The sequence below is a fragment of the Streptomyces typhae genome, from assembly GCF_009755605.1.
Taxonomy (GTDB): Bacteria; Actinomycetota; Actinomycetes; order Streptomycetales; family Streptomycetaceae; genus Streptomyces; species Streptomyces typhae.
This window is the reverse complement of sequence record NZ_WPNZ01000029.1, coordinates 1-57,301: the sequence shown is the minus strand read 5'-3', so window position 1 is coordinate 57,301 and position 57,301 is coordinate 1. Positions and strand designations below refer to the sequence as shown.

Here is a 57,301-nt window from a genome sequence, read left to right as displayed (position 1 = left end):
AGAGCCAGGACAGCCGACGACCGGCTGAGGCCGACCATCTCACGCGGTTCGAAGCCGAGATGGACCGGCTGAAGACCGAGCGGGAGAAGGCCGTCCAGCACGCCGAGGACCTCGGCTACCAGGTCGAGGTGTTGCGCGCCAAGCTGCACGAGGCGCGCCGCAACCTCGCGTCCCGGCCTGCCTACGACAACGGCGACCTCGGCTATCAGGCCGAGCAGCTGCTGCGGAACGCGCAGATCCAGGCGGAGCAGCTGCGCGCCGACGCCGAGCGCGAGCTGCGCGACGCCCGCGCCCAGACCCAGCGCATCCTCCAGGAGCACGCCGAGCAGCAGGCCCGCCTTCAGTCCGAGCTGCACGCGGAGGCCGTGTCCCGGCGCCAGCAGCTCGACCAGGAGCTGAACGAGCGCCGCCAGACCGTCGAGTCCCACGTCAACGAGAACGTGGCGTGGGCCGAGCAGCTGCGGGCCCGTACGGAGCAGCAGGCCCGGCGTCTGATGGAGGAGTCCCGCGCCGAGGCCGACCAGGCCCTCGCCGCCGCCCGCGCCGAGGCCGAGCGCGTCGCCGAGCAGGCCCGGCACCGGCTCACCGCCGACGCCGAGAGCGCACGCGCGGAGGCCGAGGCGCTGCTGCGCCGGGCCCGCACGGACGCCGAGCGCCTTCTGAACGCCGCCTCCACCCAGGCACAGGAGGCCACTGAGCACGCCGAGGCGCTGCGCTCGTCCACCGCGACGGAGTCCGAGCAGGCCCGCCGCCAGGCCTCGGAGCTGACCCGCGGCGCCGAGCAGCGCATGGCGGAGGCCGAGACGGCGCTGCGCGAGGCGCGCGCCGAGGCCGACAAGGTCGTCGCCCAGGCCAAGGAGGCCGCGGCCAAGCAGCTCGCGTCCGCGGAGGCCGCGGGCGAGCAGCGCACCCGTACGGCCAAGGAGCAGGTCGCCCGTCTCGTCGGCGAGGCCACCAAGGAGTCCGAGGCCGCGAAGGCGGAGGCCGAGCAGAAGGTCCAGGACGCCCGCGCCGAGGCCGAGAAGCTGATCGCGGAGGCCGCCGAGAAGGCCCGTTCGATCACCGCGGAGGAGAGCGCCTCCCAGATCGCGAAGGCCGCGCGGACCGCCGAGGAGGTCCTGGACAAGGCCTCCGAGGAGGCGAAGGCCACCACGCGCGCCGCCGCCGAGGAGGCCGAGCGGGTCCGCGCGGAGGCCGAGGCCGAGGCGGACCGGCTGCGCAGCGAGGCGCACGACATCGCCGAGCAGCTCAAGGGCGCGGCGAAGGACGACACCAAGGAGTACCGCGCCAAGACGGTCGAGCTCCAGGAGGAGGCGCGCCGACTGCGCGGCGAGGCCGAGCAGCTGCGTGCCGAGGCGGTCGACGAGGGCGAGCGGATCCGCGGCGAGGCGCGGCGCGAGGCCGTCCAGCAGATCGAGGAGGCGGCCCGTTCCGCCGAGGAACTGCTCGGCAAGGCGAAGGCCGACGCGGAGGAGGCACGGCAGGCCGCGGCCACGGAGGCGGAGCGCGTCCGCACGGAGGCGATCGAGCGGGCCACGTCCCTGCGCAAGCAGGCCGAGGACACCCTGGAGCGCACCCGCGCGGAGGCCGAGCGGCACCGCACGGAGGCCGCCGAGCAGGCCGAGACGGTCAAGTCCGAGGCCGAGACCGCCGCCAGGGAGCTGCGCGAGGAGACCGAGCGCGCCGTCGCGTCCCGCAAGGCCGACGCGGACACCGAGCTGGCCCGGCTGCAGACGGAGGCCGAGGAGCGCCTCGCCGCCGCCGAGCAGGCGCTGACCGACGCCCGCGCGGAGGCCGAGCGGATCCGCCGCGAGACCGGCGAGGAGACGGACCGGCTGCGCACGGAGGCCGCCGAGCGGATCCGGGCGCTCCAGGCGCAGGCGGAGACGGAGGCCGAGCGGCTGCGCACGGAGGCCGCTGCGGACGCCTCGCAGGCGCGCGCCGAGGGCGAGAACGTCGCGGTGCGGCTGCGGTCGGAGGCGGCCGCCGAGGCGGAGCGCCTGAAGACGGAGGCGCAGGAGAGCGCGGACCGGGTGCGCGCGGAGGCCGCCGCGGCCGCCGAGCGGGTCGCCGCCGAGGCCGCGGAGGCCCTCACGGCCGCGCAGGAGGAGGCGGCGCGCCGCCGCCGCGAGGCGGAGGAGACCCTCGGCTCGGCGCGCGCGGAGGCCGACCAGGAGCGCGAGCGGGCCCGCGAGCAGAGCGAGGAACTGCTCGCCTCCGCGCGCAAGCGCGTGGAGGAGGCGCAGGCCGAGGCGGTCCGCCTGGTCGAGGAGGCCGAGGCGCGGGCCGGCGAGCTGGTCTCGACGGCCGAGCAGAAGGCCCAGTCCGTACGGGACTCGGTGGCCGGTCTGCAGGAGCAGGCGCAGGAGGAGATCGCGGGTCTGCGGTCGGCGGCCGAGCACGCCGCCGAGCGCACCCGCACCGAGGCGCAGGAGGAGGCGGACCGTGTCCGCGCCGACGCCTACGCCGAGCGGGAGCGGGCGAGCGAGGACGCGAGCCGCACCCGCGGCGAGGCCGCGCGGGAGTCGGAGGCCGCCAAGGCCCTCGCCGAGCGCACGGTCGCGGACGCCATCGCCGAGGCGGAGCGGATGCGTTCGGACGCCTCCGAGCACGCCCAGCGGGTGCGCACGGAGGCCTCGGACACCATCGCGACGGCCGAGCAGGACGCGGCGCGCACCCGGGCCGACGCCCGCGAGGACGCCAACCGCATCCGCAACGACGCCGCCGCCCAGGCCGACACCCTCATCGGAGAGGCCACCAGCGAGGCCGAGCGGCTCACCACCGAGACGGCCACCGAGGCCGAGCGGGTCCGCACCGAGGCCCTCCAGGCCGCGGAGCTGCTGCGTACGGAGACGGCCGCGGAGGCCGAGCGGGTGCGCACCGAAGCAGCGACGGAGAGCGAACGGCTGCGCTCCGAGGCCGCGACGGAGAGCGAGCGGCTGCGCGCGGAGACGATCGCGGAGACCGACCGGCTCAAGGCCGACACGGCCACGGAGGCGGAGCGGGTGCGCGCCGAGTCCGTCGCACGGGCCGAGAAGCTGATCTCGGACGCGACGGGCGACGCCGAGCGGCTGCGCGCGGAGGCGGCGGAGAACGTCGGCTCGGCACAGCAGCACGCCGAGCGCATCCGTACGGAGTCCGCACGCGTCAAGGAGGAGGCCGCCGCCGAGGCCGAGCGGACCAGGGCGCAGGCGCGCGAGGAGGCCGAGCGCACCCTGGACGAGGCCCGCAAGGAGGCCAACAAGCGCCGCAGCGAGGCCGCGGAGCAGGTCGACACGCTCATCACGGAGGCGGTCGCCGAGGCGGAGAAGCTGACCGCGGACGCCCAGGAGAAGGCGCTCAAGGCGGCGACGGACGCGGAGGCGCAGGCCGACACGATGGTCGGCGCGGCCCGCAAGGAGGCCGAGCGCCTGGTCGCGGAGGGCACCGTCGAGGGCAACTCGCTGGTGGAGAAGGCGCGTACGGACGCGGACGAGCTGCTCGTCGGCGCCCGCAGGGACGCCACCGCGATAAGGGAGCGGTCCGAGGAGCAGCGCGACCGTGTCACGGCCGAGATCGAGGAGTTGCACGAGCGGGCCCGGCGCGAGTCGTCGGAGGCCATGAAGACGGCGGGCGAGCGCTGCGACGCGCTGGTCAAGGCCGCCGAGGAGCAGCTGGCCGAGGCGAAGGCGAAGGCCGAGGAGGTGCGCGCGAAGGCCGATTCGGAGGCCAGTTCGGTGCGTATTTCCGCCGTGAAGAAAGCCGAGGGCCTGCTCAAGGAGGCCGCGACGAAGAAGGCCGAGCTGGTGCGTGAGGCCGAGCGGATCCACAGCGAGGCGAAGGCCGAGGCCGAACGCATGGTCGACGAGGGCAAGCGTGAACTGGAGGTGTTGGTGCGGCGCCGCGCGGACATCAATACGGAAATTTCCCGTGTCCAGGACGTGCTGGAGGCGTTGGAATCCTTTGAGGCCCCGCAGACCGGGGGCAAGGATGGTGGCGTCAAGGCGGGGGCCGCAGCCGGTTCGACCCGTTCGGGTGGCAAACCGTCAGAAAGCTAGCCACGGGGCTTCTTCCGTGCTCGCCGAGGACCTTCGACCCTGTCGCTGGCAAGCAGTCTGCCGGACAGCCACTCAAAAGGGGTGTCATTCTCCAGATCAAACGGGCATACGCTCGATGACACGCCGCAACGCCCCCTAGGATTCCCTCTATCACCTCACCCGGTCTCATTCGACAGGAACCCCATGAGCGACACTTCCCCCTACGGCTTCGAGCTTGTGCGGCGTGGGTACGACCGCGCTCAGGTGGACGAACGTATCTCCAAGCTCGTCTCCGACCGAGACTCCGCTCTCACCCGTATCACTGCTCTGGAAAAGCGCATCGAGGAACTCCACCTCGAAACGCAGAACGCCCAGGCTCAGGTCGCCGACGCCGAGCCGTCGTACGCCGGTCTCGGTGCTCGCGTCGAGAAGATCCTCCGCCTCGCCGAGGAAGAGGCGAAGGACCTGCGCGAAGAGGCCAGGCGCGCGGCCGAGCAGCATCGTGAGCTGGCCGAGTCCGCGGCCCAGCAGGTGCGCAACGACGCCGAGTCGTTCGCGGCCGAGCGCAAGTCCAAGGCCGAGGACGAGGGCGTCCGTATCGTCGAGAAGGCCAAGGGCGAGGCGAACGCGCTGCGTGCCGAGGCGCAGAAGGACGCTCAGTCCAAGCGGGAGGAGGCGGACGCCCTCTTCGAGGAGACCCGCGCCAAGGCCGCTCAGGCCGCCGCGGACTTCGAGACGAACCTCGCCAAGCGCCGTGAGCAGTCCGAGCGCGACCTGGCGTCCCGTCAGGCCAAGGCCGAGAAGCGGCTCGCGGAGATCGAGCACCGCGCGGAGCAGCTCCGCCTCGAGGCGGAGAAGCTGCGCACGGACGCCGAGCGCCGTGCCCGTCAGACCGTCGAGACGGCGCAGCGCCAGGCCGAGGACATCGTGGCCGACGCCAACGCCAAGGCGGACCGCATCCGCAGCGAGTCCGAGCGCGAGCTGGCGGCCCTGACCAACCGCCGCGACTCGATCAACGCTCAGCTGACCAACGTCCGCGAGATGCTCGCGACGCTCACCGGTGCGGCCGTCGCCGCCGCGGGCACGCCTGCGGAGGACGAGCCGATCTCGCGGGGGGTTCCGGCACAGCAGAGCCGCTGAGGCGGCGCACACAAGTACGGGGTGAACGCGACGGAGCCCCCTGCCACGCCAAGTGGCAGGGGGCTCCGTCCCGTCCTAGCGTGTTGCGCATGATCGAGAGCGGGTGCGCATGATCGAGCTCGACGGGCTGACCAAGCGGTACGGCGAGAAGGTCGCCGTGAACGATCTGACCTTCGCCGTGCGTCCGGGCATCGTCACGGGCTTCCTCGGGCCGAACGGCGCGGGCAAGTCGACGACGATGCGGATGATGCTGGGGCTCGACAATCCGACCGCGGGCGATGTGCGCATCGACGGCAAGCACTACGCCCAGCTCAAGGATCCGCTGAAGTACATCGGCGCGCTCCTGGACGCCAAGGCCATGCACGGCGGCCGCAGCGCCTTCAACCACCTGCTGTGTCTCGCCCAGTCCAACGGCATCGCGCGCACGCGCGTGCACGAGGTCCTGGACACCGTGGGCCTCACCGCCGTCGCCAGGAAGAAGGCCAAGGGCTTCTCCCTCGGCATGGGGCAGCGCCTCGGCATCGCGGGCGCGCTGCTCGGCGACCCCGAGATCCTGATGTTCGACGAGCCGGTGAACGGCCTCGACCCCGAGGGCATCCACTGGATCAGGAACCTGATGAAGTCCCTCGCCCACCAGGGCCGTACGGTCTTCGTCTCCTCGCACCTGATGAGCGAGATGGCGCTGACCGCGGACCACCTCGTCGTCATCGGCCAGGGCCGGCTGCTCGCCGATCTGTCGATGTCGGACTTCATCCGGCAGAACTCCCGCTCCTACGTGCGGCTGCGCTCCCCGCAGCGCGAACGGCTCCTGGACGTGCTGCACCGGGCGGGCGTCACCGCGGTCGAGGCGGGCGGCGGCACCCTCGAAGTCGACGGCGCGACCGCGGAGCAGCTCGGTGAGCTGGCCGCGCAGCACCAGCTCGTGCTGCACGAACTCAGCCCGCAGCAGGCGTCGTTGGAGGAGGCCTTCATGCAGCTCACGGCCGAGTCCGTGGAGTACCACGCCCACGCCGACCACGCCGACCACCAGGGGCCCGGCACCGCGGCCCCCGGACAGGCACCCGTCGGGGGGCCGCCCCCGGGGCAGGCCCCCGGGCAGCCGCCGGGCCAGGCCTGGGGCGCGGGCTGGCAGCAGCCGCGGAAGGGGAAGTAGCCATGGCCGCGACACAGGTCCTGAAGTCGGAGTGGACAAAGATCCGCTCGGTCTCCTCCACGGTGTGGACGCTCGGTCTCGCCCTCGTCGTCACGGTCGCCCTCGGCCTGCTGATCAGCATCCTGTCCAAGAACGACTACGACAGCCTGAGCCGCGAGGACAAGATCACCTTCGATCCGACGTACATCAGCTTCGCCGGGATGTCCCTGGGACAGCTTGCGATGATCGTCTTCGGTGTCCTGGTGGTCGCGAACGAGTACAGCACCGGCATGATCCGCACGTCGCTCGCGGCCGTGCCCCAGCGTGCCACGTTCCTCTTCAGCAAGATCGCCGTCGCCACGCTGCTCGCGTTCCTGGTCGGCCTCGCCACCAGCTTCCTCACGTTCTTCGTCGGCCAGGCGGTGCTCGGCGAGTACAAGGCGCAGATCGGCGACCCCGGCGTGCTGCGCGCGGTCGTCGGGGGCGCGCTCTACATGGCGCTCATCGCGATGTTCTCGATGGGCGTCGCCGCGATGCTGCGCAGCCCGATGCTGTCCCTCGGCATCCTGATGCCGTTCTTCTTCCTGATCTCCAGCATCCTCGGCAACGTCGAGGCGACGAAGAAGATCGGCCGCTTCCTGCCCGACCAGGCCGGCAGCAAGATCATGCAGGTGAAGTCACCCTTCGACGACGACACCCCGTACGGTCCCTGGGGCGGTCTCGCGATCATGGTCGCGTGGACGGTCGTGGCACTGATCGGCGGTTACGCGCTCCTGAAGAAGCGGGACGCCTAGGCTCGGGGAGCGGGGCGCCCGGACCTCTGGCCGGGCGTCGAGATTTTACCTGGCCTTGGCCGGAACCGTCAGCTCACGGATATCCTCCTAACCCTTACGGGGGCGTGTGCCCCGACGTCCTGAACCATTCGATGGGTGCGGAGAATGATCGAGGCAGTCGGCCTGACGAAGCGCTACGGCGCCAAGACGGCCGTGTACAACCTTTCCTTCCAGGTGCGGCCCGGCACCGTGACCGGCTTCCTCGGCCCCAACGGGTCCGGCAAGTCGACGACCATGCGCATGATCCTCGGGCTCGACGCACCCTCGCAGGGGCAGGTGACCATCGGCGGATACCCGTACCGGAAGCTGCCGAACGCACCCCGCCAGGTGGGCGCCCTGCTCGACGCCAAGGCGGTGCACGGGGGCCGGCACGCCCGCAACCACCTGCTGTGTCTGGCGCAGCTCTCCGGCATCCCGGCGCGGCGCGTGGACGAGGTACTCGGGGTCGTCGGCCTCCAGGACGTGGCGAAGAAGCGGTCCAAGGGCTTCTCGCTCGGCATGGGCCAGCGCCTCGGCATCGCCGCCGCGCTGCTTGGCGACCCGCAGGTGCTGCTCTTCGACGAGCCGGTCAACGGCCTCGACCCCGAGGGCATCCTCTGGGTGCGCAACCTGATGAAGTCGCTCGCCGCCGAGGGCCGCACCGTCTTCGTCTCCTCGCACCTGATGAGCGAGATGGCCCTCACCGCCGAGCACCTGATCGTCATCGGCCGCGGCCAGCTCCTCGCGGACATGAGCGTCAAGGACTTCATCTCGGCGAACTCCGCCGACTTCGCGCGGGTCCGCACCCCGGAGACCGAGCCGCAGCAGCGCGAGAAGCTGACCGCCGCGCTCACCGAGGCGGGCGGCCAGGTCCTGCCCGAGCAGGACGGCGCGCTGCGCGTCACGGGGCTGCCGCTGCCCCGCATCAGCGACCTCGCGCACGGCGCGGACGTCCGCCTGTGGGAGCTCTCGCCGCACCAGGCGTCCCTGGAGGAGGCGTACATGCGCATGACGCAGGGCGCCGTCGACTACCGCTCGACCGTCGACCAGCGCGCGGGCCTCCAGCAGCAGCTCCCGCCCGGCGCCGTGCCGCAGCCGCAGCCGCCCGTGCCCGGCCAGGGCCAGCCCGGCTGGTACGCCCCGCCGTCGCCGCAGCAGGGCGGCCAACCCTTCGCGATGCCGCAGGGCGCGCCCGCCGCGCCGCCCGCCCCCGCCGGGGCGAACCCGTACGCCGCGGCTCCCCAGGCCCCGGCAGCCCCCGCCCCCTCCCCCGCGCCCGACATGACCAAGCGCGCCACCGACAACGAGGATGCACCGCGATGACCACGCCTCCGACTCCGCAGCAGCCGCAGGCGCAGCCCCAGCAGCCCCCGGCCCCGGGCGCCTCCGCCTCCGCCCCGCAGGGCCCCGCCCCGCAGGCCTCCGCTCCCGCGCAGCAGCCCCAGCAGGCCTACGCGGGCGCCGTGGCCGCGCCGCAGGGCCCGCCGGCCCTGGTGCCCCCGCCGCCGCCCGCGCCCGCCGCACCGGCCCCGCCGTCGGCCTGGCAGCAGGCGATGAACAACGCCTACACCTCGCCGATCCCGGTCACGAAGACCCACATCGGCCACGCGCTCACCTCCGAGTGGACGAAGATCAAGTCCGTCCGCTCCACGATGTGGACGCTCGGTATCTTCCTGGTCCTGGTCATCGGCATCGGCCTGCTGGTGGCCGCGCAGACCGAGCCGCGTGACTACGTGGACGTGCCGTTCACGATCCCCGCGTTCTTCGGGCTCGTGCTCGGCCAGATCTGCCTGATCACGCTCGGCGTCCTGGTGACCTCGTCCGAGTACGGCACGGGCATGATCAGGACGACGTTCACGGCGTCGCCGCAGCGCCACCGCGTCCTCGCGGCCAAGTTCCTGATCTTCTTCGCGATCGCGTTCGTGTTCTCGGCCGTGTCGATCTTCCTCGTGGGCTCCGCCACCGAGAGCATGAACAGCGGCCCGGAGGCGGCCGACATCGCCTGGACCGGCACGGTCTTCAAGGGCGCCCTGTACGTGTCGCTGCTCGGTGTCCTGGCGCTCGCCGCCGGTTCGATGCTGCGGCACTCCGCGGGCGCCATCACGGCCATGCTCGGCGTCGTCCTGGTCCCCGCGATCCTGCCCGCGTTCCTGATGATCTCCGAGTCCACCAAGGCGCTGGGCGAGAAGATGATGGACTACAACGCGCCCAACTCGCTCGCCAAGATCTTCGCGATCGACTCGGAGACCGGCGGCAACGGCACCTCGCAGCTGTGGCTGCTCATCGTCGTCACGGCCGTCGCCGTCGCCGGCGCCTTCGCGCTCCTGGAGAAGCGCGACGTCTGACGCGTACGCCCCACCTGGTACTGATGCTGGTACCGGCCGCGTACGGGGTTAGTACCGCGGAGCGTTACGGGACCGCTGCACCCGCGAGGTGCGGCGGTCCTTCGCGTTCCAGCACGCCGTGTGCCAGTGTCTGCGCTCGTCCACACCGGAGTGCTCGGCCCACGCCACCACGTGCGCGAGCCGGGAGGGGATCTCCTGGTCGCAGCCGGGGCAACGATAGGTCTTGCCTGCCGTGCTCGCGCCCGCGACGTGCCGCACGCTCCACTCCTCGCCCTGCCAGAGCTCGGCGCGCTGGAAGCCGCCGTAGCGGCCCGACGATCCCGGCGCGTCGTCGTCGGCGGCACCGGCGGCGCGGCCGCCCTGGCCCGGCCTGGGATCTCCGGCGCCCTTCGGGCGATTGCGACGCGGCGACACGGGACACCTCACGGGTCTGGGGAACGGACGGGCGTACGCCCAGCCTACGCACCGCACAGACGGGTACCCGTCCTGCACCGACCCCCACACAGCCCCCAGCGCCACGCACAAAATCTGCCAATCTGCATGCCAAGCCGTGCCCTTGGCACTTGTCACGCGTTGTTGCCGGTAGGGGAATGCCTGCGTCGGCGTCAAGGAGGCAGGAAGTTCGATGCGCTTAGGAACTTTTGTGTTGGCGGCCCAGTTCCCGGGGCAAGGCCACGGGGAGGCTCTGCACCGCGCGCTGCGGTCCGTGGAAATGGCCGAGGAAGCGGGCCTGGATTCCGCCTGGCTGGCCGAGCACCACTTCGTGCCGTACGGCACCTGTCCCTCCGCGATCACCCTCGCGGCCCTGCTGCTCGGGCGCACCCGGCGCATCCGCGTCGGCACCGCCGTGAGCGTACTGCCCACGGCCCACCCGGTGGCCCTGGGCGAGCAGGCGGCCCTGCTGCACCTCACCTCGGGCGGACGCTTCTCGCTGGGGGTGGGGCGCGGGGGCCCATGGGTGGACCTGGAGGTGTTCGGCACCGGTGTCGAGGCGTACGAGAAGGGGTTCCCGGACTCCCTGGACCTGCTGCTTCGCTGGCTCAGCGGGGCGCCCCGGGTGTCCGGGCCCGGCGGCCGCTTCACGTTCCGCGACGTCGCGGTCGTACCGCTGCCGCAGGAGGAGCTGCCCACGGCGACGGGTCCGTTCCCGGATCTGCCGGCCGCCCTGGAGCGGTCCGGCTCCCCGGCGACCGCGGGCCCCGAGGTCGTGGTCGCGTGCACCTCGCCGTCGAGCGTCCGGCTCGCCGCGGCCCGCGGCCTTCCGATGCTTCTCGGCATGCACGTGGATGACGAGGAGAAGGCCGAAATGGTGGCGTTGTGGAATCGGCACGCGCGTGCCACGGGACGCACCACGGACGAGTTGGCGCACGCCGCGCACGTCTCGGCCGGGGTCGTGCAGATCGCGGACCGCCGCGCGGAGGCGGCCGAAACGCTCACCAAGGCCATGCCGGGCTGGCTGAAGCACGGCCTTGACGCCCATGTCACGGTCGACGGACGCCGCCGTGCCATGCGGGACCCCCTGAGGTACACGGAGCTGCTGTGCGGCATCCACCCCGTGGGGACGCCCCAGGTGTGCGCGGACCGCCTCGCGGCGACCTCGGAGCGCACGGGCATCACACGTTTCGCGCTGCTCGTGGAGGGCTCCGGCGATCTGACGACGACGGAGGAGAACGTACGCCGACTCGGCCTGGAAGTACTGCCTCAGCTCAAGTGAGGAGGAAGGGACACCGTGCGAGGGGCTGCCGCCCCGGTACTGAAACACCTCCCGCGTACGGAGCGGCAGCAACCGGGCTCAGCAGTCCCGAAGTTCGGGTGACTGGTTCAGCAACTGACCACGGATGGACGTGAACTTCGCCAGCCTGTCGTCCACGGAGCCGTCCAGGGGGAATACCGCCACGCGGTGGCAGTTCTGGAAGGCGAGGCGGACCCCGAAGTGGCGCTGCAGGGCGCCGCGAATCGCGTCACTCGCGAGCGCGCGCAGCAACTGGCCGCGCGCCTGCTCGTCCGGCGGCGGCGTCTGGTTGTCGGCGAACTCACCGCCGTCGACCTTGAGCTGGGCCACCAGGGAGCTGATCATCTCCCATGCGTAAGGCAGGGAGGTCCGGACGCAGTCGACGAAAGCTGCTTCGTCGACCTCGCCTCGCTCGGCCTGTTCCAACAGTGCCGGTGAGACGTCGAGCGACATGGGTTCTCCTCTCGCACCCCCAGGGAGCAGGGGCCTACGGACAGGGAAGGAGCTCGCATACGCAGCGTGCACGTGCGACGACCTCCTGCTTCTACGGTAGGCAACGGCTCGGGACCGCACCAGGAGATTGGGCGCATAACCGGCCAGGTTCGAACAGGCTCATCGGCGGACAAGTGGTGCGGCCCACCCGGCGTCCGGGGCCCGCTCCAGGCATCCGCGAGCGGGTGCCGGAGGACGGGATTCGCTGGAGCACCCCGGGTCGAGTAGCGTTGCCGACCATGCGTCTCGTCATCGCCCGCTGCTCCGTGGACTACGCGGGCCGGCTCACCGCCCATCTCCCGTCGGCTCCCCGCCTGATCCTCGTCAAGGCGGACGGAAGCGTCTCCATCCACGCCGACGACCGGGCCTACAAGCCCCTCAACTGGATGTCGCCGCCGTGCACCCTCAAGGAGGGCACAGGGGACGACGCCGGTGTGTGGACCGTCGTCAACAAGGCGGGAGAGAAGCTCATCATCACGATGGAGGAGGTCCTCCACGACTCCTCGCACGAGCTGGGAGTGGACCCCGGCCTCATCAAGGACGGCGTGGAAGCACACCTCCAGGAGCTGCTCGCCGACCGGATCGAGACACTGGGCGAGGGCTACTCACTGATTCGCCGCGAGTACATGACGGCGATCGGACCGGTCGACATCCTCTGCCGCGACGCCGACGGGCAGACGGTCGCGGTGGAGATCAAGCGGCGCGGTGAGATCGACGGCGTCGAGCAACTGACGCGCTATCTGGAGCTGTTGAACCGCGACCCGCACCTGGCTCCGGTCAAGGGCGTCTTCGCCGCGCAGGAGATCAAGCCGCAGGCGCGCGTCCTGGCCACGGACCGGGGCATCAGCTGTACGGTCCTCGACTACGACGCGATGCGCGGCATCGAGGACGATAAGCTGCGCCTCTTCTGAGCCGAAAGCGGCGGCTCGGCCCGGTCGGCCGTCCCGCCGCACTCGCACCCTGGCCCCGCCAGGGGCATGCGTGCGGGCCGGACTCCCTCAGGAGTCCGGCCCGCACGCATGCCGTCACGCCGTCCGGGACGGCTACGCGCGTCAGATCAGCGGTGCCGAGGCGGAGCCGCCGCTCGGCCCGCCCGGGGTGCCGGAGCCGCCCGACGCCGAGCCGCTCGCGACCGGGCTCGACTCCACCGGGTCGCTCGCCGAGTTCGACGTGTCCGGTGTGGACGACGGCGTCGTCGGGGTGGTCGGCGGGGTCGTGGTCGGTGGCGTGGTCGGCGTGGTGGGCGGGGTCGTCGGCGGCTTCGTCGGCGGCCTGGTCGTCTTCGTCGGCCTGCCCGTCGGCTCGGTGGGCTTGTCCGACGGCTCGGTCGGCTTGTCGCTCGGCTTGTCCGACGGCTTGCCGGTGGGGTCCTTCGCGTCGTCGCTCTGCGCCGGGCGGGCGCTCGTGCTCGGCTTCGGGTCGTCGGGGGTGCCGGGGACGCCGTCCTTGCCGGGGTCGGAGGGGCGGGCCGTGGAGCTGTCGTCGGGCTCGTCGGCGCCGAGGTCGCCACCGTCGTCGTCGGCGCTCGCCGACTGGTCGGTGCGCACGCGCTCGGGCGGGCCGCCGTCGTTGTCGGAGGTCGCGCCGAGCGTCACCACCGTGCCGAGGACCGCGACGAGCAGGGCGCCCGCTCCGGCCGCGACGAGATTGCGCCGGGTGCCGCGCAGGATCGAGCGGCGGGTGGGCGCGGGACGGCCCGTGCCGGGGCTGCCCGCCGGGTCCGCCTGCTGGGTGACCAGGGTGTCGGGTTCGGGCGGCGGAGTGGGCAGGGCGAACGCCGTGGGGACGCCGCCGGGCGGCGACGCGGACTCCTCGTAGCGGGCGTCGGGCACCTCTTCGCCCGCCGTCGAGCGGTCCCCGGGCAGCATGCCGCCGGAGCAGTCGGCGACCAGGGCCAGTGCCCTGCGCCCCGCGATCATGCCGCGCTTGTCGGCGAGGGCACCGCGCAGGCCGATGGAGGCCTCCAGTTCGGCGCGGGCCCGGTCCAGGAGTCCGGCGCAGAGCGCGAGGATGCCCAACTCGTGGTGGAAATAGGCCTCTTCCGCGACCTCGCCGGAGGTGCGGGAAGCCCCCTGGCCGAAGCGCAGGGCCCGCTCCCAGGCGCCCCAGTGCAGTCCCCCGGCGAAGGCGGGCGCGACCGTACGGGCGAGCAGCACCGCGGCGGACGGTTCCCCCGCGCCGCTGTCGGCGCCATCGGCCGCGGGGCCGTTGACGAGGGCCGCGAGGGTCGCGAGCACGGCGTCGGCCTCGGCGGCGACCCGCTCGGGGCCGACCGAGGGGTGCCCGGACCACCAGGCGTAGTGCTGGGCGGCGGACTGCACGTTCGCGGCGGCGTCGTCGGCGTACCCGGCGCTCTCCAACTGCTCCCGGACCCCGGCCGCGAGGCGGTAGTGGCCGCCGACGGGGGTGACGAGGGCGCTGTCGACCAGCTCCGAGAGCGCCGCGTCGGCGTGCGTGTCGCCGACGAGCGCAGGCAGGTGGGCCGGGTGCGGCAGTTCCCCGCCGAGGGCGACGGCGAAGCGGAGCGCGGCGCGCGCGGAGGCGCTGAGGCGGGAGGCGAGCAGCGCGGCGGGGGCGGCCCCGTCGGCGAGCGACGGCAGCGGGACCTCGGTCTCCGCCGCGGCGCCGAACGGGGTGTCGAAGGCGGTGGGTTCCTCGGCGGCGGTGCCGTACGCGAACGCGTCGAAGTTGTCGGGGTCGGCCTGGAGCCGGTCGCGCTGGCGCAGCAGGGCGCCCGCCTGGACGAAGCGCAGCGGCAGGCCCTCGGACTCGAACCACAGGTCGCCCGCCCAGTTGGCCTCCTCGTCGGTGAGGACGCGGCCGGCGACGCGCTCCAGGAGTTCCAGGCTGCTGTTGCGGCCGATGCCGCCGAGGAAGACCTCTTCGAGGTGGGAGTCGGGCGCCGGTGCGGGCACGTCGGGCACCGCGGCGACCAGGAAGGCGCACTCGGGCGTCGCGTCCAGGAGCTCCTCCAGCGCGGCGCCGCCGAACTCCAGGTCGTCGAGGACGACGACGGCGCCGATCTCGCCGAGGAGTTCCCGCAGCACACTCCGGTCGGGGCGGTGCAGGGGCGCGTCGTGGACGGCGGCGAAGAGGTCGTACAGGAGGTCGTTGACCGTGCGGTGGTAGCCGCTGAGGCGGATCACGCCGTCGGGGGCGAGGTCGGCGACGTCCTCGGCGACGGCGGCGAGCAGGGCGGTGCGGCCGGAGCCCGCGGGGCCGGTGAGGCGCACGGAGCGGCCGCGGGCGAGCAGGCGCGCCAGGCGCTCGCGCTCCTCCTGGCGTTCGAGGAGCGGCAGGCGCGGCAGCGCGGGCCCCGGCGGCACCGGCGGCAGGACGGCGCGGCGGTGTTCGGCGCGCTCGGTGGGGGTGCGCTTGCGCGGGCGCTCGGGGCGCTCCCCCGGCGGGCAGGGTTCTATCTCACTGCCGTCGACGGGATTGACCGTGAGCAGGAGGTCGCCCGAGATCACCTGCACCGTGCGGGCGATCGCCGGTGGCCCGAAGTCGGCCGTGGCCGGTGCGCTCGGGCCGGCCGGTGGCGGTGCGGCGTCGGATGGCGTGCGGGGCTCGCGCGCCGTGCTGTCGTCGTCGGTGCCTTCGCGGCCGATCCGCGCGTCTTCGCGGTCGTCACCGTCGTGGCCGTACTCTTCGGGTCCCCGGTTCATCGGGTCCATGGTCTCAGCCCCCCAGATGCGTCGTGTGCGAAGCCCCCTCCGGCCGTCGGCACACCGCGCTGTCGCTTCTGGTCCGGTGCCCCCGAGCGGGTTCGTTCATCGGCAGGCGACCGAACCCTAAACCGACTTCAGTATCCCCGCGGAGGGCGGGGTGGGGCCCGGCCCGAGACGTCACAGTCTCGTGAGGATTGTGCGGGAGGCGCGCTCCCGCGCCCCTGCGCACCCCTCGCGCGCCTTGTCCGCGTGCCGCGCGAGTTATACGCGTGCCGCGCGAGTTATACGCGTGCCGCGCGAGTTATACGCGAGGGAGCGATTCGACCCCGATGCCGCCTTCGATGGCGAGGATGCGGTGCAGTCGGGTGGCGACGAGGAGGCGCTGCATCTGTGGTGGCACGCCGCGTAGGACGAGCCGTCGGCCGCAGCGTCCGGCGCGCCGGTGCGCGCCCATGATGACGCCGAGTCCCGTGGCGTCCCACGAGTCGAGTTCGGACAGGTCGAGCACCAGGTCGCCGGCGCCGTCGTCGACGGCCGAGTGCAGGACCGTACGGGCGTCCGCCGCGCTGCGTACGTCGAGGCGTCCCCCGACGACCAGCTGGGCCTGGTCGCCCCTGATGTGCATATGCGCTCCCCAATGAGTGCGGTGTCGTATGTGGCGCCTGTGCCGCGAGGCGTCTGTGTATGTCACAGCAACTGACTGTCACTCGGGTACGGAAGTTGCCGTCTGTAAGCGAACCGATACCGAATTCACCCCGAGGGGTGATCCCAGGGGGCGTACGGGCGTACGGCGGGCGCCTTCAGTGGGTGCGGGACCGTCAGTGCTTGTAGAAGCCCTGCCCGCTCTTGCGGCCGATGTCACCGGCGTCAACCATCCGGCGCATCAGCTCCGGCGGCGCGAACTTCTCGTCCTGTGACTCGGTGTAGATGTTGTCGGTGGCGTGCAGCAGGATGTCGACGCCGGTGAGGTCGGCGGTCGCGAGCGGGCCCATGGCGTGGCCGAAGCCGAGCTTGCAGGCGATGTCGATGTCCTCGGCGCTGGCGACGCCCGACTCGTACAGCTTGGCGGCCTCGACGACGAGCGCCGAGATGAGCCGGGTGGTGACGAAGCCGGCGACGTCGCGGTTGACGACGATGCAGGTCTTGCCGACGGACTCGGCGAACTCACGGGTGGTGTCGAGGGTCGCGTCGCTCGTCTTGTGGCCGCGCACCAGCTCGCACAGCTGCATCATGGGCACCGGCGAGAAGAAGTGCGCGCCGACGACCCGCTCCGGGCGCTCCGTCACCGCGGCGATCTTCGTGATCGGGATGGCGGAGGTGTTGGAGGCGAGCACGGTGTCGTCGCGCACCAGCTTGTCGAGCGCCCGGAAGATCTCGTGCTTGACTTCGAGCTTCTCGAAGACGGCCTCGACGACGACGTCCGCGTCGGCGGCGGCGTCCAGGTCGGTGGTGGTCGTGATGCGGCCGAGGGCGGCCTCGGCGTCGGCGGCGTCGAGCTTGCCCTTGCCGACGAACTTCTCGTACGAGGCCTTGATGCCGTCGGTGCCGCGGGTCAGCGCTTCGTCGGTGACGTCGCGCAGGACGACGTCCCAGCCCGCCTGGGCGGAGACCTGGGCGATTCCGGACCCCATGAGTCCGGCTCCGATGACGGCGAGCTTCCGTGCCACGTTACGACTCCCCTTGCCTGCGTACGAGTGAGCGCTTACACGCTGTTTACGTTTCGCTCCGGTCCGGACACTAGCGCTCACAGCCGCTCATGGGGCGGGTAAGAGACGCACGCCACGTCCCCTTTGACGGACATCACACCGGGCGGTGGACAGGTCCGCCCTTCGGGGCGTCAGGCGGTCGCGCGGGTCCCGTAGTTGAGGACCTGCTCGCCGAGCAGCTCCTCCATTTCGTCGAGCAGGACCAAGGCCTCGCGGGAGACCTCCCGCGGGGGCCTGCGCTTGACCATCTCGGCGCCGATCCAGCCGAAGACGGTGCCGTAGGCCCAGCTGATCTGGCCCGCGACGAGTTCGGGGAGGTGGCTCGGGTCGGCCCCCGCCTCCTCGCGCAGGGTGGCCTCCAGGTCCTGCCGGCTCTCCTGCTGCAAAGCCCACAGGCGGGAGCGCAGGGCGTGCGAATCCGTGATGACCTTCATGAAGTCGGCGTAGCCCTCGAAGAGCCCGACAGTCGGCGAGACGCTCTCGACCAGGGTGCGCAGCTCGCGCAGGACGGCGTCGGCGGCGGACTCCCCCGCCCGGCGGCCGCGCACCCACCGGGAGAGCCGGTCGGTCATCTCCAGGCCGCGGTCGAGGAACAGGTCCTCCTTGGCCGGGAAGTAGTTGTAGACCGTGTTGACCGAGACGTCCGCGGCGTCGGCGATCTCCGCGATGGTCACGGTGACGAACCCGTGCTCCAGGAACAGACCGGTCGCGATGTCCGAGATCCGCTGCTTGGTCTGCCGCTTCTTGCGCTCCCGCAGCCCTTCAGCCATGGATCGGCCCCTCACTCATGGGTTCCCTCGGTCATGGCCCCATCGTAACTTCGCTGGCCTCCATGAAAACTTGGGCTCGTTGCAAAATTTCAGCGACTCTGTTTTTGTGGTCTCCATGGCAATCATCAGCACGGCCGGTCTCGCCAAGACGTTCACGACCAAGGCAGGGCCCGTCGAGGCCGTCCGCGGCATCGACCTGAGCGTCTCCCCGGGCGAGATCCTCGGCTTCCTCGGACCCAACGGCGCGGGCAAGACGACGACCCTGCGCATGCTCACGACGCTGCTCCCGCCCACCGGCGGCGCGGCCACGGTCGCGGGCTTCGACCTGCGCGCGGACCCGGCGGCCGTGCGCCGCAGGATCGGGTACGTCGCCCAGTCCGGCGGCGTCGACCCGCAGGAGTCCGTGCGCGACGAACTCGTCCTCCAGGGCAGGCTCTACGGCCTGTCCAGGGCCGACGCGGTCGCCCGCACCGCCGAGGTGGCCGCGGAACTCGGCCTCACCGAGCTGCTCGACCGCAGGACGCCCGCGCTCTCCGGGGGCCAGCGGCGCAGGCTCGACCTCGCCCTCGGCCTCGTCCACCGCCCCGACGTGCTGTTCCTGGACGAGCCGACGACCGGGCTCGACCCGGGCAGCAGGGCCGATCTGTGGCAGCTGGTCCGCGGGCTGCGCGACACCCACGGCACGACCGTCTTCCTCACCACCCACTACCTGGACGAGGCCGACGCCCTCGCGGACCGGATCGTCGTCGTGGACGCGGGCGTGGTCGCCGCGGAGGGCACCCCCGCGGCGCTCAAGCAGAAGTACGCCGGGTCGCCCGGCGCCTCGCTCCAGGACGCCTTCCTCGCCATCACCGGCCGCGCCCCCGCACCCGCCGACGCAGCCCCCGTCGCCGTCTGAACCGCCGACGCCCGTCCCTGTCGCCGTCTGAACCGCCGACGCCCACACCCGTGATCGACCGCACCCGCCGCCCGCACCCGCCGCCGCCCGACGGCTGCCACCCCGAGGACCCCGCCATGCTCGTGCACGACACCGCGCTGCTGTTCCGGCGCTACGCCCGCCAGACCCTGCGCTCGAAGTTCCAGATGCTCTTCGGGACCCTGATGCCCCTCCTCTACCTGCTCTTCTTCGGGCCGCTGCTCACCGACCTGCCCCTGGGCCGGAGCGGCGACTCCTGGCAGGTCCTGGTGCCGGGCCTGCTGCTCCAGCTCAGCCTGTTCGGCGCGTCCTTCAGCGGTTTCGCCCTCATCATGGAGAACAACTGGGGCGTGGTGGAGCGGCTGCGCGTGACCCCGGTGAGCCGGGCCGCGCTGCTGCTCGGGCGGCTGCTGCGGGACGTCGCCCTCTTCGTGCTCCAGTCGGTCCTGCTCGTGCTCGCCGCGCTGGTCATGGGCCTGCGTGCGCCGCTCGCCGGGATCCTGCTGGGCTTCGTCTTCGTGTCGCTGCTGAGCTGCGCCCTCGCCTCGCTGTCGTACGCCCTCGCGCTGCGGATCGACACCCCGCAGTCGTTCGGCCCGACGGTCAACGCCCTCACCATGCCCTCCATGCTCCTGTCCGGCCTGATGCTCCCGATGGCGCTCGCCCCCGGCTGGCTCGACGTGCTCTCGCACTTCGTGCCGTTCCGCTACCTGGTGGACGCGGTACGGGACGCGTACGTGGGCTCGTACGCGACCTCCGCCATGCTGTACGGGGCGCTGGTCGCCGCCGGCTTCACGGCACTGGCGGTGACCGTGGGCACCCGGGCGTACCGAAGCGCCCCGTAAGGGGCGCGGGGAACTGCGCGCTCAGCGCGCGACGAGCCGCAGACGCGTCTGCGGCTTTTCCTGAGCTGAGCGCGCAGTTCCCCGCGCCCCTGAAAAACCCCTTACGGGGGTTACTACGCTGGTCCCATGGTCAATCTGACACGCATCTACACACGCACCGGCGACCGGGGCACCACCGCCCTCGGCGACATGAGCAGGACGGCCAAGACCGACCTGCGCATCGCCGCGTACGCGGACGCGAACGAGGCGAACGCCGCGATCGGCACGGCGATCGCACTCGGCGGCCTCGAAGCGGACGTCGTCAAGGTCCTCACCCGGGTCCAGAACGACCTCTTCGACGTGGGCGCGGACCTGTGCACTCCGGTCGTGGCGAACCCGGAGTACCCGCCGCTGCGGGTCGAGCAGTCCTACGTCGACAAGCTGGAGGCGGACTGCGACCGCTTCAACGAGGACCTGGAGAAGCTGCGCAGCTTCATCCTGCCGGGCGGCACGCCGGGCGCGGCACTGCTGCACCAGGCGTGCACGGTGGTGCGGCGGGCCGAGCGGTCCACGTGGGCGGCGTTCGAAGCGCACGGCACCAGCGGGCCGGAGGGCGAGTCGTCAGGCACCATGAACGCCCTCACCGCGACCTATCTCAACCGCCTCTCCGACCTCCTGTTCATTCTCGCCCGTACGGCGAACAAGGAGGTCGGAGACGTGCTGTGGGTGCCGGGCGGCGAGCGCTGACCGTCCGCTCCGGCGGGTCCGCTAGAGCTTCGTGAGGTCCCGGGGGCGCTCGTCGTCCCGCTCCCCCGGGCCCGGGGCCGGAACGCGCTTCGGGAACAGCGTGTAGCTCAGCGCGATCAGACCGTGGATGCCCGCCGCGCGCCACGCGGTGTACATCCAGGAGTCGAGGGACCCGGTGCGGCCCGGGTCGTCGACGTACCACTTGGCGAGGAGCAGCAGGCCGGAGGCGACGGCCGCCGCGACGAGGGTGCCGAGCCAGACCTCGCCCTCGTGCCGGGCGCGCGGCCAGCCGTGGCGCGGCGGGCGCGGCACCGGGGTGCCGTTGAAGCGGTGCGCCGCGTGCCCGTCGAGCCACTTCACGGTGCGGTGGCCGTGGCCCACGGTGTAGCCGATGTACACGGCGGCCAGGCCGTGCTTCCAGCTCGGGTCGGCGCCGTTCTTCAGGTCGACGGCGGTGACCACGAGGAGCAGGACTTCGAGCAGGGGCTCGCAGAGCAGGATGGCGAGCCCCAGCCGCGGCATCTTCAGCAGATAGCGGGTGGCGAGGCCCGCGGCGAGCAGCACCCAGAAGCCGACCTCGCAGATGATGATCAGTGTGACGATCACGGCTCGTTCCTCCTGACACCGGCCCCGGAGGACCGGCCCTCCTGTTCGCCGGTACCTCTCCAGGCTCCCGCCGGGAAGGCCGCCGATCGTCGTCGCCAGTGACGAGGTGCGGCTGCATCCTTCGATGTACCGGCGCTTCACTCCCCGTAGGGAGGTCAGCCGGCGCCGTCCCGTGTTGGATGGAGTCATGCCGCTGCCGCTCCCCCGCCGCCCGGACGTCGTCGACGTCCGCATCTGTGTGGCCAGCCTGCTCAGCGGTCTCGCGCTGTGGGCCCTCGGTCTGCACATGCAGCAGGACCGGCCGTTGGGACACGGCTGGGCGCTGCTGCCGCTGTTCGTCATGGCGGGTCTGGAGCTGACGCGCCGCACGGCCCCGCGGTTCGCCCTTGTCGCGGGCACGTTCGCGCTGATCGCGGACCAGTTCACCACGGGCAATCTGGCGACCGTGGTGATGTTCACGGACCTCGTGTACGCGGCCGTGGTGTACGGCACGCCCGCCGCGGCCCGGCGCATCCCGGTCACCACGGGGCTGATCACGGTGGCCGTGACCGTCGGCCTCCTTGCCTGGTTCCGGGAGCCGGAGGCCATCCTGGTCGGCGCCGTCACCGCCCTGGTGTCGCTCACGCCCGCCACCACGGGCGTTCTCGTCCGCAACCACCGGGATGCCGCCGACACGGCCCGGCTGCGCGCCGAGCAGACCGCGCTGCTCGCCGAGGTGGACCGCGCCCAGGCAGTCACGGCCGAGCGGGCGCGCATGGCCAGGGAGCTGCACGACATGGTCGCCAACCACCTGTCGGCTATCGCCATCCACTCCACGGCCGCGCTGTCCCTCGACGACCCGGGCACGACCAGGCAGGCGCTCACCGTCATCCGCGAGAACAGCGTCGAGGGGCTGGCCGAGATGCGCCGCCTCATCGGCATCCTGCGGGACTCCAGCGGCGACCTGGAGCCCGCCGCGGCGCCCACCCTGGACGGCCTCGGCTCCCTCGTGGAGAACGCCCGTACCAATGGTCTGGACGTCCGCCTCGACGACACCCGCGCCGCGGACGACGACCCGCTCCCGGCGCCGGTCGGGCTCGCCGCGTACCGCATCGTCCAGGAGTCCCTCACCAACGCCCTCAAGCACGCGACGCCCGGCCGGGTCACGGTGACCCTCACCCGGCGGCCCACGGCCCTGTGCATCGGCGTGACCAGCCCGTACGGCGACTCGCGCGGGCCGCGCGCACCGGGTTCCGGTGCCGGTCTGGTCGGCATGGAGGAGCGGGCCGCGCTGCTCGGCGGCACCTTCGAGTCCGGCCCCGAGCCGCATCCGGCGCTGCCCGGCGCGAAAGTCTGGCGGGTCGAGGCCCGTCTGCCCGTCGACCCCAAGGACCAAGGAGCCCCCGAATGATCCGCGTGCTCGTCGCCGAGGACCAGACCGCCGTGCGGGCGGGCCTGGTCCTGATCCTGCGCAGCGCGCCCGACATCGAGGTCGTCGGGGAGGCCGCGGACGGCGAGCGTGCGGTCGCCCTCGCCCGGGAGCTGCGGCCCGACCTGGTCCTGATGGACGTACAGATGCCGCGCCTCGACGGCGTCTCCGCGACCCGCCAGGTGGTGGCCGAGAATCTCGCGGACGTGCTCGTGCTCACCACGTTCGACCTCGACGAGTACGTCTTCGGGGCGCTGCGCGCGGGCGCGTCCGGCTTCCTCCTGAAGAACACCGAGGCGCGGGACCTCCTGGAGGCGGTGCGCACGGTCGCCCGCGGCGAGGGCCTGATCGCGCCCGCCGTCACCCGCAGGCTGATCGCCGAGTTCGCCGCGCCGCGGCCCGTGCGGTCCGCGAACGCCCCCGACCCGTCCGTCCTCGACGCCCTCACCCGCCGCGAACGCGAAGTCCTCGCTGCCCTCGGCCAGGGCCTGTCCAACGCGGAGATCGCCGCTCACCTGGACATGGCGGAGGCGACGGTCAAGACCCATGTGAGCCGACTTCTGGGCAAGTTAGAACTGCGCAGCCGTGTACAGGCGGCGGTTCTGGCCCAGGAGCTGGGAGTTTGAGCCACCGTCAGGCGAGCGGTAGGACCACCCCTGACGGCGACGAATTCAGCCCGTCCGGCGTTTGAGGACGAGCCCGCAGGGCGATTCGCCCCCGCCCGAAGCTTGGCCACACGCCCGCAGGGCGACAACCACCGCCCACCGGGGGCACCCCCCGCTCAAGGCCCAGGGGCCAGTGAAAGGTCTTGACCTATGGTCCAGACCTTTCCTACTCTCACCTCACTGCGGTGGGTACATGACATGCACACAAAGTGCACACAGTGCTCACGGGCGTCGCAGGGCACACCCACCCCGGAACTCGACCGAGGAGCACCCCTTGCGCGTCAGACACAGGCCCAGACATCGGCTGACAGCCGGGATCACCACCCTGCTGCTGCCCCTTGCCACCCTCGTCGCCCTCGGCGGCTCCGCCGAGGCGGCACCGGAGCGCGCCGCCGACGCCGCGCGCACCGCGCAGTCCGCACCGAAGGCCGCCGCCGGCGCCACGGCCACCTACGAGAAGACCCAGGACTGGGGTTCCGGCTTCGGGGCCAAGTGGACCATCAAGAACACCGGCACCACCGCTCTCAGCTCCTGGACCGTCGAGTGGGAGTACCCCTCCGGCACCAAGGTGACCTCGGCGTGGGACGCGACGGTCACCAACTCGGGCACCAAGTGGACCGCCAAGAACCTCAGCTGGAACGGCTCGCTGGCCCCCGGCGCCTCCATCTCCTTCGGGTTCAACGGCTCCGGATCGGGCTCCCCCTCCAACTGTTCGCTCAACGGCGAGAGCTGTGACGGCGGCGGCCAGCCCGGCGACAGCGCGCCCTCCGCCCCCGGCACCCCGACCGCCTCGGACATCACCGACACCTCGGTGAAGCTGAGCTGGAAAGCGGCCACGGACGACAAGGGCATCAAGAACTACGACGTCCTGCGCGACGGTTCCAAGGTCGCGACGGTGACCGGCACCTCGTACGCGGACTCCGGGCTCACCAAGGGCACCGACTACTCGTACAGCGTCCAGGCCCGCGACACCGCGGACCAGACCGGTCCCGTGAGCGACTCGGTGAAGGTGCGCACCACGGGCGGCGACGGCCCCGGCCCCGACCCCACGGCCAAGGTGAACCTCGGCTACTTCACCAACTGGGGCGTCTACGGGCGCAACTACCACGTCAAGAACCTGGTGACCTCCGGCTCCGCCGAGAAGATCACGCACATCAACTACGCCTTCGGCAACGTCCAGGGCGGCAAGTGCACCATCGGTGACGGTTACGCCGACTACGAGAAGGCCTACACCGCCGACCAGTCCGTCGACGGTGTCGCCGACACCTGGGACCAGCCGCTGCGCGGCAACTTCAACCAGCTGCGCAAGCTGAAGGCCAAGTACCCGCACATCAAGGTTCTCTACTCGTTCGGCGGCTGGACCTGGTCCGGCGGCTTCGGTGACGCCATGAAGAACCCCGCGGCGTTCGCGGACTCCTGCTACAAGCTGGTCGAGGACCCGCGCTGGGCCGATGTCTTCGACGGCATCGACCTGGACTGGGAGTACCCCAACGCCTGCGGTCTGACCTGCGACACCTCGGGCCCGGCCGTCATGAAGACGATGGCGCAGGCGTTCCGTAACAAGTTCGGCGCCAACAACCTGGTCACCGCCGCGATCACCGCGGACGGCTCCGACGGCGGCAAGATCGACGCGGCCGACTACGGCGGCGCCTCGCAGTACCTCGACTGGTACAATGTGATGACGTACGACTTCTTCGGCGGCTGGGACGCCAAGGGTCCGACGGCACCGCACTCGCCGCTCACCGACTACCCGGGCATCCCGAAGGCGGGCTTCAACTCCGCCGCCGCGATCAACAAGCTGAAGGCCAAGGGCGTGCCGGCCAAGAAGCTGCTGCTCGGCATCGGCTTCTACGGCCGCGGCTGGACCGGCGTCACCCAGAAGGAGCCGGGCGGCACCGCGACCGGCGCCGCGCCCGGCACCTACGAGGCGGGCATCGAGGACTACAAGGTCCTGAAGAACTCCTGCCCGTCCAACGGCACCGTCGCGGGCACCGCGTACGCGCACTGCGGCACGAACTGGTGGTCGTACGACACCCCGGCGACGATCCGCTCCAAGATGACCTGGGCCAAGGACCAGGGTCTCGGCGGCGCCTTCTTCTGGGAGTTCAGCGGCGACACCGCCAATGGCGAGCTGGTGACCGCCATCCGTGACGGTCTGAAGTAACACCGGGCGGCCCGCGGCCACCCACCCCGAACGAAGCCGGGGAGACAGGAACGCCCCCTGTCTCCCCGGCTTCTCCGTGCTGTCCGGCCGCTCGTCGTGGGGGCCGGGCGCGCTGTCGGCCGCGCCCCCCTTCGCGGCGCTCAGGCCACGTTCACCCGCTGGCCGGGAGGCGCCGCCTCCAGCCAGGCGAGGAAACCGGTGAGCGCGTCCTCGCTCATCGCGAGCTCAAGACGTACCCCGCGGTGCAGACAGCCGAGGACGACGGCGTCGGAGAGGAGAGCCAGCTCCTCCTCGCCGTCGGGGGCGCGGCGGTCGACGACCTCGATCGCCGAGCGTTCCAGGATGCGGCGGGGCCGGGGGGCGTAGGAGAAGACGCGGAACCACTCGACGCGGTCCCCGTTGTAGCGGGCGACTCCGTAGCCCCAGCCCTTGCCGGAGGTGTCGGCGCTCTCGTCGGGTTTCGGCGCGTGCCAGCGCAGGCTGCAGTCGAAGGTGCCGCCGGAGCGCTGGATGAGCCGGCGTCGCAGCCCGAAGACGAAGAGTCCCAGCACCACCAGCGCGATCAACACAAGTCCGCACACGAGCGTCACGAGGATCATCGGCACCGACCTCCTCGCCTCAACACGACTTCTCGAAACGGACCAAACAACCGCACCCGAAACTGCACCCGCATCGCCTCAGCCGCGACCCGGTCCGGAGAGCTCCGGACCCGGCCGCGGCTGAGTCACATCACGCCACGCGCTGGGGTCAGCGCGCCGCCACCGCCCGCAGTCGGACGTCGGCGCGCCGCTCGGCGGAGGCGTCCGCCTCCGACTTGGCACGCTCGAACGCCCGCTCCGCACGCTGGACGTCGATCTCGTCGGAGAGCTCGGCGATCTCGGCGAGCAGCGACAGCTTGTTGTCGGCGAACGAGATGAATCCGCCGTGCACCGCGGCGACGACGGTCCCGCCGTCACTGGTGCGGATGGTCACCGGGCCCGACTCCAGCACACCGAGCAGCGGCTGGTGACCGGGCATGACGCCGATGTCGCCGGACGTGGTGCGCGCGACGACCAGGGTGGCCTCACCGGACCAGACACTGCGGTCCGCGGCGACCAGCTCGACATGCAGCTCAGCAGCCAAGGGTGGCTCCTCGGGTCACCACCCGGCGGTTCAGCCGGGTGTTGGGTCAAATTCTAGAGGGCGTAGGAAGAGGGGCGGGACGCGGCCCCGTGCGCGGGGTGCACCCGCCCCTCTCCGGGTGAGTCGGGAGACTCAGGAAACGCCGAGTTCCTTCGCGTTGGCCTTGAGGTCCTCCAGGCCACCGCACATGAAGAACGCCTGCTCGGGGAAGTGGTCGTACTCGCCGTCGCAGATCGCGTTGAAGGCCGCGATCGACTCGTCCAGCGGGACGTCCGAACCGTCGACGCCGGTGAACTGCTTGGCGACGTGCGTGTTCTGCGACAGGAAGCGCTCCACGCGACGGGCGCGGGAGACGACCAGCTTGTCCTCCTCGCCGAGCTCGTCGATGCCGAGAATGGCGATGATGTCCTGGAGGTCCTTGTACTTCTGCAGGATGTTCTTGACCCGCATGGCGGTGTCGTAGTGGTCCTGCGCGATGTACCGCGGGTCCAGGATGCGGGACGTGGAGTCCAGCGGGTCCACGGCCGGGTAGATGCCCTTCTCCGAGATCGGACGGGAGAGCACCGTCGTCGCGTCGAGGTGGGCGAACGTGGTGGCCGGGGCCGGGTCGGTCAGGTCGTCCGCGGGGACGTAGATCGCCTGCATCGAGGTGATCGAGTGACCACGGGTCGAGGTGATGCGCTCCTGGAGGAGACCCATCTCGTCGGCCAGGTTCGGCTGGTAGCCCACCGCGGAGGGCATACGGCCGAGCAGGGTCGAGACCTCGGAACCGGCCTGCGTGAAGCGGAAGATGTTGTCGATGAAGAACAGCACGTCCTGCTTCTGCACATCGCGGAAGTACTCCGCCATGGTCAGACCGGCGAGGGCCACGCGCAGACGGGTGCCCGGGGGCTCGTCCATCTGGCCGAAGACAAGGGCGGTCTTGTCGATGACGCCCGAGTCCGACATCTCCTCGATGAGGTCGTTGCCCTCACGGGTGCGCTCACCGACACCGGCGAACACGGAGACACCGTCGTGGTTGTTGGCGACGCGGTAGATCATCTCCTGGATGAGCACCGTCTTGCCGACACCGGCACCGCCGAACAGACCGATCTTTCCACCCTTGACGTACGGGGTGAGAAGGTCGATGACCTTGACGCCGGTCTCGAACATCTCGGTCTTCGACTCGAGCTCGTCGAAGTTCGGGGCCTTGCGGTGGATGGACCAGCGGTCGCCCGTGTACTGCTCGTCGACGTTCAGGACCTCGCCGAGGGTGTTGAACACCTTGCCCTTGGTGAAGTCACCGACCGGGACGGTGATGCCGTCGCCGGTGTCGGTCACCGGGGCCTGGCGGACCAGGCCGTCGGTGGGCTGCATGGAGATGGCGCGGACCAGGCCGTCACCGAGGTGCTGGGCGACCTCGAGCGTCAGGGTCTTCTTCGCGCCGTCCTGCGCCGGGTCGGCGACCTCGACGTGCAGGGCGTTGTAGATGTCCGGCATCGCGTCGACGGGGAACTCCACGTCGACGACCGGGCCGATGACCCGGGCGACGCGGCCCGTGGCAACGGCCGTCTCAACTGTGGTCGTCATTACTTGTCACTCCCCGCGGTCGCGTCGGCCAGCGCGGACGCGCCACCAACGATCTCGCTGATTTCCTGGGTGATTTCGGCCTGGCGGGCCGCGTTGGCAAGCCGGGACAGATTGTTGATCAGGTCTCCGGCGTTGTCGGTCGCCGACTTCATCGCGCGGCGTGTGGCGGCGTGCTTGGAGGCAGCCGACTGGAGCAGCGCGTTGTAGATGCGGCTCTCGACGTAGCGCGGCAGCAGGGCGTCGAGGACGTCCTCCGCCGACGGCTCGAAGTCGTACAGCGGCAGGATCTCGTCCTTGGCGGACGACTCCTCGGCCACCGCGTCGAGGCTGAGCGGCAGCAGGCGGCTGTCGATGGCCGTCTGCGTCATCATCGAGACGAACTCGGTGTAGACGATGTGGAGCTCGTCCACACCGCCCTCGGCCGTGTCCTTCTCGATGGCCTCGATCAGCGGACCCGCGACCGTCTTGGCGTCCGCGTACTCGGGCTGGTCGGTGAAGCCCGTCCACTGCTGCGCGATCTTGCGCTCGCGGAAGTTGTAGTGGGCGACACCACGGCGACCGACGATGTACGAGTCGACCTCCTTGCCCTCCGCCTCCAGACGCGCGGTCAGCAGCTCCGCGGCCTTGATGGCGTTGGAGTTGAAGGCGCCGGCCAGACCGCGGTCGCTGGTCAGCAGGAGGACGGCGGCTCGCGTCGCCGTCTGTGCCTCCGTCGTCAGCGGGTGCTTGGTGTTCGAGCCGGTTCCCACCGCCGTGACCGCGCGGGTGAGCTCGGTCGCGTACGGCGTGGAGGCCGCCACCTTGCGCTGCGCCTTGACGACGCGCGAGGCGGCGATCATCTCCATCGCCTTGGTGATCTTCTTGGTCGCGGTGACGGATCGGATGCGACGCTTGTAGACCCGGAGCTGGGCTCCCATGAGTCAGGTCCCTTCCTTACGTCACTTGGCAGCGGCCGGAGCGTCCTCGCCGAGAAGCTTCCCGTCCGAGGTCTCGAACTGCTTCTTGAAGTCCGCGACGGCGTCGCCGATGGCCGTGATCGTGTCGTCCGACATCTTGGCGCCCTCCTTGATGGAGGTCATCAGGCCCTGCTCCTTGCGGTGCAGGTAGTCGAGCAGCTCACGCTCGAAGCGGCGGATGTCGACGACCGGCACATCGTCCATCCGGCCGGTGGTGCCGGCCCAGATGGAGACGACCTGGTCCTCGGTGGCCATCGGCTGGTACTGCGCCTGCTTGAGCAACTCGACCATGCGCTGACCGCGCTCCAGCTGCGCCTTCGACGCGGCGTCCAGGTCGGAACCGAAGGCGGCGAACGCCTCCAGCTCACGGAACTGGGCGAGGTCCACGCGCAGTCGTCCGGAGACCTGACGCATCGCCTTGTGCTGAGCGGAACCACCGACTCGGGACACGGAGATACCGACGTTCAGCGCGGGGCGCTGACCGGCGTTGAACAGGTCCGACTCCAGGAAGCACTGGCCGTCGGTGATGGAGATGACGTTGGTCGGGATGAACGCCGAGACGTCGTTGGCCTTCGTCTCGACGATCGGCAGACCGGTCATCGAGCCCGCGCCCATCTCGTCGGAGAGCTTGGCGCAGCGCTCCAGGAGGCGGGAGTGCAGGTAGAAGACGTCACCGGGGTAGGCCTCGCGCCCCGGCGGGCGGCGGAGCAGCAGGGACACGGCGCGGTAGGCGTCGGCCTGCTTCGAGAGGTCGTCGAAGATGATGAGGACGTGCTTGCCCTCGTACATCCACTGCTGGCCGATGGCCGAGCCGGTGTACGGCGCCAGGTACTTGAAGCCGGCCGGGTCGGACGCCGGGGCGGCGACGATGGTCGTGTACTCCAGGGCGCCGGCCTCTTCGAGGGCACCACGCACGGAGGCGATGGTCGAGCCCTTCTGACCGATGGCGACGTAGACGCAGCGAACCTGCTTCTTCGGGTCGCCGGTGCGCCAGTTGTCGCGCTGGTTGATGATCGTGTCGACGGCCAGGGCGGTCTTGCCGGTCTGGCGGTCGCCGATGACCAGCTGACGCTGGCCGCGGCCGATCGGGGTCATGGCGTCGACGGCCTTGTAGCCCGTCTCCATCGGCTCGTGCACCGACTTACGGGCCATGACGCCCGGAGCCTGCAGCTCGAGGGCGCGGCGGCCGGACGTCTCGATCTCGCCGAGGCCGTCGATCGGGTTGCCGAGCGGGTCGACGACGCGGCCGAGGTAGCCCTCGCCCACCGCGACCGAAAGGACCTCGCCGGTGCGCTGCACCGACTGACCCTCCTCGATGCCGCTGAACTCGCCGAGGATGATCGAACCGATCTCGCGCTCTTCCAGGTTCAGCGCGAGACCAAGGGTCCCGTCCTCGAACTTCAGCAGTTCGTTGGCCATGGCCGAGGGCAGGCCCTCGACCTTCGCGATGCCATCGCCGGCCAGGGTGACCGTACCGACCTCCTCGCGCGAGGCCGCGTCCGGCTTGTACGCCTGGACAAAGTTCTCCAGCGCGTCCCGGATCTCCTCCGGCCGGATCGTGAGCTCCGCCATCTGGGTTCCCTGCTCTCCTTGTTGGGCCCGAAGTTTCTTTGGGGGATCTGGGGGCTCCCCCCAGAAACTTTGCATCCTCTGCACGGCCCAACCAGGGCCGTTGTCCTGCATATTGCGTTGTTAGCCCGCCATGCGGCGGTGCGCGTCCTCGATGCGGTCCGCGATGGAGCCGTTGATGACCTCGTCGCCCACCTGCACCCGGATCCCGCCGAGGACCGCGGGGTCCACGTCCAGGTTCAGATGCATCCGGCGGCCGTAGATCTTCGCAAGCGCCGCACCGAGCCGCTCCTTCTGCTGGTCCGCAAGCGGAACAGCCGAGGTGACGACGGCGACCATGCGCTCCCGGCGGTCCGCGGCCAGCTTGGAGAGGGACTCGAGTCCCCCTTCCAGGCTACGTCCACGGGGCGCGGTCACAAGACGCGTGACAAGGCGCTCCGTGGTGGCGTCCGCACGCCCGCCGAGCAGGCTGCGCAGCAGCTCGCTCTTGGCCGCGGCGGACGCGGCACGGTCGGTGAGCGCCGCGCGAAGACCGGTGTTCGAGGCCACGATCCGGCCGAAGCGGAACAGCTCGTCCTCGACGGTGTCCAGCGCGCCCGACTTCTGCGCGGCGGTCAGGTCGGCGAGGTCGGCGAGCTCCTCCAGGGCGTCCACCAGGTCGCGGGGCTGCGACCAGCGGGAGCGCACCAGGCCGGCCACCAGGTCCGCGGTCTCGCCGCCGACCTTGCCGCCGAGCAGCCGCCCGGCCAGCTCCGCCTTGGCCTCGCCGGCCTGCGCCGGGTCGGTCAGGACCCGTCGCAGCGAGACCTCGCGGTGCAGCAGCGCGGTGACCGCGGCCAGCTCGTCGGCCAGCAGCCTCGCGTCGACCGAGGTGTTGTCGGTCAGCGCGTCCAGACGCTCACGGGCGGCGGCAAGGGCCTCGCGGCTGGCTCCGTGCGCGGTCATCGAGTCGCCTCTGCCTTCGCGTCGAGCTCGTCGAGGAAGCGGTCGATCGTGCGGCTCTGGCGGGCGTGCTCCTCAAGGGACTCACCCACCAGCTTGCCGGCCAGTTCGGTGGCCAGCTGGCCCACGTCCTGACGCAGCGACTGCGCGGCGGCCTTGCGGTCGGCCTCGATCTGGGAGTGGCCGGCGGCGACGATCTCCTCGCGCTGACGCTGGCCCTCGGCCCGCATCTCGGCGATGAGCTGAGCGCCCTGCTCCTGCGCCTCCTGGCGCAGCCGCGCGGCCTCGTGGCGGGCCTCGGCGAGCTGAGCCTTGTACTGCTCAAGAACGCTCTGGGCCTCGGTCTGAGCGGCCTCGGCCTTCTCGATACCGCCTTCGATCGCCTCCCGGCGCTCTTCCAGAACCTTGTTGATGTTCGGGAGGAGCTTCTTCCAGAAGAAGAAGAAAACGATGGCGAAGGCGATGGCGCCGACAAGCAGCTCGGGGCCGGGGGGAATGAGCGGGTTCTGCTCTTCCCCGTGCTCGGCCGCCAGCTGAACCAGGTTGGCGATCACATCAGTGCCTTTCGTCGAACGGGACTATTCGTCTGCGGCGATCAGGAGCCGTAGACGAACGGCATGACGATGCCGATGAGGGCGAGCGCCTCACAGAAGGCGAAACCGAGGATCTGGTTGGCACGGATGAGACCGGCAGCTTCGGGCTGACGGGCGAGAGCCTCGGTGCCCTTGCCGAAGACGATGCCGACACCGATGCCGGGGCCGATGGCCGCGAGGCCGTAGCCGATGGAGCCGAGGGCCTTGATGTCACCCTGGAGGGCGGCGAGCTCGAGAGTCGCGGACATGCCGTTACTTCCTTCTCTTTCATGGACCGGTGGGGGTTGGCCACCGGGCGCTTAGGGGGTTCGGGGGTTCTCAGTGGTGCTCGGCGAGAGCGCCCTGGATGTACGAGCAGGCGAGGAGCACGAAGACGTACGCCTGGACTGCCTGCACGAAGAGTTCAAAGCCGATCATGGCGATGGTCATCACGAAGGAGACACCGGCGGCCGGGATCAGCCAGCTGTTGAGCAGGTACCAGGAGGCGACGGTGAACATCACCAGCATCAGGTGACCGGCGAACATGTTGGCGAAGAGCCGGACCGCGTGCGTGAAGGGACGCACCAGCAGGTTCGAGAAGAACTCGATGAACGCGACGAGCCACTTGATCGGGCCGAGCGAGTTGTCGTAGCCGGTGATGTTCTTCCAGCCGCCCACGAAACCGTGGCGCTTGAACGTCAGGGGCACCCAGACGAAGTAGACGATGCCCGCGAGCACGAACGGGTAGGCGATGACCGACGACACCGGGAACTGGGCCAGCGGGATCACCGACCAGATGTTCATGATCCAGATGAAGAAGAACAGGGAGACCATCAGGGGGACGTACTTCTCGCCGTCCTTCTTGCCCATGGTCTCGTAGACGATCCCGCGGCGTACGAAGTCGTAGCCGGCCTCGCCGATCAGCTGCAGCTTGCCGGGGACGAGCTTCGCCCGGCCGAAAGCGGCGTAGAAGAAGGTCACCACCAGCGCCGTCGAGATCAGGGCGAGGAGCATCACCTTGTTGAACTCGAACCCGCCGACTTCGAACATCGGCTTGAAGAGGAACGAGTGCAGGCCCGGGGCCGGGAAGCCACAGCCGTTGTCGGACATGATCCGACAGCTCCAGTTGAAGGCGAGCTCAGTTTGTTCAGCACTCACCGCGGGCTCCTTCGGCGTGAAGCATGGGTACGGCAACCTCGTTGTCGAGTCGGCGCGGCGCGTGGCCGCGGATCGGCACCGGACTGGTGTTTCGGAAGTGTGAGCGGCGTTCAGGCATCGAGCCTCGCGATGGTGCAGGCGTCAGCTCAGATGCCCGCGCCTGCAGTGCCGCAGTTGGAACCGGACGATAGCAGCATCTCGAACGTGCATTTATCCCGGCCCTACCTCTCACGTCGAGGACCCCGACTTCTCCGCCTTCTCACTCTTCGCGGAAGAGGGGGCGGAGGAAGGTTCGGGTTCCGGGTCGACGTAGAAGATCTTGGCCTTCATGTGTGCACGAGCCTGCGACGCCATCCACACGACAGTCGAGACAGCGAGCGCGAGCGCGAAAACCTTCGGGTTGAACAGGGTGGTGTCCTTGAACAGACCCATGAAGAGAAGAAGCAGCAGCAGTTGGGCGACGTAGAGCATCATGCCCATGGCCTGGAACAACTGCGGAAGCGATTTTGCCGTCCGCTGGAGGACGTACACACCGAGCCCCATGAAGGCGACGACCACCGCGGTGCCGATGACAGCGCCGAGCGCTCCCTTGCCGCCGGAGACCACGCCGCTGACAACGGCGATGATCGCGCCGACGGCAGCCGTGGGCACGGCGCACTGCAGGAGATTCCGGGTGTCTTGAGACGGCATGGCGGCAACTCCGCTTACAGACGGGGGCAGGGTGTCGTCATGGACGAGCGTAGACCCGGGCCGAGTGGGGTCCTCGGGCCAAGAGAACCGTCGCACTACGGTCCTTCGGCTCTGTCCCCGGGTCTCGTGAACGGTATCACAAACTATTTGATGAGTCCTTTACCTGGCAGGTGTGCTTGCCGTCACACATGAGGGTGAACCCGCGCGTCTGTGCAAGAAGGCAGGCGACTTGTCTGGTATTGGAGCGTTTTCGGCATCGCGTCAACGCGAGGATTCGGCCTTGCTCCGGTCCAGGGAGCTCGGGCGGGTGCCGACCGCGGTCGCTCCGTTGACGCCCGCTCCCACGGGGCGGCGGGATTCCGTTTCCGGCTGAGCGGCCGCTTCCGCCGCGTACGCCGCCTCCGCCGCGAGAGCCGCCCGCCGGCGCCGGTAGCGCGGTGGCACGAACCCCTCCGCCCAGCCGGGCGTGCGGGGGGTGAAGCGCGGGAGCAGGAGCAGGACCAGGCCGACGGCGCTCAGGGCGACGATCAGGAGCAGGATCCACATGTTCGTGGAGTGCACCGAGTAGGCGACGGTGCCGAAGGCGATCAGGGCCGACCAGAAGTACATGATCAGCACGGCCCGGCTGTGCGAGTGGCCGACTTCGAGCAGGCGGTGGTGCAGATGGCCGCGGTCGGCGGCGAACGGCGACTGGCCCTTCCAGGTGCGGCGCACGATGGCGAGGACCAGGTCGGCGAACGGGATCGCGATGATCGTCAGCGGCATCAGCAGCGGGATGAAGACGGGGAGCATCGCGTGCGTCGCGTCGCGGGTGCCGCCGAGGTTCAGCTTCATCGCGTCCGGGTCGACCTGCCCGGTGATGGAGATGGCTCCCGCGGCCAGCACCAGGCCGATGAGCATCGAGCCCGAGTCGCCCATGAAGATCCTGGCCGGATGCATGTTGTGCGGCAGGAAGCCCAGGCACATGCCCATCAGGATGGCGGCGAAGAGGGTGGCGGGGGCGGCTGCCTCGATCCCGTACCCGTACCAGATGCGGTACGCGTACATGAAGAACGCCGCCGCGGCGATGCACACCATGCCCGCCGCGAGGCCGTCGAGGCCGTCGACGAAGTTGACCGCGTTGATCGTGATGACCACCAGGGCGACGGTGAGCAGCGTGCCCTGCCACTGGGTCAGGGACACCGTCCCCGCGCCCGGGATGGGCAGCCACAGGATCGTCAGGCCCTGCATGACCATCACGCCCGCGGCGATCATCTGGCCGCCGAGCTTGATCAGTGCGTCGATCTCGAACTTGTCGTCCAGGACCCCGATGAGCCAGATCAGCGCGGCGCCGGAGAGCAGCGCGCGCGGCTCGTTCGACTTCGTGAACACCTCGTTGAGGTTCGGCAGGTGGTCGGCGACCAGGAGCCCCGCGCACAGACCGAAGAACATCGCGATTCCGCCGAGCCGGGGTGTCGGTTCCCGGTGCACGTCGCGAGCGCGGATCTCCGGCATGGCACCGGCCACGATCGCGAACTTCCGCACCGGGCCGGTCAGCAGGTAGGTCACCGCGGCCGTGATGCAGAGCGTCAGCAGATATTCACGCACGGGCTTCCCCACAGGTATCGCTGGCCATCTCAGCACCACACCCTAGCTTCGCGTGCATAAGCTTGGGGACGTCTGGGTAGCGACGATCGTTGCACAGGTGCGCTACGACGCCGCCGCGCCCGGTGTCCCCACCGTTGGATACGGCGGAAACCGGCCCGCCAGTTCCCGCACCGCGTCCCTGACTCCGTCCTCCTCACGGACGGCCCCCGCGAACAGTGCCGCGATCCGCGCCATTTCACCCTCCCGCATGCCCTGTGTGGTGACGGCCGCCGTCCCGAACCTGAGTCCGCGGCCGTCGCCGCCCGGCAGCGCGCAGGTGTCGAGGACCAGGCCCGCCGCGGCCAGGCGGCCCCGGGCGACGGCGGCCGGTACGCCGTGCGGGGCGGGGTCGGCGAGGATCAGATGGGTGTCCGTGCCGCCGGTGCTCGGGGCGAAGCCCTCGGCGGCGAGCGCCTGTGCCAACACCCTTGCGTTCGCAACGACTTGATGCGCGTACGCGGTGAACGCCGGTGTCGCCGCCTCGCCGAACGCCACCGCCTTGGCGGCGATCGTGTGCATCTGGGCGCCGCCCTGCGTGAACGGGAAGACCGCCCGGTCCACCCGCTCCGCCAGCTCGCCGCGGCACAGGATCATGCCGCCGCGGGGGCCGCGCAGGACCTTGTGGGTGGTGGCGCACACGACGTCCGCGTACGGCACCGGGCTGGGGGCCGCGCCGCCCGCGACCAGGCCCATGGGGTGGGCGGCGTCCGCGATCAGATAGGCGCCCGCCTCGTCCGCCGCGGCCCGGAACGCCGCGTAGTCGATGTGCCGCGGATAGGCGATGGAGCCGCACACGACCGCCTTCGGGCGGTGGGCGCGGGCCAGGGCCCGCACCTGCTCGTAGTCGATCAGGCCGGTCTCCGGGTCGAGGCCGTACCCGACGAAGTCGAACCAGCGCCCGGAGAAGTTCGCCGGGGAGCCGTGCGTGAGGTGTCCGCCGTACGGGAGCCCCATCGCCAGGACCGTGTCCCCCGGGCGCAGCAGGGCCGCGTAGGCCGCCAGGACGGCGGAGGAGCCCGAGTGGGACTGGACGTTCGCGTGGTCGGCGCCGAAGAGGGCCTTGGCGCGGTCCGTGGCGATGCGCTCCGCGACGTCCACCAGCTCGCAGCCGCCGTGGTGGCGGGCTCCCGGGTAGCCCTCGGCGTACTTGTTCGCCAGCGGGGAGCCCAGGGCCGTCAGGACGGCCCTGGAGGTGTAGTTCTCGGCCGCGATCAGCTGCAGGGTGCTCGACTGGCGGTCGAGCTCGCCGAGGAGCACTTCCGCCAGTTCCGGGTCCTGGCGGCGCAACGCGGTGTACGCCGCCGGGTCGGCGGCGCGTCCAGCCTCGGCCGTCGTCATCCTCCCAATGTAGGCCGGGGGTCGGCTTGCCGCCCGGTGGGCGGTGCCGGGGCTCCGCCCCTGGACCCCCGTATCGGCGCTCCGCGCCTCGTCCTCAAACGCCGGACGGGCTGAAACTTCGGCGCGCGCCAGAACTCTGCCGCACCGGCGAACTGGGGCGCCCCCACGAAGAACTACGCCCGCGCCGCCGGCACCCCCGTCAGCGCCGTCACCACCGGCTCGAGGGCCTGCTGGATCTCGCCGCCGACGGAGCGGAAGAAGGGCAGCGGCGCCCCGTAGGGGTCGTACACCTCGTCGGCCTCCGCGCTGGGGGCGAGCAGCCACCCGCGCAGCGCGGCGGCGGCCCGCACCAGGGCGCGGGCCCGCTCGACGACGCCGTCGGTCCCGTCGGGGTCGGGCAGTGTGGCCGGATCTATCGCCCGGACGAGGCGTGTGAACTCCTTCAGGGTGAAGGTGCGCAGGCCGGCCGAGTGCCCCATGGAGATGACCTGCGCGCGGTGGTCCCGCGTCGCGGTCAGGACGAGGTCGGCCCGGATGACGTGGTCGTCGAGGAGCTCACGGCCGGTGAAGCCGGAGGCGTCCGCGCCGAAGTCGGCGAGGACGGTCTCGGCGTTGGTCTCCATCGGGGCGCCCTCGTGCCCCCAGGTGCCCGCGCTCTCCACGATCAGACCGCCCGTGAGGGGGTCGCCGAGGCGGTCGGCGAGGGCATGTCTGGTCAGCCGCTCGGTGATGGGCGAGCGGCAGACGTTGCCGGTGCTGACGTGGAGGATGCGGAAGCCGCCGGGTGTACCGGCGCTTCCCGGGGCACCGAAGACCACAGAGGGCTCGGTACGGCCCGCTATGCCACGCCCCGTCTCAGGGGCCCTCAATTGGCCACCTCGAGGTCGGGTACCACCTTGCGGAGCTCGTCGGCGTCGAGCGCGCCCGCCCGGAGCAGGACGGGGACCTTGCCGGTCACGTCCACGATCGAGGAGGGCACGATGCCGGGCGTGGGGCCGCCGTCCAGGTACACGGAGACGGAGTCGCCGAGCATCTCCTGGGCCGCGTCGCAGTCCTCCGGCGCCGGGTGCCCGGTGAGGTTGGCGGAGGACACGGCCATCGGCCCGAACTCGGTGAGGAGCTCGATGGCGACCGGGTGCAGCGGCATCCGGATGGCGACCGTGCCCCGGGTGTCACCGAGGTCCCACTGGAGCGAGGGCTGCTGCCGGGCGACCAGCGTGAGGGCCCCGGGCCAGAAGGCGTCCACGAGCTCCCAGGCGGACTCGGAGAAGTCCGTGACGAGGCCGTGCAGCGTGTTCGGGGAGCCGATGAGGACGGGCGTCGGCATGGACCGGCCGCGGCCCTTGGCGTCGAGCAGGTCGGCGACCGCCTCGGCGCTGAACGCGTCGGCGCCGATCCCGTACACGGTGTCGGTGGGCAGCACGACCAGTTCGCCACGGCGGACGGCGGACGCGGCCTCGCGCAGACCGGTCGTACGGTCGGTCGCGTCGTTGGTGTCGTATCGCCGTGCCATCTAGCGGGCCTCCTCGTACACGTACGTCTCGTCGGCGTACATCACGTACATCGTCGTCTTCGTCGCCATGGTCGTCACGGCAGCGCCTTGCGGGCGGTCGCGAACCGCGGCCGGTTGTTCAGGTCGGGGTGGTCGGCCGCATCCGCCCAGCCCCGCTCCTCGGTGAAGATCCACGGCACCAGGCCGCCCTGGGTGTCCGCGTGCTCCACCACCACGACCCCGCCCGGCCGGAGCAGCCGGTGCGCGGTGCGCTCGATGGAGCGGATCAGGTCGAGGCCGTCCTCGCCGGAGAACAGGGCGAGTTCGGGATCGTAGTCGCGGGCCTCCGGCGCAACGTACTCCCATTCCGTCAAAGGGATGTACGGGGGGTTGGAGATGACGAGGTCGACCTGGCCGTCGAGTTCGGGGAACGCGTCGCGCGCGTCGCCCTGGCGCAGCTCGACCCGGGACCCCTCGACGTTCTTCCGCGTCCACTTCAGGGCGTCCGCGGACAGCTCCACGGCGTGCACGCGCGAGCGCGGCACCTCCTGCGCCATGGCGAGCGCGATGGCGCCCGAACCGGTGCACAGGTCGACGATCAGCGGCTCGACGACGTCCATCGCGCGGACCGCGTCTATGGCCCAGCCGACGACCGACTCGGTCTCCGGGCGCGGCACGAAGACACCGGGGCCGACCTGGAGCTCCAGATAGCGGAAGAAGGCACGCCCGGTGATGTGCTGGAGCGGCTCGCGCGCCTCGCGGCGCGCGATCGTCTCCCAGTAGCGGGCGTCGAAGTCGGCGTCCTTGACGGAGTGCAGCTCGCCCCGCTTCACGCCGTGCACGAAGGCGGCGAGTTCCTCCGCGTCGTTGCGCGGCGAGGGCACGCCGGCGTCGGCCAGCCGCTGGGTGGCCTGGGCCACTTCCGCGAGCAGCAGGTTCACGCTGTCCTCCGGGGCGTCGTACGGGTCTTGTGCGGGGCGTCAGGCGGCGGCGAGCTTCGCGGCGGAGTCCGCGTCGACGCAGGCCTGGATGACCGCGTCGAGTTCGCCGTCGAGCACCTGGTCCAAGTTGTACGCCTTGAAGCCGACACGGTGGTCGGAGATGCGGTTCTCCGGGAAGTTGTACGTCCGGATCTTCTCGGAGCGGTCGACGGTGCGGACCTGGCTGCGCCGGGCGTCCGCCGCCTCCTTCTCCGCCTCCTCCTGCGCCGCGGCGAGCAGCCTGGAGCGCAGGATACGCATCGCCTGCTCCTTGTTCTGGAGCTGGCTCTTCTCGTTCTGGCAGGAGGCGACTACGCCGGTGGGGACGTGGGTGATGCGGACGGCGGAGTCCGTGGTGTTGACGGACTGCCCGCCGGGCCCCGAGGAGCGGTAGACGTCGATCCGCAGGTCGTTCGGGTTGATCTCGACGTCGATCTCCTCGGCCTCCGGCGTCACCAGGACACCGGCCGCGGAGGTGTGGATGCGGCCCTGGGACTCGGTGGCCGGAACCCGCTGCACGCGGTGCACGCCGCCCTCGTACTTCAGGCGCGCCCAGACGCCCTGGCCGGGCTCGGTGGCGCCCTGGCCGCCCTTGGTCTTCACGGCGACCTGGACGTCCTTGTAGCCGCCCAGCTCGGACTCGGTGGCGTCGATGATCTCGGTCTTCCAGCCGACGCGCTCGGCGTAGCGCAGATACATGCGCAGCAGGTCGCCGGCGAACAGCGCGGACTCGTCGCCGCCCGCACCTGCCTTGACCTCCAGGATGACGTCCTTGTCGTCGCTCGGGTCGCGCGGGACGAGCAGCAGGCGCAGCTTCTCGGTGACCTCGTCGCGCTGCTTGTCGAGCTCCTTGACCTCGGCGGCGAAGTCCGGATCGTCCGCGGCGAACTCACGCGCCGTCTCGATGTCGTCGCCGAGGCGCTTGTAGGTGCGGTATGTCGAGACGATCGGCGTCAGCTCGGCATAGCGCTTGTTGAGCTTGCGCGCGTTGGCCTGATCGGCGTGGACCGAAGGGTCGGCGAGCTTCTTCTCCAGGTCGGCGTGCTCGCCGACCAGTTCCTCGACCGCCTCGAACATCGGGGGCTCCTGCTCCTGTGTGTCTTCGTGAAGGGGCTGCGGGACGGCAAACGCCGGTCCCGGCCGCCCGGTGCGGGGCGGCCGGAGACCGGCGCGGATGGCTCGCTACTTCTTGGCGGAGCCGGCAGCCTTGCCGAAGCGGGCCTCGAAGCGGGCCACACGGCCACCGGTGTCGAGGATCTTCTGCTTGCCCGTGTAGAACGGGTGGCACTCGGAGCAGACCTCGGCGCGGATGCTGCCGCCGGAGATCGTGCTGCGGGTGGTGAACGACGCGCCACAGGTGCAGCTGACCTGCGTCTCGACGTACTCGGGGTGGATGTCGCGCTTCAAGGTGTCTCCTAGTTTCGGGAGGGCACCGGGTCGCAGGCGCGGGATGCGGATGCGTGAACCGGGGCCGACGTACCAGTCTGCCAGGACTGGTCGCATCTGCCCAAACCGGGGTCGGGCCGGAAGTATTCCCGGCCCTGCCCGGCGGGGCTCCGGCGCGCCGGAGCGGGGTCCGGCGCCGGTGCGGCGGTGAGCCGCCGGTGCGGGAGTCAGTCGCTGGTGACGACCTCGCCCGCGTTGCCCTTGTCGCCGGCCGACTTCTCGGTGGCGGACTTCGGGATCGGCCGGTCCTCGCGGAGAGCGTCCCAGACCTGCTGGTCGGCCTCCTCCAGGGGCAGTACGCGGTTGGGGTCGGCAGGGTCGTACTGGATGGGCAGCGTGACCATCTTCATGTCGCCGGAGCCGATGCCCTTGAGGCCGCCCGCGAAGCCGTACAGGTCCTTGACCGAGTCCAGTTCGGAGTCGGTGGTGATGGCACTGGTCGCGGAGTCGGCGAGGTCGTACAGCTTCTTCGGGTTGCCGAACAGGTCGACGTCCTTGACCTGGTTCATGAGGGCCTTGATGAAGGCCTGCTGGAGCTGGATGCGGCCGAGGTCGCTGCCGTCCCCGACGCCGTGCCGGGTGCGGACGAGACCGAGGGCCTGCTCACCGGAGAGCTGGTGGGTGCCGGCCTCCAGGTCGAGGTGGCTGTCCTTGTCGTGGATGGCCTTCTTGGAGGTGATCTCCACACCGCCGAGGGTGTCGATGAGCTTCTTGAAGCCCGTGAAGTCGACTTCCACATAGTGGTCCATGCGGATGCCGGACATCTTCTCGACGGTCTTGACGGCACAGGCCGGGCCGCCCACCTCGTACGCCGTGTTGAACATCTGTCGCTGCCCGCCCCGGTCGGTGCCGCCGTCCTTGGCGGGGCACTCGGGCCGGGTGATGAGGGTGTCGCGGGGTATGGAGACCACGCTGGCCTTCTTGTGGCCCTTGTACACGTGCACGATCATCGCCGTGTCCGAGCGGGCGGCGCCCTCGTCCTTGCCGTACTTGGAGTTCTTGCCGGAACGCGAGTCGGAGCCGAGGACGAGGATGTCCTGGGAGCCGTTGTCGACGTTCGCCGGGCGGTCCGTGCCGAGGGCGGCGTTGATGTCCACGCCCTTGATGTTGCCGTTGAGCTTGAAATAGACGTAGCCGAGGCCGGTCCCCCCGAGGACGGCCACACCCGCGGCGGTCCAGGCCGTGATGACGAGCGCCTTCTTGCGCTTGCTGCGCGGCTTGCGACGACGGCCGCGCCTGCCGCGCCTCGGCGCGTCGGCGGCCCTGCTCTCGTCAGTCATGCGCTCCTCAGTCCTGGTCGGTCGGGTACCCCCTGCTTTCAGGGTCAGGCGTGGCTTTCCGTCACTTGTCAGACGTGAAATCCGAAAGAAGGGTTGCATAGCACTCTGTGTGCGCCCCGGGTACCGACCACTACGCTCTGTGCGGGCCGTCTAGTACTTTTGGCCCCCCACCTGCACTTTCATACAGCGCAGCGCTACCGCCAGTGACGGCGGGCGAGTCTTCTCTGTGTGGGCAAGGTCTCTACAAACGGAAGGGGCCGGTCCCGTCGTCAGACGGGACCGGCCCCTTCCGCTCACCTGCACGAGGCGCAGGCGCCAGATCAGTCGTTGCCGTTGCCCGGCGTCGGCGTGGTCTTCTGGATCTGGAGCAGGAACTCGGCGTTCGACTTCGTCTGCTTCATCTTGTCGAGCAGGAGCTCGATGGCCTGCTGCTGGTCGAGCGCGTGCAGCACACGGCGCAGCTTCCAGGTGATGGCCAGCTCGTCGCTGCCGAGCAGGATCTCTTCCTTGCGGGTGCCGGACGCGTCGACGTCCACCGCCGGGAAGATGCGCTTGTCGGCGAGCTTCCGGTCGAGCTTGAGCTCGGCGTTGCCGGTGCCCTTGAACTCCTCGAAGATGACCTCGTCCATGCGCGAGCCGGTGTCCACGAGCGCCGTCGCGAGGATGGTCAGCGAGCCGCCGTCCTCGATGTTGCGCGCGGCGCCGAAGAAGCGCTTGGGCGGGTACAGCGCGGTCGAGTCGACACCACCGGAGAGGATGCGCCCGGACGCCGGCGCCGCCAGGTTGTAGGCGCGGCCCAGACGGGTGATGGAGTCGAGCAGGACGACCACGTCGTGACCCAGCTCCACCAGGCGCTTGGCGCGCTCGATGGCGAGCTCGGCGACCGTGGTGTGGTCCTCGGCGGGACGGTCGAAGGTCGAGGAGATGACCTCGCCCTTCACCGACCGCTGCATGTCGGTGACCTCTTCCGGACGCTCGTCGACCAGGACGACCATCAGGTGGCACTCGGGGTTGTTGTGCGTGATCGCGTTGGCGATCGCCTGCATGATCATGGTCTTGCCGGTCTTCGGCGGGGCCACGATCAGACCGCGCTGGCCCTTACCGATCGGCGCGACGAGGTCGATGATGCGGGTGGTGAGCACGCCCGGGTCGGTCTCCAGACGGAGCCTGTCCTGCGGGTAGAGGGGCGTCAGCTTGTTGAACTCCGGCCGCCCGCGCCCGGATTCGGGCGCCATGCCGTTCTGCGAGTCCAGGCGGACGAGCGCGTTGAACTTCTCGCGGCGCTCGCCGTCCTTGGGCTGGCGCACCGCGCCGGTGACGTGGTCGCCCTTGCGCAGGCCGTTCTTGCGGACCTGGGCCAGCGAGACGTAGACGTCGTTCGGGCCGGGGAGGTAGCCCGACGTACGGATGAACGCGTAGTTGTCGAGGATGTCCAGGATGCCCGCGACCGGGATCAGGACGTCGTCCTCGGACACCTGCGGCTCGCCCGCGAAGTCGTCGCGGCCGCGGCGTCCGCGGCGGTCGCGGTACCGGCCCCGACGGCCGCGGCGGCCACTGCCGTCGTCGTCGAAGTCGTCCTGCGGGCCGTTGTCGCGCTGCTGCCGGTCCTGGCGGCCGCCCTGCTCCTTGCGGTTGCCGCCGCCCTGCTGGTCGTCGCCCTTGTTGCCGCGGCGGTCACGGTCGCGCTCGCGGTCACGGCCGCGGCCCTGCCGGTCACGGCGGCCCTGGCGGCCCTCGCCGCCGTCCGAGTCGCCCTTGTCGCCGCGGTCGCCGCGGTCGTTCTTCTCGGCCTTGTCGGCCTGCTCCGTCCGGGTGTCGGCCACCTTGGTGTCGCCCTGGGCCTTGGCCTCGGCGGTCACGGTCTCGGGGCTGCCGGCCTCGGCGGTGACGCGGCGCCGGCCGCGGCTGCCGGACTTGTCGTCGAGGGGGGCACTTCCCTGTTCGAGCGGAGCGGAGAGCTTGGGGGCCGGCTGGCCGGGGATGTCGATCTGCTGCTGGGCGGCCTTGGGCTGCTCGGCCGGGGCCTCCTCGGCCTTGGCGGGCTTGGTCGCGGCGGCCTTGTCGGCACTGTCGCCGGTGCGCGCCCGCGAGGTGGCGCGGCGCTTCGGCTTGGCCTCGGCGTCCGCGGCGGCCGGGGCGCTCTTGGCCGGGGCGCCGCCCGCGGCCTGCGCCTCCTTGATGACCTCGATCAGCTGGCTCTTGCGCATCCGCGCGGTGCCCTTGATTCCGAGGCCCGATGCGACCTGCTGCAGTTCGGCCAGCACCATGCCCTCGAGGCCGGTGCCGCGGCGCCGCCGGGACCCGGCCGAAGCACCGGTGGCAGGCGCCGCAGAGGCGTCCGTGGCGGGCGTGTCGGCAGTCACGCCCATCAGATCGGTGGTGTCGCTCACGAAGGGTCCTTCCCTGGAGCGGACGTCGGCCTGTCTGGCTCGGCGACCGGTTGTGCTGTCCGGCGATCCTTGGTGTGTGGACCGTGCCGGGGCGGTGGTCCGCCAACGCGGCGGAAGAATTCACAGATGTGGCGTTTCCCGATGCCGGGCCACTGAGGTGCGGTGGTCACTCGGCTCGGTCACGCCGGTTCCGGAGCGTGCTCGGCACCGCTCAGTGCGATGCACAGAGCAGTTTGGGAGGCTCCCGGAAGGATGGATGTCCCGGACGGGGACACAAAGCACCTCGCCATGGTGGGGTCGGGTGCAGACTTGAGGTTAACACTACCGGATCCAACAAACATTCCCCCTCTCCAAATCCGGACACCGCGTGTGCCGCCGCCCGTCAGGGCGCCAGCGGCAGCACGCTCGCGCCGGTGGCGTCGAGCGCCAGACGATTGGCCGCCCAGCCCTCCCCCGCCAGTCGTGCGACCTTGTCGGCCGCACTGTCCTCGGCCAGCGCGAGGACCGTGGGCCCCGCGCCGGAGATCACCGCGGGCACGCCGTCGGCGCGCAGGCGCTCCACCAGGGCGGCGCTCTCCGGCATGGCGGGGGCGCGGTACTCCTGGTGCAGGCGGTCCTCGGTGGCGGGCAGCAGCAGCTCGGGGCGCCTGGTCAGGGCCTCGACGAGCAGGGCCGCCCGGCCCGCGTTGGCGGCCGCGTCCACGTGCGGGACGGTGCGCGGCAGCAGTCCGCGGGCGGTTTCGGTGAGCACGGGCTTTCCGGGGACGAAAACCACCGGAACGATGGAATCAGCGGGATCCATCCTGATGGCGCGGGCAGCGGAGCCGTCCATCCAGGAGAGCGTGAAACCGCCGAGCAGACAGGCCGCGACATTGTCGGGGTGGCCCTCGATCTCGGTGGCGAGCTCCAGGAGCGCCGTGTCGTCGAGCTTGCTGTCGCCGCCTATGGTGACCGCGCGGGCGGCGACGATGCCGGCGCAGATGGCGGCGGACGAGGAGCCGAGGCCGCGGCCGTGCGGGATGCGGTTGGCGCAGACGATCTCCAGGCCGCGCGGCTGACCGCCGAGCAGGTCGAAGGCGGTGCGCAGGGACCGCACGAGCAGATGCGACTCGTCGCGGGGCAGGGAGTCGCTGCCCTCACCCGCGATGTCGACATGCAGCCCGGAGTCGGAGACGCGGACCACCACATCGTCGTAGAGCCCGAGGGACAAGCCGAGGGCGTCGAAGCCCGGCCCCAGGTTTGCGCTGGTGGCGGGCGTGCGCACCCTGACGGCGGCGGCGCGGAACGCGGGACCGGCCATCGCTCGATGACTCTCCTTGAGCTGCGATGTGTGGAGGACTTGCCGCCTCGGCCGACGCTCGTCCGGCGAGGGACAGCACCCCGGGGCCGCCTCTGCGGGCGGCACCGTGGCATATGCGGCGGCATATGCGTCGGGGTGGGTTCACCACAGCCTATCGAAGGAAGGTTCTGTGGCGACATAGGGCGCACAGGAGGCGCACGATGCGTGTCGCGAGCCCCCTGTGCCACCCCTGTACGGAGTTGCGAGGTTTGCGTGTTACGCCAGGCCCAGGCGCTCCGCCGCGGCGGCCGCGTCGACCGGGACCGTGACCGGCTGCGGGGCGCCCGCGACGGCCCAGTCCGGGTCCTTCAGGCCGTTGCCGGTGACCGTGCAGACGATGCGCTGGCCCCTGTCGACCTTGCCCTGCTCGGCGGCCTTCAGCAGGCCCGCCACCGACGCGGCGGACGCGGGCTCGACGAAGACGCCCTCCTGCGCGGCCAACAGCTTGTAGGCGCGCAGGATCTCACGGTCCGTCACCTCGTCGATGAAGCCGTCCGACTCGTCCCGCGCGGCGAGCGCGTGCTGCCACGACGCGGGGTTGCCGATGCGAATCGCGGTGGCGATCGTCGAGGGGTCCTTGACGATCTCGCCGCGCACGATGGGCGCGGAGCCGGAGGCCTGGAAGCCCCACATCCGCGGCGTGCGCGTCGACACCGAGTCGGCCGCGTACTCCTTGTAGCCCTTCCAGTAGGCCGTGATGTTGCCCGCGTTGCCGACCGGCAGGACATGGATGTCGGGCGCGTCGCCGAGGGCGTCCACGATCTCGAAGGACGCCGTCTTCTGGCCCTCGATCCGGAACGGGTTGACCGAGTTGACCAGCGCCACCGGGTAGTTCTCGGAGAGGCCGCGGGCCAGGTTCAGGCAGTCGTCGAAGTTGCCGTCCACCTGGAGGATCTTCGAGCCGTAGACGAGCGCCTGGCCCATCTTGCCGAGGGCGATCTTGCCCTGCGGCACCAGGACGGCGCAGACCATCCCGGCGCGTACGGCGTAGGCCGCGGCGGACGCCGACGTGTTGCCGGTGGAGGCGCAGATGACGGCCTGCGCGCCCTCCTCCTTGGCCTTGGTGATCGCCATGGTCATGCCGCGGTCCTTGAAGGACCCCGTCGGGTTCGCGCCCTCGACCTTGAGGTGGACCTCGCACCCGGTGCGCTCGGAGAGCACCGTCGCGGGCACGAGCGGCGTACCGCCCTCGCGGAGCGTGACGACCGGCGTGGTGCCGGAGACCGGGAGGCGGTCCCGGTACTCCTCGATGATTCCGCGCCACTGGTGGGTCATTGCTGCTTACTCCCCTTCAACCCGCATGATGCTGGCGACACCGCGCACGGTGTCGAGTCGGCGCAACGCCTCGACGGTGCCGGTGAGGGCGGCGTCGGGCGCACGGTGGGTGACGACGACGAGGGAGGCCTCGCCGTCCTTGCCCGTCTGACGGACCGTATCGATCGATACGCCGTGCTCGGCGAAGACCGTCGCGACCTGGGCGAGCACGCCCGGCTTGTCGGCCACGTCGAGGCTGATGTGGTACCGCGTGACGACCGCGCCCATGGAGCTCACGGGCAGCCGCGTGTACGCGGAGTCGCCGGGTCCGGTGGCCTCGCCGAGCTTGTTGCGACAGACCGCGACGAGGTCGCCGAGGACGGCGGACGCGGTGGGCGCGCCGCCCGCGCCGGGCCCGTAGAACATCAGCTGTCCCGCGGCCTCGGCCTCCACGAAGACGGCGTTGTACGCCTCGCGGACGCTCGCCAGCGGGTGGCTGAGCGGGATCATCGCGGGGTGCACGCGCGCGGTGACGGACTCGCCGTCGGCGGCCCGCTCGCAGATGGCGAGCAGCTTGATCGTGCAGCCCATGCGCTTCGCGGACGCGAAGTCGGCGGCGGTGACCTCGGTCATGCCCTCGCGGTAGACGTCGTCGAGGCGCACCCGGGTGTGGAAGGCGATACCGGCGAGGATCGCGGCCTTCGCGGCCGCGTCGAAGCCCTCCACGTCGGCCGTCGGGTCGGCCTCCGCGTAGCCGAGGGCGGTGGCCTCGTCGAGGGCCTCCTGGTAACCCGCGCCGGTGGAGTCCATCTTGTCCAGGATGAAGTTCGTCGTCCCGTTCACGATGCCGAGGACGCGGTTCACCTTGTCGCCGGCGAGGGACTCGCGCAGCGGCCTGATCAGCGGGATCGCGCCGGCGACGGCGGCCTCGTAGTAGAGGTCGCGGCCGTGCTGCTCGGCCGCGGCGTGCAGGGCCTCGCCGTCCTGGGCGATGAGCGCCTTGTTCGCGGAGACCACGGAGGCGCCGTGCTCGAACGCGGTGGTGATGAGGGTCCTTGCGGGCTCGATGCCGCCGATGACCTCGACGACCACGTCGATGTCACCGCGTTTGACCAGCGCGGTCGCGTCCGTCGTCACCAGGGCCTGGTCGATGCCCGCGCGCACCTTGGAGGGGCGGCGGACGGCGACCCCGGCGAGCTCCACCGGGGCGCCGATCCTGGCCGCGAGGTCTTCGGAGTGCGTCGTCATGATGCGCGCCACCTCTGAGCCGACAACCCCACAGCCCAGCAGCGCCACCTTCAGCGGACGCGTACGCATCATCCGACCTCGTTTCCTTCTCCAAGTACGGTGGGTCCAGTCTCACCCACCCAAACGGTGTTTCTGACCATAGTCCGGATCGTGAGACATTCGTTCCACGAACCGATTCAGCTGTGCCGGGGCGCGCCGGGATGTGCCGGAAGTCACCCGACGTCGAGCCGCAGCAGATCCTCTTCCGTCTCGCGCCGCACGATGACGCGGCCCGCGCCCTCCCTGACCGCCACGACCGGGGGCCGGAGCGCGTGGTTGTAGTTGCTGGCCATCGAACGGCAGTAGGCGCCGGTCGCGGGTACGGCGATCAGGTCGCCCGGCGCGAGGTCGGCGGGCAGGAAGGCGTCGCGCACGACGATGTCGCCGCTCTCGCAGTGCTTGCCGACCACGCGGACGAGCATCGGCTCGGCGTCGGAGGAGCGCGAGACCAGGGCGACGCTGTACTCGGCGTCGTAGAGCGCCGTACGGATGTTGTCGGACATGCCGCCGTCCACCGAGACGTACGTACGCAGTCCTTCGAGCGGCTTGATGGTCCCCACTTCGTACAGTGTGAAGGCCGTCGGGCCGACGATGGCGCGGCCCGGCTCGACCGAGATGCGCGGCACCGCGAGCCCGGCCGCAGCGCACTCGCGCGTGACGATGTCGTTCAGTGCCTCGGCGATCTCGTGCGGTTCCCGCGGGTCGTCGGCCGAGGTGTACGCGATGCCGAGGCCGCCGCCGAGGTCGATCTCGGGGAGTTCGACGCCGTGCTCGTCGCGGATCTCGGCGAGCAGGGACACCACGCGGCGCGCGGCGACCTCGAAGCCCGCCGTGTCGAAGATCTGCGATCCGATGTGGCTGTGGATGCCGACGAGCTCGAGACCGTCGAGCTTCAGCGCCCGCCGCACGGCTTCGGCGGCCTCTCCCCCGGCGAGCGCGATGCCGAACTTCTGGTCCTCGTGCGCGGTGGCGATGAACTCGTGGGTGTGCGCCTCGACGCCTACCGTCACCCGGATCTGTACGCGCTGCCGCGTGCCGAGCCGGTCGGCGATGTGGGCGACCCGCACGATCTCCTGGAAGGAGTCGAGCACGATGTGGCCGACGCCCGCGGCCACCGCGCGCTCGATCTCTTCCGGCGTCTTGTTGTTGCCGTGGAAGGCGATGCGCTCGGCGGGCATGCCCGCGTCCAGGGCGGTCGTCAGCTCGCCGCCCGAGCACACGTCGAGGTTGAGGCCCTCCTCGTGCAGCCAGCGCACGACGGCCCGGGACAGGAAGGCCTTGCCCGCGTAGAAGACGTCGGCGTCGGCGCCGAAGGCGTCGCGCCATGCCCGGCAGCGGGCCCGGAAGTCCTCCTCGTCGAGGAAGTAGGCGGGCGTGCCGAACTCCTCGGCGAGCCGGGAGACTTCCATACCGCCGACGGTGACCTTGCCGTCGGGTGTCCGGGTGACGGTCCGGGACCAGACCTTGGGGTCGAGGGCGTTGAGGTCGGTGGGCGGAGCGGTGTAGTGGCCCTCGGGGAGGACGTCACCGTGGCGGGGTCCTGCGGGGTGGGCGGAACGGCTCATGGCTCTTCTGACTCTTCTCGTCTCACAAGTGTGCGGGCGCGCTGATGCCGAGCAGGGACAGGCCGCCGGCGAGCACCGTCCCGGCGGCTTCGGCGAGCGCGAGCCGGGCGCGATGGGCGGCCGAGGGTTTCTCGTCGCCGAGCGGCAGCACGGTGTGCGCCTGCGCGAGGAACGCGTCGGCGATCCGGACGAGATGCCGGGTCAGGCGGTCCGGGGCGTGCCGGTGGGCGGCGGTGGCCAGGACGGTGGGGTGGTCGCCCAGGGCGGAGAGGAGGGGGTGCACGGGAGCGTCCGCGGCCGCGTGGGCGGCGGTGTCCGGGCCCAGGGGGCCGGGGGTCGCGGTGAAGCCCAGGTCGGCGGCGTTGCGGGTGAGGGCGCGGGTGCGGGCGTGGGCGTAGCGGACGCGGAACAGGGGGTTCGACTCGCGCTGGGCGAGGTGTTCGTCGCCGGTGCGGGGGCGGTCGTGCGGCGCCGGGTGCAGCAGGGCCCAGCGGGCGGCGTCGCGGCCGAGGGCGAGGGGGTCCGGAGAGCCGGGGGCCGGGACGGGGCGCAGCGTGGTCAGGGGGGCCGGGGGCTCGCCGTGTCCGTCCACGCGGATGCCGAGGATGTCCTGCCAGGCCTTGGCGGGGGCGGCGGCGCAGGTGACGCGGACGCGGACGCCCTGGAAGCGGAGCAGGCGGCGGGTGGCGTCGGCGACGACCAGGGCCCGCGGGTCGTACGGGGTGTGCAGCTGGGCGAGGGCGCCGGTGTCCGCGGCGGCGTGGCCGTAGCGCTCGCCGTCGTCCCGGATGCGCCGTACGAGGCCTGCTCCGCCGTCGTCGTCGAGGGTGATGCTGAGGAAGCCGGGTCCGGTGACGTCGGTGCGGGCGATGCCGGGCTCGGCGGCCAGGCGGGCCGAGAGGATCTCGGCGATGCCGAGGGGCGGTGCGCCGGCCTCGCGGGCGATGCGGAGGGCGAGGTTCGTGGCGTAGTCGCCGGTGCCGCCGGGGCGGGGGCGCTCGATGTGGGCGCGCTCCGGGACACGGGCTGTGAGCTCTCCGGCGTCCACCGCACGGCGCAGGGCGCGCAGTGCGGTGCGGGAGAGCTCTTCGGGGGTCACGGGACAAGGGTATGGGAGGGCGGGGGTGCGCTGCTCTGGGGTTTCGGACCTGGGGGTGGGCCAGGGCCCTCGACGGGTGCGCTGCTCAGGGGTTTCCGACCAGGGGGTGGGCCGGGACCTTCGACGGGTGCGCTGCCGGGGCTGACGGACAGGGGGCCGACGGACAGGGGCGGGGCCGACGGACAGGGGCCGGGGCCCGACGGTCTACGGGTGGCCCGGGACCGTGGAGGGGTCGGGGCTGCGGTCGAGGGGGTCGTCGGTGCCGCGGTCGACCAGGTCGCGCACGATCCCGAGGAGCTCCGCGGGCTCGAACGGCTTCGCCAGGAACGCGTCCACGCCCACCTCGCTGCCCGCCTCCACCTCGTACTGCGTACAGGCGCTGACGACGACGAGCGGGACGTCCCTCGTACGCGGATCGGACCGCAGTCGCGCCGCCGTGCGCAGTCCGTCGAGGCGCGGCATCACCACGTCGAGCGTCACGACGTCGGGCCGCACCTCATGGATGACATCCAGACACTCGGCACCATCGGCCGCGGTCACGACCTCGAAGCCCTCCAGCTCGAGATTGACCCTGATCAGTTGCCGGATGACCTTGTTGTCGTCCACAACAAGCACACGGCCGGACGCGCCTGGCACAACTCGAGAGTAGGTCGAGAGCCGCCATCGCGTCCGGGTTTTGCCTACTTCTGCCACTTGCGGGGGAGCCGCAACGCGCCACCCGGCCGGAACGCGACGGCACTTCGGGGAGGTGTATGCGCAGGCCACGTACTCCGGGACACGCCGGAGCGCTCCAGCGCACCCCGGACGTTCGGGAATCCGCCAAGCGGCGCCAAGGGTGACGAGCCGGGCGCGGAGGGGGAAGGAACTCGTCGAGCAAGGAGAGGTGATCCTTTTGTCGACGCTTGTTGTCTTCGACCTCGAATTCACGACGTGGCCGGACGCCCTGGAGCAGGACTGGTCGGCGCCGGGCCAGTTCCGCGAGATCGTGCAGATCGGCGCGTTGCGGCTGCGCTCCGACCTCTCGGTCGTCGAGGAGTACGAGGCGCTGGTCAGGCCGGTGATGAACCCGCGTCTCTCGCCGTACTTCACCGAACTGACCGGCATCGGCCAGGAGGCGGTGGACCGCGACGGCCTGCCGCCGGCCGAGGCCCTCGGCGAGTTCCTGTCCTTCTGCGAGGGGCAGTCCGTGCTGTCGTACGGCAACGACATGGTGGTCCTCGGCGAGAACGTGGGCTGGGCACGGGCCCGCGGCGAGACCGTGAAGAGCGGCTTCCTGGAGGTCGGCTTCGTGAACGTGCGGCCGTGGCTGAACGCGGTCGCCCCCGCCACGGCGACGGTCAACGTGGGGCGCCTGTGGCAGGTCCTCGGTCTACCCAAGCCCGGTGCGGGCGGGGAGCATTCGGCGCTCTTCGACTGTCATTCGTTCGCGGCGGCGCTGCGGCATCTGCGGGGGGTGGGGGCGTTGGGCGGTGCCGAGGAGGCCTTGTTCCAGGGGTATCGCTAGGCCATGGCGTACCGCTAGCTCCCCGGTGTCAGGTGCGCGCGCTCCCCCTGCGGGCCGAACAGGGCGAGCAGTTCCGCGGAGCGGTTGTCGGCGCTGCCGATCCAGTGCGGGATGCGGGTGTCGAACTCCGCGGCCTCGCCGACACCGAGCCGGAACTCCTGCTCGCCGAGCACGAATCTGATGTTCCCGTCGAGGACGTAGAACCACTCGTACCCCTCGTGGGTCTGGAGCTTCGTCGTCGGCGCCCTGCCCGCGGGCGGGTGGATCACCTTGTACGCCTGGATGCCGCCGGCCCGCCTGGTCAGCGGTACGAGGACCAGGCCGGACCGCCGTACGGGCCGCAGGTGGACGCGCGGGTCGCCGGTGGGCGGCGCCGCGACCAGGTCGTCGAGCGGTACGCCGTGCGCGCGGGCCAGGGGCAGGAGCTGCTCCAGTGTGGGGCGGAGCTTGCCGGTCTCCAGGCGGGAGAGGGTGCTGGCCGTGAGGCCGGTCTCGGCTGCCAGGGCCGCGAGGGTGGCGCCGCGGGCGCGGCGCAGGGCGCGGAGGCGGGGGCCGACGCCGGTGAGTACGTCCTGTGCGGGGTCGGCTTGCGCCGGGTTGCCTTCGGCGGGGTTGCCTACTGCTGGTTTGCCTTCCGCCGGTTTGCCTTCTGCGCGGTTGTCCATGCCCACCGATGATGCGGATCCGCAAGATTTCTTGCAAGGTCGGAAGGGGGGTGCGGATGCTGGCGGGACCAGCACATCTCCGATGAAGGACGGCACACATGGGCACCGCAGACACGTCAGCCGATGGGGACACTTCCGCCGCGGCAGGCACCTCGGACGACCGGCACGGTCCCCCCGAGGACGCCACCCGCTTCTGGGAGCGCCACTACAGCACTCGCCGGGCCTGGGGCACGCGCGTCAACCCGCTGCTAGCCGAGACAGCCGCGGTGCTGCGCCCCGGCACCGCCCTTGACCTGGGCTGCGGTGCGGGCGGCGACACCATCTGGCTGGCCCAGCAGGGTTGGAACGTCACCGCCGTCGACATCTCGGGCACCGCGGTCACGCAGGTGCAGGCCCGTGCCGATGAACTCGGGGTCGCCGATCGGGTCACCACCGAGCGGCACGACTTGTCCGAGAGCTTCCCGGACGGCCGGTACGACCTCGTCTCCGCGCAGTACTTCCACACGCCGTTCCCGATGGCTCGCACCCAAGTCCTGCGCGCCGCGGCACACGCCCTGCTCCCCGGCGGCCTGCTCCTGATCGTCGACCACGGGTCCACAGCGCCCTGGTCGTGGAACCAGGACCCCGACATCCACTACCCGACCCCGGCCGAGACCGCGGCCGAGCTGGATCTCGGCCCGTCCCTCTGGTCGGTCCTGCGCGCCGACATGCCCCGCCGCCAGGCGACGGGCCCCGCGGGCGAGACCGCGACCGTCGTGGACAACGTCCTGCTGGTCCAGCGGACGACGGCACCCAACTGACGGCCGAGCGGGCAGCGAAGGAGCACTCCATGCCGAAACCGCCCACCGCGAAGAACCCCGGACCCAACCCCGGAATCACTCCCGGCACCAATACCGAAACCGAACCCGAAACCGAGAGGGCCGTCCTACAGGCCATCCTCGACCAACTGCGGAACTCGATCGCGGCCAAAGCCTCGGGAGTGCCGGAGCCTCAGGTCCGAACGGCCGGAGTGCCTTCGGGCACCAGCCTCCTGGGGCTGATCAAGCACCTGGCGTGCGTGGAGCGGTTCTACTTCCTGGGCGAGGAGCCCGCCGGCTGGGCCGTGACGATGCGACCGTCCGCGGACGACACCGCCGAGACCGTGCTGGCCGACTACCGGGCGACGATCGAGCAGGCCAACCGCGTGATCGGAGCGTGCCCGGACCTGACCCGCCCTGCCCCGCGGGCCCCGCGCCGGACCCCGGCGCCGTCCATGCGCTGGACCCTGGCCCACATGATCGAGGAAACGGCCCGCCACGCGGGCCACGCGGACATCCTCCGCGAACGGATCGACGGCACCACGGGCCGCTGACGCGCACACGCCCCGCGCCGGCACGTCACGGCGCCGAGGGGGCCGAGGCCGCGGCATGGGTTCTCGCCCCCTGCGCCACCTCCGGCGGCTGCTCCAGCTGCAGCTCCTTCTTCCGCTGCTCCCCCCGAACCCTCTCGATCTCTTCAGCGAATTCAGCGAAAGCCGCGTCGGGATCGAGCCCTTTGTAACGCCGAATCCCGAGCTTGTACGCCTGATACTCCAGATCAATGGCATCGGCGGTCTGCTGAAGGCTGAGGCTCCGTTCCCTGAACTTGAAGTACGAGATGATTCCCGCCGAGATGCTCACGAGCGCGCTCAACGCCACGGCGAGCCAACTCCACACCCCTTGCTCCGCCGCCGCCGTGGTGCACACCGATGTCATGATGGACCCGACGATGACGGTCAACTGAAACCTGTTGTGCCTGCGCCGATAGTGTTCGGCACTCCGCCGATAGTCGTCCCTGACGCCGGGTACCTCTTCACGGTACTCGGCGGCCAACCCGGCCCCGGCACCGTTCAGATCACTCGTCGACCCGAGAAATTGACGCCGCTCGATCTCCAGCTTGCGCATTTTCGCGGAGGCGGCCGCATACTCTCGGCTGGCCCACTTGGCCCACCCTGTCGAGATCCCCGAGGCGAACAGCAGCGCCAGGACGCCGATGCCTATCGCGTCGCCACGACCCGACGTTCCGGAAGAATAATCAACGAAAACCGCCACAGCCACCGTGCCGCCCACAATCGCCAACGGCACAACAACCAAGCAAATACGCGACACCAGCCTGTAGAACGCGGCCTGCCGCATCGCGTTCTCGGTATCGATTATCTTCTTCTCTGCGTCCATCAGGTCAGTCGAAAGCAACTCCACCCCCAAGTTGCCCCGAGAGTAGCGAACCCCCACCGGCGGGACGGCAGCCGCCTGCGCATACGCGAAGACCCCACCCTCAGCGTTTCCACTGAAGACGGGGTCCCGGGCACCTTCTGCGAGGTGCCCCCGGCAGGATTCGAACCTGCGCACACGGCTCCGGAGCACGTTCGCAATCAGGCTTGTGATTGGCGTCTGACCAGCACTTTCCTTGACGTCGGGTCTCGATCGGGCCCGCCTGTATCGCAGATAGTGCGAAGAAGGACCGCCCTTCGGGTGGACGCACTTCGGTCGCCCCCCCAAGGTCGTGACTGCGGTGCTTCGAACGGCTACCTGACGCACGGCGCCTCGCTGGCCAGTGCCACCGTCTCGCGGGCCGCGAACTCCCCGGCATCCAGTCGCGTGACACCCCGTACGGACGGGCCTGACACTCTGCCCAGCACTCGTCGACGGGGCCTCACGCTCACGCCGGGCCGGTGGTGGGCAGCCGTGCCGCTGTGATGCCGTTGGGCCCGTCACACGTGACGGCCGCGTCACACCCGAACCCCTAGGCGAACGCGGGCGTGACGCGCCCTCACAGCGGGCCGTCACACCCGGGACAAGTGGCCCTGACCCTGGTGGCTCACGTCGACGCCCGTCAACGCACGGTCGACGCCCGTCGACCGGCCCTCCGTGAGAGTTCCCCACGCCCTCAGGAAGGCACCAGAAAGCTTCCGTTTTCGGGGGGAGGCACACGGGGAGGGAGCAGGGAGGCGGGGAGTTCTCCCTGAGCGCCTCCCTGGGGTACCTCCCTGTACCTGACCTGCGTAGATCAACGATCGGGGAGACAGGGAGGCGCGCAGGCCAAGCCTCGGAAACCTCTCTCTGGGGGCCCATGCCACGGGGTCTCTCTGCCTCCCTGAGCGATGCTGCGAGAGGTTCCGCTTACCGCTAGGGCGACCCCCAGAGGTGACCGCCAGGTAGAGGGGGCCCCGCCCTTGCCGCTCCGATCTACCGTGTTGTGCGGCCGAACCGGAGCGACCAGGGTGGCGGGCGCCAAGTAGAGGGGGCCCTTTACCCCGGTAGAGGGGTGGGTAGTGCCCTCTGAGCTGCAAGGTAAGGGGGGTAGAGGGGGCCCGCCGTGGCTGTAGGCGAACCGAAAAAGGGGGCAATGAGGACCGGCCTGCGGCCGGGCGACTTCCGGGCGCCCCCGCCGGGTGGGAGCTCCCGGCCGGACGGCGACCGCTGGCCGACCAGGATCAACCACGGCGTTTCAGGTGGGGGCGTCTCCCTTCTCCAGGGGCCGCTACATCCGCTACGCCGCTACATCGCAGGTCAGAGCCATGATTTCTGTAGCGGACGGCTCGCGTGTAGCGGCTACGCTGCCCCCCCCTTGGAAGGCCGCTACTTCCGCTACTGCCGCTACCGCGCAGGTCAGGGGCATGATCGAGGTAGCGGGAAGGGGGAGCGGTAGCGGCTACCACCCCGCCGCCGCTCCCTCCCAGGGTCCGCCACGGGGCCCTGGTGGGCCCTGCGCCTGTCCGAGGTGCGGAATTTTGCGTCACCTGCGTCATCTGCGTCATTCTCGCTTCTGACCTGCGGGTTCCTGGTGACGCAGACCTTCACCGGTGCGTCACCGGTGACGCAGGCGTCCGTCATCGGTGACGCGGGTGACGCAGAGGCCGCCGTCTGCGTCACCGCTGTTTGAGCAGGTCACAAGCCTTGTGGTGACGCAGTGACGCAGGTGACGCAGGTTTTCCTACTTAGGACAAAGAGAGGGCGTCTGTGCTCTTTCAGAGCGCGAAGAAGGAGCCGCTAGGCGGTGCCGCCGCCCTACGGCAAGAGGAGCACCACGGCGCACGCGTGCTCCTCTTGCCGTAGGGCTCACCACGGCTCTTCAGAGGGGGAGGTGGCCTTGTGCACCGCGATCCGCCCCCCTCTGAAGAGCCGTGGTTGATCCTGGTCGGCCAGCGGTCGCCGTCCGGCCGGGAGCTCCCACCCGGCGGGGGCGCCCGGAAGTCGCCCGGCCGCAGGCCGGTCCCCGTTGCTTTTACCTGGGGGGCTATCCGCCACACGACGGCTATCCGCCACACTTCCGAGCCCCTGACCTGCGATGTGGCGGC

General features: G+C 70.9%; 51 protein-coding genes (1 of these 51 cut by a window edge). 17 read left to right on the top strand and 34 right to left on the bottom strand.

Translation table 11 applies throughout. The features are described 5' to 3' along the window. The 6 genes from scy to GPA10_RS36140 all read left to right on the top strand — a co-directional run. Positions 1-4,037 carry the 3' portion of a polarized growth protein Scy gene (gene scy, locus GPA10_RS36165; RefSeq protein ID WP_343041708.1) on the top strand. The gene continues 13 nt to the left of window position 1, outside the view, so 4,037 of the gene's 4,050 nt are visible here — the last part of the coding sequence; its start codon lies beyond the left edge, outside the window; its stop codon occupies positions 4,035-4,037. A gap of 183 nt (positions 4,038-4,220) precedes the next feature. Next, the gene (locus GPA10_RS36160) at positions 4,221-5,156 is read left to right on the top strand and encodes a coiled-coil domain-containing protein (protein ID WP_016642338.1); all 936 of its coding nucleotides are present in this window, start codon (positions 4,221-4,223) and stop codon (positions 5,154-5,156) included. A gap of 109 nt (positions 5,157-5,265) precedes the next feature. Further along, complete coding sequence (locus GPA10_RS36155; RefSeq protein WP_157169112.1) at positions 5,266-6,309, top strand: ATP-binding cassette domain-containing protein; 1,044 nt, start codon at positions 5,266-5,268, stop codon at positions 6,307-6,309. A gap of 2 nt (positions 6,310-6,311) precedes the next feature. Next, positions 6,312-7,082 carry an ABC transporter permease gene (locus tag GPA10_RS36150; RefSeq protein WP_157169111.1) on the top strand — a complete coding sequence of 257 codons (771 nt, stop codon included), beginning with the start codon at positions 6,312-6,314 and terminating at the stop codon, positions 7,080-7,082. A 144-nt stretch (positions 7,083-7,226) separates the two neighbouring features. After that, a complete protein-coding gene (locus GPA10_RS36145) occupies positions 7,227-8,423 on the top strand; it encodes an ABC transporter ATP-binding protein (protein ID WP_157169110.1) in 1,197 nt (398 codons plus the stop codon). Continuing rightward, positions 8,420-9,445, top strand: a complete 1,026-nt coding sequence (locus GPA10_RS36140; RefSeq protein WP_425505881.1) for an ABC transporter permease — start codon at positions 8,420-8,422, stop codon at positions 9,443-9,445. The genes GPA10_RS36145 and GPA10_RS36140 overlap by 4 nt, the downstream gene beginning before the upstream one ends. Before the next feature lie 48 nt (positions 9,446-9,493). Here GPA10_RS36140 and GPA10_RS36135 read toward each other — a convergent pair whose 3' ends face one another. Then, a complete protein-coding gene (locus tag GPA10_RS36135) occupies positions 9,494-9,859 on the bottom strand; it encodes an ATP/GTP-binding protein (RefSeq protein WP_343041707.1) in 366 nt (121 codons plus the stop codon). A gap of 211 nt (positions 9,860-10,070) precedes the next feature. Here GPA10_RS36135 and GPA10_RS36130 point away from each other — a divergent pair, with 211 nt between their 5' ends. Then, positions 10,071-11,159: an LLM class flavin-dependent oxidoreductase gene (locus GPA10_RS36130; RefSeq protein WP_058849554.1), complete on the top strand. Its 1,089-nt coding sequence runs from the start codon at positions 10,071-10,073 to the stop codon at positions 11,157-11,159. Positions 11,160-11,237: 78 nt separating this feature from the next. Here GPA10_RS36130 and GPA10_RS36125 read toward each other — a convergent pair whose 3' ends face one another. Then, positions 11,238-11,630: an SCO5389 family protein gene (locus GPA10_RS36125; protein ID WP_030567370.1), complete on the bottom strand. Its 393-nt coding sequence runs from the start codon at positions 11,628-11,630 to the stop codon at positions 11,238-11,240. A gap of 278 nt (positions 11,631-11,908) precedes the next feature. On the opposite strand from GPA10_RS36125, the gene nucS reads away from it, so the two are divergent. Next, positions 11,909-12,580 (top strand): endonuclease NucS, encoded by a 672-nt coding sequence (nucS, locus tag GPA10_RS36120; protein WP_058849555.1) that lies wholly within the window; start codon positions 11,909-11,911, stop codon positions 12,578-12,580. A gap of 141 nt (positions 12,581-12,721) precedes the next feature. Here nucS and GPA10_RS36115 read toward each other — a convergent pair whose 3' ends face one another. From GPA10_RS36115 to GPA10_RS36100, 4 genes are all read right to left on the bottom strand, one after another. Next, positions 12,722-15,343, bottom strand: coding sequence for an ATP-binding protein (locus GPA10_RS36115; RefSeq protein ID WP_157169109.1), 2,622 nt, complete (start codon positions 15,341-15,343; stop codon positions 12,722-12,724). A gap of 295 nt (positions 15,344-15,638) precedes the next feature. After that, positions 15,639-15,962 (bottom strand): STAS domain-containing protein, encoded by a 324-nt coding sequence (locus GPA10_RS36110; RefSeq protein WP_030361223.1) that lies wholly within the window; start codon positions 15,960-15,962, stop codon positions 15,639-15,641. A gap of 193 nt (positions 15,963-16,155) precedes the next feature. Then, positions 16,156-17,004 carry a 3-hydroxyacyl-CoA dehydrogenase family protein gene (locus GPA10_RS36105; RefSeq protein ID WP_343041706.1) on the bottom strand — a complete coding sequence of 283 codons (849 nt, stop codon included), beginning with the start codon at positions 17,002-17,004 and terminating at the stop codon, positions 16,156-16,158. Between the two features lie 170 nt (positions 17,005-17,174). Further along, positions 17,175-17,813, bottom strand: coding sequence for a TetR/AcrR family transcriptional regulator (locus GPA10_RS36100; RefSeq protein ID WP_157169108.1), 639 nt, complete (start codon positions 17,811-17,813; stop codon positions 17,175-17,177). 115 nt (positions 17,814-17,928) lie between these two features. On the opposite strand from GPA10_RS36100, the gene GPA10_RS36095 reads away from it, so the two are divergent. From GPA10_RS36095 to GPA10_RS36085, 3 genes are all read left to right on the top strand, one after another. Then, on the top strand, positions 17,929-18,711 hold the full coding sequence (locus tag GPA10_RS36095; RefSeq protein WP_157169107.1) for an ABC transporter ATP-binding protein: 783 nt from the start codon (positions 17,929-17,931) through the stop codon (positions 18,709-18,711). Between the two features lie 116 nt (positions 18,712-18,827). Next, a complete protein-coding gene (locus GPA10_RS36090) occupies positions 18,828-19,574 on the top strand; it encodes an ABC transporter permease (RefSeq protein WP_157169152.1) in 747 nt (248 codons plus the stop codon). Positions 19,575-19,700: 126 nt separating this feature from the next. After that, positions 19,701-20,300 (top strand): cob(I)yrinic acid a,c-diamide adenosyltransferase, encoded by a 600-nt coding sequence (locus GPA10_RS36085; protein ID WP_157169106.1) that lies wholly within the window; start codon positions 19,701-19,703, stop codon positions 20,298-20,300. Positions 20,301-20,321: 21 nt separating this feature from the next. On the opposite strand, the gene GPA10_RS36080 is transcribed toward GPA10_RS36085, so the two are convergent. Next, a complete protein-coding gene (locus tag GPA10_RS36080) occupies positions 20,322-20,906 on the bottom strand; it encodes a hypothetical protein (RefSeq protein ID WP_058849559.1) in 585 nt (194 codons plus the stop codon). Positions 20,907-21,093: 187 nt separating this feature from the next. On the opposite strand from GPA10_RS36080, the gene GPA10_RS36075 reads away from it, so the two are divergent. The 3 genes from GPA10_RS36075 (at position 21,094) to GPA10_RS36065 (ending at position 25,143) form a co-directional block, all read left to right on the top strand. After that, on the top strand, positions 21,094-22,296 hold the full coding sequence (locus tag GPA10_RS36075; protein WP_157169105.1) for a sensor histidine kinase: 1,203 nt from the start codon (positions 21,094-21,096) through the stop codon (positions 22,294-22,296). Then, positions 22,293-22,940 (top strand): response regulator, encoded by a 648-nt coding sequence (locus GPA10_RS36070; protein WP_058849561.1) that lies wholly within the window; start codon positions 22,293-22,295, stop codon positions 22,938-22,940. Before GPA10_RS36075 ends, GPA10_RS36070 begins: the two co-directional genes overlap by 4 nt. 232 nt (positions 22,941-23,172) lie before the next feature. Further along, positions 23,173-25,143: a glycoside hydrolase family 18 chitinase gene (locus GPA10_RS36065; protein ID WP_425505879.1), complete on the top strand. Its 1,971-nt coding sequence runs from the start codon at positions 23,173-23,175 to the stop codon at positions 25,141-25,143. Between the two features lie 140 nt (positions 25,144-25,283). Here GPA10_RS36065 and GPA10_RS36060 read toward each other — a convergent pair whose 3' ends face one another. The 25 genes from GPA10_RS36060 to GPA10_RS35940 all read right to left on the bottom strand — a co-directional run bounded on the left by GPA10_RS36060 (position 25,284) and on the right by GPA10_RS35940 (position 51,510). After that, complete coding sequence (locus tag GPA10_RS36060) at positions 25,284-25,742, bottom strand: DUF2550 domain-containing protein (protein ID WP_058849565.1); 459 nt, start codon at positions 25,740-25,742, stop codon at positions 25,284-25,286. A gap of 148 nt (positions 25,743-25,890) precedes the next feature. Then, entirely contained in the window at positions 25,891-26,265 is a 375-nt protein-coding gene (locus GPA10_RS36055; RefSeq protein ID WP_030361212.1) for a F0F1 ATP synthase subunit epsilon, read from the bottom strand. A 132-nt stretch (positions 26,266-26,397) separates the two neighbouring features. Continuing rightward, positions 26,398-27,834: a F0F1 ATP synthase subunit beta gene (gene atpD / locus GPA10_RS36050; protein ID WP_058849566.1), complete on the bottom strand. Its 1,437-nt coding sequence runs from the start codon at positions 27,832-27,834 to the stop codon at positions 26,398-26,400. Next, positions 27,834-28,751 carry a F0F1 ATP synthase subunit gamma gene (locus GPA10_RS36045; RefSeq protein WP_058849567.1) on the bottom strand — a complete coding sequence of 306 codons (918 nt, stop codon included), beginning with the start codon at positions 28,749-28,751 and terminating at the stop codon, positions 27,834-27,836. Before GPA10_RS36045 ends, atpD begins: the two co-directional genes overlap by 1 nt. Positions 28,752-28,772: 21 nt before the next feature. Continuing rightward, positions 28,773-30,362, bottom strand: coding sequence for a F0F1 ATP synthase subunit alpha (gene atpA / locus GPA10_RS36040; RefSeq protein ID WP_058849568.1), 1,590 nt, complete (start codon positions 30,360-30,362; stop codon positions 28,773-28,775). Between the two features lie 120 nt (positions 30,363-30,482). After that, complete coding sequence (locus GPA10_RS36035; protein WP_157169104.1) at positions 30,483-31,304, bottom strand: F0F1 ATP synthase subunit delta; 822 nt, start codon at positions 31,302-31,304, stop codon at positions 30,483-30,485. Then, complete coding sequence (locus GPA10_RS36030) at positions 31,301-31,855, bottom strand: F0F1 ATP synthase subunit B (protein ID WP_058849570.1); 555 nt, start codon at positions 31,853-31,855, stop codon at positions 31,301-31,303. The genes GPA10_RS36035 and GPA10_RS36030 overlap by 4 nt, the downstream gene beginning before the upstream one ends. A gap of 41 nt (positions 31,856-31,896) precedes the next feature. After that, positions 31,897-32,142, bottom strand: a complete 246-nt coding sequence (gene atpE, locus GPA10_RS36025; RefSeq protein ID WP_016643250.1) for an ATP synthase F0 subunit C — start codon at positions 32,140-32,142, stop codon at positions 31,897-31,899. Between the two features lie 70 nt (positions 32,143-32,212). Further along, entirely contained in the window at positions 32,213-33,031 is an 819-nt protein-coding gene (gene atpB, locus GPA10_RS36020; protein WP_484600352.1) for a F0F1 ATP synthase subunit A, read from the bottom strand. Positions 33,032-33,259: 228 nt separating this feature from the next. After that, positions 33,260-33,721: a Cg1360 family ATP-synthase-associated protein gene (locus GPA10_RS36015; protein ID WP_058849572.1), complete on the bottom strand. Its 462-nt coding sequence runs from the start codon at positions 33,719-33,721 to the stop codon at positions 33,260-33,262. Between the two features lie 261 nt (positions 33,722-33,982). Next, on the bottom strand, positions 33,983-35,308 hold the full coding sequence (locus GPA10_RS36010; protein ID WP_343041704.1) for an MraY family glycosyltransferase: 1,326 nt from the start codon (positions 35,306-35,308) through the stop codon (positions 33,983-33,985). Positions 35,309-35,410: 102 nt separating this feature from the next. Then, positions 35,411-36,685 (bottom strand): serine hydroxymethyltransferase, encoded by a 1,275-nt coding sequence (locus tag GPA10_RS36005; RefSeq protein WP_058849574.1) that lies wholly within the window; start codon positions 36,683-36,685, stop codon positions 35,411-35,413. 173 nt (positions 36,686-36,858) lie between these two features. After that, positions 36,859-37,554: an arsenate reductase/protein-tyrosine-phosphatase family protein gene (locus GPA10_RS36000; RefSeq protein ID WP_079086596.1), complete on the bottom strand. Its 696-nt coding sequence runs from the start codon at positions 37,552-37,554 to the stop codon at positions 36,859-36,861. Beyond that, on the bottom strand, positions 37,551-38,198 hold the full coding sequence (locus GPA10_RS35995; RefSeq protein WP_058849576.1) for an L-threonylcarbamoyladenylate synthase: 648 nt from the start codon (positions 38,196-38,198) through the stop codon (positions 37,551-37,553). Before GPA10_RS35995 ends, GPA10_RS36000 begins: the two co-directional genes overlap by 4 nt. A gap of 74 nt (positions 38,199-38,272) precedes the next feature. Next, positions 38,273-39,118 (bottom strand): peptide chain release factor N(5)-glutamine methyltransferase, encoded by an 846-nt coding sequence (gene prmC, locus GPA10_RS35990; protein WP_058849577.1) that lies wholly within the window; start codon positions 39,116-39,118, stop codon positions 38,273-38,275. Positions 39,119-39,157: 39 nt separating this feature from the next. Beyond that, a complete protein-coding gene (prfA, locus tag GPA10_RS35985; RefSeq protein ID WP_058849578.1) occupies positions 39,158-40,234 on the bottom strand; it encodes a peptide chain release factor 1 in 1,077 nt (358 codons plus the stop codon). Positions 40,235-40,339: 105 nt separating this feature from the next. After that, positions 40,340-40,564, bottom strand: a complete 225-nt coding sequence (rpmE, locus tag GPA10_RS35980; RefSeq protein ID WP_058849579.1) for a 50S ribosomal protein L31 — start codon at positions 40,562-40,564, stop codon at positions 40,340-40,342. Between the two features lie 206 nt (positions 40,565-40,770). Further along, positions 40,771-41,883 (bottom strand): LCP family protein, encoded by a 1,113-nt coding sequence (locus GPA10_RS35975; RefSeq protein WP_157169103.1) that lies wholly within the window; start codon positions 41,881-41,883, stop codon positions 40,771-40,773. Between the two features lie 320 nt (positions 41,884-42,203). Further along, complete coding sequence (rho, locus tag GPA10_RS35970; RefSeq protein ID WP_343041703.1) at positions 42,204-44,273, bottom strand: transcription termination factor Rho; 2,070 nt, start codon at positions 44,271-44,273, stop codon at positions 42,204-42,206. A 382-nt stretch (positions 44,274-44,655) separates the two neighbouring features. Further along, positions 44,656-45,573 carry a homoserine kinase gene (gene thrB, locus GPA10_RS35965; protein WP_058849582.1) on the bottom strand — a complete coding sequence of 306 codons (918 nt, stop codon included), beginning with the start codon at positions 45,571-45,573 and terminating at the stop codon, positions 44,656-44,658. A 255-nt stretch (positions 45,574-45,828) separates the two neighbouring features. Next, positions 45,829-46,887: a threonine synthase gene (gene thrC / locus GPA10_RS35960; protein ID WP_058849583.1), complete on the bottom strand. Its 1,059-nt coding sequence runs from the start codon at positions 46,885-46,887 to the stop codon at positions 45,829-45,831. 6 nt (positions 46,888-46,893) lie between these two features. Further along, entirely contained in the window at positions 46,894-48,186 is a 1,293-nt protein-coding gene (locus tag GPA10_RS35955) for a homoserine dehydrogenase (RefSeq protein ID WP_058849584.1), read from the bottom strand. 140 nt (positions 48,187-48,326) lie between these two features. Beyond that, complete coding sequence (gene lysA, locus GPA10_RS35950; RefSeq protein ID WP_058849585.1) at positions 48,327-49,718, bottom strand: diaminopimelate decarboxylase; 1,392 nt, start codon at positions 49,716-49,718, stop codon at positions 48,327-48,329. Positions 49,719-49,740: 22 nt separating this feature from the next. Further along, the gene (gene nrtL / locus GPA10_RS35945) at positions 49,741-50,817 is read right to left on the bottom strand and encodes an ArgS-related anticodon-binding protein NrtL (RefSeq protein WP_343041702.1); all 1,077 of its coding nucleotides are present in this window, start codon (positions 50,815-50,817) and stop codon (positions 49,741-49,743) included. A gap of 204 nt (positions 50,818-51,021) precedes the next feature. Then, positions 51,022-51,510, bottom strand: coding sequence for a response regulator (locus tag GPA10_RS35940; RefSeq protein ID WP_079086597.1), 489 nt, complete (start codon positions 51,508-51,510; stop codon positions 51,022-51,024). A gap of 199 nt (positions 51,511-51,709) precedes the next feature. On the opposite strand from GPA10_RS35940, the gene GPA10_RS35935 reads away from it, so the two are divergent. Then, complete coding sequence (locus tag GPA10_RS35935) at positions 51,710-52,321, top strand: 3'-5' exonuclease (RefSeq protein ID WP_157169102.1); 612 nt, start codon at positions 51,710-51,712, stop codon at positions 52,319-52,321. A gap of 14 nt (positions 52,322-52,335) precedes the next feature. Here GPA10_RS35935 and GPA10_RS35930 read toward each other — a convergent pair whose 3' ends face one another. Next, a complete protein-coding gene (locus GPA10_RS35930) occupies positions 52,336-52,986 on the bottom strand; it encodes an XRE family transcriptional regulator (RefSeq protein ID WP_157169101.1) in 651 nt (216 codons plus the stop codon). Positions 52,987-53,084: 98 nt separating this feature from the next. Between GPA10_RS35930 and GPA10_RS35925 the strand changes: the two genes are divergently transcribed. Then, complete coding sequence (locus GPA10_RS35925; protein ID WP_157169100.1) at positions 53,085-53,786, top strand: class I SAM-dependent methyltransferase; 702 nt, start codon at positions 53,085-53,087, stop codon at positions 53,784-53,786. Positions 53,787-53,815: 29 nt separating this feature from the next. Beyond that, on the top strand, positions 53,816-54,337 hold the full coding sequence (locus GPA10_RS35920) for a DinB family protein (protein ID WP_157169099.1): 522 nt from the start codon (positions 53,816-53,818) through the stop codon (positions 54,335-54,337). Between the two features lie 25 nt (positions 54,338-54,362). Here the strand turns inward: GPA10_RS35920 and GPA10_RS35915 are convergent, their stop codons facing one another. Continuing rightward, positions 54,363-55,178 carry a DUF4231 domain-containing protein gene (locus GPA10_RS35915; protein ID WP_198351801.1) on the bottom strand — a complete coding sequence of 272 codons (816 nt, stop codon included), beginning with the start codon at positions 55,176-55,178 and terminating at the stop codon, positions 54,363-54,365. Positions 55,179-57,301 lie beyond the last annotated feature (2,123 nt).

Coding starts and splice junctions, on each gene's coding strand:
- GPA10_RS36035 (WP_157169104.1), bottom strand. CDS start 31,304: ATGACCGCGCACGGAGCCAGCCGCGAGGCCCTTGCCGCCGCCCGTGAG.
- nucS (WP_058849555.1), top strand. CDS start 11,909: ATGCGTCTCGTCATCGCCCGCTGCTCCGTGGACTACGCGGGCCGGCTC.
- GPA10_RS35995 (WP_058849576.1), bottom strand. CDS start 38,198: ATGGCACGGCGATACGACACCAACGACGCGACCGACCGTACGACCGGT.
- GPA10_RS35915 (WP_198351801.1), bottom strand. CDS start 55,178: ATGGACGCAGAGAAGAAGATAATCGATACCGAGAACGCGATGCGGCAG.
- GPA10_RS36155 (WP_157169112.1), top strand. CDS start 5,266: ATGATCGAGCTCGACGGGCTGACCAAGCGGTACGGCGAGAAGGTCGCC.
- GPA10_RS35920 (WP_157169099.1), top strand. CDS start 53,816: ATGCCGAAACCGCCCACCGCGAAGAACCCCGGACCCAACCCCGGAATC.
- GPA10_RS36070 (WP_058849561.1), top strand. CDS start 22,293: ATGATCCGCGTGCTCGTCGCCGAGGACCAGACCGCCGTGCGGGCGGGC.
- GPA10_RS36145 (WP_157169110.1), top strand. CDS start 7,227: ATGATCGAGGCAGTCGGCCTGACGAAGCGCTACGGCGCCAAGACGGCC.
- GPA10_RS36130 (WP_058849554.1), top strand. CDS start 10,071: ATGCGCTTAGGAACTTTTGTGTTGGCGGCCCAGTTCCCGGGGCAAGGC.
- GPA10_RS36100 (WP_157169108.1), bottom strand. CDS start 17,813: ATGGCTGAAGGGCTGCGGGAGCGCAAGAAGCGGCAGACCAAGCAGCGG.
- atpE (WP_016643250.1), bottom strand. CDS start 32,142: ATGTCCGCGACTCTCGAGCTCGCCGCCCTCCAGGGTGACATCAAGGCC.
- GPA10_RS36060 (WP_058849565.1), bottom strand. CDS start 25,742: ATGATCCTCGTGACGCTCGTGTGCGGACTTGTGTTGATCGCGCTGGTG.
- GPA10_RS36090 (WP_157169152.1), top strand. CDS start 18,828: ATGCTCGTGCACGACACCGCGCTGCTGTTCCGGCGCTACGCCCGCCAG.
- GPA10_RS36160 (WP_016642338.1), top strand. CDS start 4,221: ATGAGCGACACTTCCCCCTACGGCTTCGAGCTTGTGCGGCGTGGGTAC.
- GPA10_RS36150 (WP_157169111.1), top strand. CDS start 6,312: ATGGCCGCGACACAGGTCCTGAAGTCGGAGTGGACAAAGATCCGCTCG.
- GPA10_RS36125 (WP_030567370.1), bottom strand. CDS start 11,630: ATGTCGCTCGACGTCTCACCGGCACTGTTGGAACAGGCCGAGCGAGGC.
- GPA10_RS35955 (WP_058849584.1), bottom strand. CDS start 48,186: ATGATGCGTACGCGTCCGCTGAAGGTGGCGCTGCTGGGCTGTGGGGTT.
- GPA10_RS36015 (WP_058849572.1), bottom strand. CDS start 33,721: ATGCCGTCTCAAGACACCCGGAATCTCCTGCAGTGCGCCGTGCCCACG.
- GPA10_RS36065 (WP_425505879.1), top strand. CDS start 23,173: ATGACATGCACACAAAGTGCACACAGTGCTCACGGGCGTCGCAGGGCA.
- GPA10_RS35930 (WP_157169101.1), bottom strand. CDS start 52,986: ATGGACAACCGCGCAGAAGGCAAACCGGCGGAAGGCAAACCAGCAGTA.
- GPA10_RS35975 (WP_157169103.1), bottom strand. CDS start 41,883: ATGACTGACGAGAGCAGGGCCGCCGACGCGCCGAGGCGCGGCAGGCGC.
- prfA (WP_058849578.1), bottom strand. CDS start 40,234: ATGTTCGAGGCGGTCGAGGAACTGGTCGGCGAGCACGCCGACCTGGAG.
- thrB (WP_058849582.1), bottom strand. CDS start 45,573: ATGGCCGGTCCCGCGTTCCGCGCCGCCGCCGTCAGGGTGCGCACGCCC.
- thrC (WP_058849583.1), bottom strand. CDS start 46,887: ATGACCCACCAGTGGCGCGGAATCATCGAGGAGTACCGGGACCGCCTC.
- GPA10_RS36115 (WP_157169109.1), bottom strand. CDS start 15,343: ATGGACCCGATGAACCGGGGACCCGAAGAGTACGGCCACGACGGTGAC.
- GPA10_RS36140 (WP_425505881.1), top strand. CDS start 8,420: ATGACCACGCCTCCGACTCCGCAGCAGCCGCAGGCGCAGCCCCAGCAG.
- GPA10_RS36095 (WP_157169107.1), top strand. CDS start 17,929: ATGGCAATCATCAGCACGGCCGGTCTCGCCAAGACGTTCACGACCAAG.
- atpA (WP_058849568.1), bottom strand. CDS start 30,362: ATGGCGGAGCTCACGATCCGGCCGGAGGAGATCCGGGACGCGCTGGAG.
- GPA10_RS36110 (WP_030361223.1), bottom strand. CDS start 15,962: ATGCACATCAGGGGCGACCAGGCCCAGCTGGTCGTCGGGGGACGCCTC.
- GPA10_RS36085 (WP_157169106.1), top strand. CDS start 19,701: ATGGTCAATCTGACACGCATCTACACACGCACCGGCGACCGGGGCACC.
- GPA10_RS36045 (WP_058849567.1), bottom strand. CDS start 28,751: ATGGGAGCCCAGCTCCGGGTCTACAAGCGTCGCATCCGATCCGTCACC.
- GPA10_RS36005 (WP_058849574.1), bottom strand. CDS start 36,685: ATGACGACGGCCGAGGCTGGACGCGCCGCCGACCCGGCGGCGTACACC.
- GPA10_RS36075 (WP_157169105.1), top strand. CDS start 21,094: ATGCCGCTGCCGCTCCCCCGCCGCCCGGACGTCGTCGACGTCCGCATC.
- atpD (WP_058849566.1), bottom strand. CDS start 27,834: ATGACGACCACAGTTGAGACGGCCGTTGCCACGGGCCGCGTCGCCCGG.
- lysA (WP_058849585.1), bottom strand. CDS start 49,718: ATGAGCCGTTCCGCCCACCCCGCAGGACCCCGCCACGGTGACGTCCTC.
- GPA10_RS35925 (WP_157169100.1), top strand. CDS start 53,085: ATGGGCACCGCAGACACGTCAGCCGATGGGGACACTTCCGCCGCGGCA.